Below are 55280 nucleotides of genomic sequence, written 5' to 3'. Positions count from 1 at the left end.
GGAGAGCGCGCACGCCGACGTGTACGGCGCGTCCAACGCCAACGACGGCAACCAGGCCACCTACTGGGAGAGCGCCAACAACGCCTTCCCCCAGTGGCTGCAGGTGGACCTCGGCGCCTCGACCGCGGTGGACAAGGTGGTGCTGAAGCTCCCGCCCACCTGGGAGGCCCGCACCCAGACGCTGGCCGTGCAGGGCGGCACCGACGGCACGAACTTCTCCACCCTCGCCGCCTCCGCGGCCCGCGCCTTCACCCCCGCGAGCGGCAACACGGTCACCATCACCTTCTCCACCGCCAACGTCCGGTACGTCCGGATCAACGTCACCGCCAACACCGCATGGCCCGCCGGGCAGATCTCCGAGTTCGAGGTGTACGGCCCGGCGCCCACCGGTGACACCCAGGCCCCGACCGCGCCCTCGAACCTCGCCTACACCGAGCCGGCCACCGGCCAGATCAGGCTCACCTGGTCGGCCTCCACCGACAACGTCGGCGTCAGCGGATACGACGTCTACGCCAACGGGGTGCTGCGCACCAGCCTCGCCGGCAACGTGCTGACCTACACCGACACCCAGCCCACCAGCGCCACCGTGACCTACTACGTGCGGGCCAAGGACGCCGCGGGCAACGAGTCGGCCAACAGCAACACCGTCACCCGCAACGGCGCGACCGGCGACACCCAGGCCCCGACCGCCCCCTCGAACCTCGCCTACACCGAGACCACGCCGGGACAGGTCAAGCTCACCTGGACCGCCTCCACCGACAACGTCGGCGTGACCGGTTACGACGTCTACGCGAACAACGTGCTGCGTGGCAGCGTCGCGGGAAACACCACGACCTACACCGACACCCAGCCCACCAGCGCCACCGTGACCTACTACGTGCGGGCCAAGGACGCCGCGGGCAACGAGTCGATCACCAGCAACACCGTCACACGCAACGGCTCGGGCGGCGGCTCGAACATGGCCGTCGGCAGGCCGATCACCGCCTCCTCCTCCACGTTCACCTACGTCGCCGCGAACGCGAACGACAACGACCTGACGACCTACTGGGAGGGCGCGGGCGGCTCCTACCCGCAGACGCTGACCGTCCAGCTCGGGGCCAACGCCGTCGTGAGCTCGGTCGTGCTCAAGCTCAACCCCGACGCCGCCTGGTCCACCCGTACGCAGACCGTCCAGGTGCTGGGCCGCGAGCAGAGCGCGTCGGGATTCACCGGCCTGACCGGCGCGGCGACCTACACCTTCAACCCCGCGACCGGCAACACGGTGACGATTCCGGTCTCCGGCACGGTCGCCGACGTGCAGCTCAGGTTCACCGCCAACTCCGGCGCCCCGGCCGGGCAGGTCGCCGAGTTCCAGGTGATCGGCGCCCCGGCGCCCAACCCCGACCTGACCGTCACCTCCCTGTCCGCCTCACCCGCGTCCCCGGTGGAGACCGACGCCGTCACGCTGTCGGCGACGGTGCGCAACGCGGGCAGCCTCGGCTCCGGCGCGACCAACGTCGCCTTCTACCTGGGCGGGACCAAGGCGGGCACCGCCTCGGTCGGCGCGCTCGCGGCCGGCGCCTCGGCCACCGTGACGGCGAACATCGGCCAGCGCGACGCGGGCAGCTACCCGCTGAGCGCCAAGGTCGACGAGTCGAACGCGGTGATCGAGCAGAACGAGACCAACAACGCCTTCACCGCCTCCTCCCCGCTGGTCGTGAAGCCCGTGGACAGCTCCGACCTGGTGGCCTCCCCGGTGAGCTGGTCGCCCGGCAACCCGGCGGGCGGCAGCACGGTGACGTTCACCGTCGCGATCAAGAACCAGGGCACGGTCGCCTCGGCGGGCGGCGCCCACGGCATCACGCTCACGATCACGAACGACTCGGGCACCGTGGTCAAGACGCTGACCGGCTCCTACAGCGGCGTGATCGCGGCCGGGTCCACCACGAGCCCGGTGACCCTGGGCACGTGGACGGCGGCCAGCGGCAGATACACGGTGGAGACCGTGCTCGCCGCCGACGCCAACGAGCTGCAGGTCAAGCAGGCCAACAACACCTCCACGCTGCCGTTCTTCGCCGGCCGCGGCGCGAACATGCCGTACGACATGTACGAGGCCGAGGACGGCGTGACCGGCGGCGGGGCGACGGTCGTCGGCCCGAACCGGACCATCGGCGACCTGGCCGGTGAGGCGTCCGGCCGCAAGGCCGTGCGGCTCACCACCACCGGCAGCTATGTGGAGTGGACGACGAGGGCCGACACGAACACCCTGGTCACCCGCTTCTCCATCCCCGACGCGGCGGGCGGCGGCGGCACCGACGCCACCCTGAACGTCTACGTCAACGGCGGCTTCCTCAAGGCGATCAGCCTGACCTCGAAGTACGCGTGGCTGTACGGCCCGGAGGCGGGCCCGGGCAACTCGCCGGGCGCGGGCGCCCCGCGGCACATCTACGACGAGGCCAACATCCTGCTCGGGACGACCGTGCCGAAGGGCAGCAAGATCCGGCTGCAGAAGGACGCCGCCAACACCTCCACGTACGCGATCGACTTCGTCAACCTGGAGCAGGCGTCGCCGATCGCCGACCCCGACCCGGCCAAGTACGCCGTGCCGACCGGCTTCACCCACCAGGACGTGCAGAACGCGCTCGACAAGGTGCGGATGGACGCCACGGGCACGCTCGTGGGCGTCTACCTGCCGCCGGGCGACTACCAGACGTCGGGCAAGTTCCAGGTGTACGGCAAGGCGGTCAAGGTGATCGGGGCCGGCCCCTGGTACACCCGGTTCTACGCGCCGTCCACGCAGGAGAACACCGACGTCGGGTTCGAGCCGTCGTCGTCCGCCAACGGCTCGACGTTCGCGAACTTCGCGTACTTCGGCAACTGGACCTCGCGCGTCGACGGCCCCGGCAAGGTGTTCAACTTCGCCAACGTGGCGAACATGACCATCGACAACATCTGGGTCGAGCACCAGATGTGCCTCTACTGGGGTCAGAACACGGACAACATCACGATCAAGAACTCCCGGATCCGTGACACGTTCGCCGACGGCGTCAACATGACCAACGGCAGCACGGACAACCTGGTCTCGAACAACGAGGCGAGGACGACCGGCGACGACAGCTTCGCGCTGTTCTCTGCCATCGACGCGGGAGGCGCCGACGAGAAGAACAACGTCTACGAGAACCTGACCGCGATCCTGCCGTGGCGCGCGGCCGGCATCGCGGTGTACGGCGGGTACGCGAACACCTTCAGGAACATCTACATCGCGGACACGCTGACCTACTCCGGCATCACGATCAGCTCGCTCGACTTCGGCTATCCGATGAACGGCTTCGGCGCGAGCCCGCCCACGGTGTTCGACAACATTTCGATCGTCCGCGCGGGCGGCCACTTCTGGGGCCAGCAGACCTTCCCGGCGATCTGGCTGTTCTCCGCCTCGAAGGTGTTCCAGGGCATCCGGGTCAGCAACGTGGACATCGTCGATCCGACGTACTCGGGGATCATGTTCCAGACCCAGTACCTCGGCGGCCGGCCGGTCAACCCGATCAAGGACACCGTCTTCACCAACATCTCGATCTCCGGAGCGCACAAGAGCGGCGACGCGTTCGACGCGAAGTCGGGCTTCGGTCTCTGGGCGAACGAGCTGCCCGAGCCCGACCAGGGCCCGGCGGTCGGGTCGGTGACCTTCAACAACCTCAGGCTCAGCGACAACTACCAGGACATCAAGAACACGACGTCCACCTTCACGATCGACATCAACCCCTGACGACATGAGAAGCGCCGCCGGAGAGGCTCCTCTCCGGCGGCGCTTCTCTGGGGGGTGTCAGGTGGTCAGGAGCAGCGGGTGCCGTTCAGCGTGAAGCCGGTCGGGTCGCCGTTCGAGCCGCTCCAGGTGCCCTGGAAGCCGAACTGGGTGTTCCCGCCCGCCGGGATCGACCCGTTGTACGACAGGTTCCTCGCGGTCACCGACGACCCGCTCTGGGTGACGTCGGCGTTCCAGTAGCCGGTGATCTTCTGGCCGTTCGGGAAGGAGAAGCCGAGGTTCCAGCCGTTCACCGCGCTGGAGGAGGTGTTGGTGACCGTCACGGTGCCGGTGAAGCCGCCCTGCCACTCGTTCTTGCTGTAGCTCACCCGGCAGGCGCCGCCGCCGTTGCCGTTGCCGCCGGTCGGCGAGACGGTGGGGGTCGGCGAGGGGCTCTGGACCACGCCGCCGATGCTGTAGGAGAAGTTGTTCACCGCGAGGCCGGCGCCGCCGACCCAGGGCTCGAATCCGGCCTGGACGCTGGTCAGGTACCACGACCGCTGGGCGTAGCCGCGGTTCACCGCGTCGTCGTAGAACGAGCGGACGGCGAAGCTGATGGAGTTCGTCGGCGAGGTGCGGACGTAGGAGATGACGTTCCAGCCGATGTTGCCCTCCCAGACGTCCCAGGTGCCTCCGGCGATGTTCGCCGTGCCCACCCGGGAGCCAACAGGCTGCACCGAGCCGGTGTGGTTGAGCCACACCATGATCTCGGCACCGGTGTTCTGGCCGTCCTTGCGAGGCGTCGGGTCGAACCAGATGTCGTACGCCGCGTCGTAGATCCCCGAGCCCGGGTAGGACATGCTGACGCTGGTCTGGACCGTGTTGAACTGGCTGTTGCTCGCCTGGAGGGGCAGGCCGCTGCCGCTGGAGCAGTTGGCGTAGTGGCAGCCGGCGTAGATGGCCGGGTATGCCGCCGGGGTGCCGCCCGTGTTGTTGTGCCCCGCCTGCGTCACCGTGAAGCCGGTGTTCGTGACGTTGATGCACTGCGGGGCGCTGCTCCCCCACACGTTGTTGATGACGACGTACTTGCCGCCCTGGACGGTGGTCGAGCCGTACTTCTCGCAGATCGTCGTGTCCGCATGCGCCGCCTGACCGACGACGAGCGACGCGGCGACCGAGCCGAGCATGACGAGGCCCGCCGTGATCATTCGCATCTTCATGCCCCGGACCATAGACATCGGGCCGAGGCGGGCAACATGGGCTGATTTGGTCGACAATGTGGACGAAACCCGGACCAGCGACAACGCCCTTACGGAAAGTGAAACTTTCAGTCACACGGGCTGTCCGGCTGCCGGAACACCGGCGTGCGCCGCCCCACGCCGGGGAGTATGGCCGCAGGAGGTGGGAGCGATGCCCGTCACGGTCCGTCGTGTGTACGAGGATCCCGCGCCCGGAGACGGCACACGGGTGCTGGTCGACCGGGTGTGGCCGCGCGGCCTCACGAAGGAGGCCGCTCACCTGGACGAATGGGTCAAGGACGTGGCGCCGTCCGGCGCCCTGCGCACCTGGTACGGCCACGTCCCCGAGAGGTTCGGCGAGTTCCGCAGCCGCTATCTCGCCGAGCTGGACGATCCCGAGCGGCAGACCGCCCTCGACCGGCTGCGCCGGCTCATGGAGGACGGTCCGCTGACCCTGCTCACCGCGACCAGGGACGTCGAGCACAGCCAGGCCGCCGTCCTCGCCGAGGTCCTGTCGGGCCACTCGTCGCGGTGATCCGGCTTCAGCGGACCGCTTCGGCGGACCGCTTCGGCGGGCCGCTTCAGTGGACGGGGCGGGTCCGGCGGCCGCCGGTCAGGTTGAGCCGGACCATCGCCGGGAGGCGGCGCAGGCCGAGCGTGGTGCGCAGGTCCGGGACGGCCTCGTCGTGCAGCCGGGTGACCAGCGCCCCGAGGTCGGCCGGTTCCACGGCGGAGACGCCGAGGTCGAGGTGCGGGTCGTCGGACGAGCCGCGCAGCACGGCGTGCGCCCGGCGCACGTCCGGATAAGCGCTGACCTGCTCGGCCAGGGCCTCGCTCGCGGGATGCGCGTCGACCTCGGTGACGCCGGACGTGCCCGATTCCAGGCGCAGCCGCCGCGGCCGGTCGACCCGCAGCAGCGCCACCAGCCAGGCCAGCCCGATCAGCCCTATTACGAATCCGACGGCGGCCACGACCGGCCAGAACCACGGCGTGGTCGCCGCGAAGCTCCTGGCCCCGGCGTCCACCACCGGCTCCCGCGCCGCCGCGTCGCCGAAGGCGCCCAGCGCCCGCGCGATCGCGAGGCCGCCCACCGCCAGCAGGACCAGGCCGAACACCGCCAGGCCGGTCCGGTTGCCCTTGCCCGATCTCGTCTTCACCGTCCTGCCTCCTTCGCCTACGACGGGCCGCGGACGCGCAGGTTCAGCGAGACGTGGTGGGCGGGAGCCAGCCGGGCGAGCTCGTCCTCGACGGCCGCCCGCACGCGCTCCCCCAGCGCCGTCGTGTCGCGCAGGTCGGTCCTCACCGACACGTCCGCGTGCCAGCCGCGCATCCGCGCTCCCGCGGCGCGCACGCCATCCACCTCGTTCGCTCTGGCGCTGAGCGCCCGTGCCAGCGCGCGGCGCGGCAGGCCGACCACCAGGTCGGGGTCTCCGGTGCGCAGCGCGATCATCCGCCCCCGGCCGGGGACCAGCGCGATCAGTATCAGCGCCAGGCCGATCAGGGCCAGCGCGGAGGCCACCGCGAGCGTCCGGCCGTCGTTCCAGGCCGCGGTGCTCGCCCAGCGGGCCCACTGTTCGTACGGCACGAGCCTGACGGGCAGCCCCAGCAGCGCGGAGACCACGTGGACGGCGGTGAGGCCCCCGACCGCCAGCAGCGCCAGTGCGGCGACCGCGGCCGGCAGCCCGCGGCTGGGCCGGAAGGCCCGGCCGGCTCCTCCGGCCCCGAACCCCCGCATCGGGACGAATCGCGGCACCCTCTCAGACGGCCCTCGGCCTTCGGTCATCGCCATCCCTCCGCTCGGGCCTTCACGAGAGCCTGTGCCCGGACCTTCGCTCGGGCACCAGCTCCACGACCTCGATGTCCACGTTCTCCACGGCGACGCCGGTCAGCTCGCGCAGCCGCCGCCGGACGTGCTCGCGGATCTTCGCGGCCAGCCGCGGCACCGGCGCCGGATAGCGCACGGCCAGATCGCAGTGGACCGCCGCGACCGCCCCGCACACCGACGCCGAGACGTGGGGCCGGCCGGTCACGTGCTCGTCCTCGCTCGCCAGTTTCTCGGCGATCCTCGTGAAGGCACGGTCCGAGATGGTCGTCGTCCCGTGCGCCGCGGGCACGGTCATTGCCGTCTCGGGTGCATCTGCGGCAGGTGTACGCCGCCTTCGAGCACCAGGCCGACGAAGAACCCGACGATGCCGAGGACCAGGACGATGATGAACGCGGCGAGGCCGCCGAAGGCCCCGACCACCCCAAGCACCGTGCCGAACAGCAGCCCCGCGAGGCCCCAGATCGGATAGCCTTGCATGATCATTCCTTTCTTCCGCCGTCGTCTGTGACCACGTCGGCGATCGTCACGTCCACCCTGCGGCCGCCCGCCAGGTCGCCGATGGCGTCGCGGACCAGGTCGGCGACCTCCGGCAGCGGCCTGCCGTACCGGGCGACGATGTCGACCTCGATCGCGTCGTCCCGTACGGCGACGCCCGGGACGAGACCTCCGGGCAGGTGCGTCGCGACCACGCCGAACGGTCCCCGGGACAGGTCGGCGACGTCGGGACACGACAGCACGCGGTCCGCGATCCGCCGGGCGGATGCCCCGAGTTCTTCGCCTTCTCGTCCCGCTCCGGGATCCCGCTGCCGTGGCGGGCCTTCCGCGGCGCCGGGCCCGGCTCGCTCGGGCATTGTGACCCGTCGGCCGCCGGGTTCGGCCCCCGCGCTCTCCGGGACGGCGCTCATTGGACCCGCGGCTCCCCGTCGCCGGGCGTCTGCGGCTCCTGCTGCCTCGGCAGGTTGACGTCGTCGACCGCGATGTTGACTTCGGTGACCTCCAGCCCGCACATGCGCTCCACCGCGCGGATCACATGACTCCGCACCGCCTGCGCGAGGTCGGGGATCGCGACGCCGTACTCGACGATGAGGTGGATGTCCACGGCGGCCTGCCGCTCGCCGACCTCCACCGACATGCCTCGGGTGACGCCGTCCTCGCCACCGAGCGCGCCCCTGATCGCGCCGAACGCGCGGGCTGTGCCGGTGCCGAAGTCATGGACTCCGTCGATCTCACGGGCCGCCATGCCGGCGATCTTGGCGACCACCTCGTCGGAGATCGTGGTACGTCCCCGCTCCGTCATCAGGCCGGAGCCGCCCTGCGTCCCGAGGGATCGCCCGGGCGCCGGCTCGACGGTCGCGGTCGACGTTCTGGTCTCGGTCATGTGACTCACCCGTTTCACGCGTGCGGTAGATACCGCTTACCGCCGATGTAAGACCGTGATACCCGGTTTGCACACAGTAATCGTCCGAGGTAGGGCGAGGTTGTGTCATCGGAACCCCTCCAACACACCAAGACCGGCGAGCCTGGCGAGAGTCATAACGGACAGCCCAAAGGAGGAGATCAAGTCCTACTAAAACTGCCCGATATGTACGAGATCGAGTTTTTGTGTGCCCGTCTAGGGCATTCATACCGTTCAGTCGGATCGCAGCGTCGTGCGGCGAGACGGGCGGATGGCCGGAACGGCGCATCGGGGCAGCCAGTAGGAGGCGCGACCATGAAAGACGGACTGAAGGTGGCCCTGGCTGTCATCGCGGGCTACTACCTCGGCCGGCACCACAAGCTGCGCCTGGCGCTGGTGCTCGCGCTGGCCATCCTCGCCGCCCGCCTCAAGGGAGGGGGGGCCGCGGGAGCCCTCCTCGAACAGGTCCCCAAGATCCTCGGCGGTGCCGCCCCCGACCTCGGCAAGCTCACCGAGCGCGTACGCGGCGACCTTCTGGACGTCGGCAAGGCGGCCGCCAAGCGCGCCACCAGCCACCAGATCGACAACCTGAGCGACAAGCTGCACGAACGCGCCGAGGCGCTCCGGCAGCCCAAGGGCCGGGGCCGGGCCGCGGCCGAAGAGGAAGAGGAAGAGGAGAAGGAGCGTCCGGAGGAGGGCCGCCGCCGGGCGCCCCGCCGCCGCCCGAAGCAGCGCGAGCCTGAGCCCGAAGAGTCCTACGAGGAGGAAGAGGACTACGAGGAGGAGCCGTACGAGGAGGAGGCGGAGGAGCCGGAACCCGAGGAGCGCCGCCGGCCCCGGATCCGTCCCACCCGTCCCGTGCTGCGGAGGAGGTGAGACCGATGACCGAACAGACGCGGGAACGGGCCCAGACGGAACGGACACGGGGCCCACAGGCGCCGGACGAAGGGGCGCTGCCCACGCAACGGCTCGGGCAGGAGTTCCAGAACCTCGCCACCGCCGTGGCCGAGCGCGCGCTGTCCCGGGTCACCGAGAGAATCGACGGCCTGGCCGGCCGCCTCACCGACTATGTGGAGCACGGCGGCTCCGGGCTGTTCAGCGCGCTCACGGGGAAACAGGGCGGCGGGCGGGAGGCGCTCGGCGGGCTGCTCGGCGGCCTCACCCGCGGAAGGGGTGCCCGGGACCTGCTCAAGTCGGCGGCCGACCGGCTTGGCGCGACGGGCGGAGGCGGTCTGCTCGGCGCTGTCACCAGCGCTCTGACCGAGGGCGGCGGCGGTCACCCCGTACGTGCGGCGATCATGGCGTACGGCAAGGAGAAGATCAAGGGCCTGTTCGGCGGCGGCGGAGGCAAGGGCCGCAAGGGCAAGAAGCTCAAGGTCACCAACATCGTCGAGTCGCTCGACATCGGCGCGCCGCTCCGCCTGGTCTACAACCAGTGGACGCAGTTCGAGGAGTTCCCGAGCTTCATGAAGAAGGTCGAGACCGTCGAGCAGAAGTCCGACGAGAAGCTCGGGTGGAAGGCGCAGGTCTTCTGGTCCCACCGCACGTGGGAGTCGACCATCATCGAGCAGGTCCCCGACAGCAGGATCATCTGGCGGTCGGAAGGCCCGAAGGGCTTCCCGGACGGCTCTGTGACCTTCCACGAGATCACTCCCGAGCTGACCCGGGTCCTGCTCGTCGTCGAGTATCACCCGCAGGGTCTCTTCGAGCGCGTGGGCAACCTGTGGCGGGCCCAGGGCCGCCGCGTCCGGCTCGAGTTCAAGCACTTCAGACGGCACGTCATGACCAGCGCCCTGCTGCGTCCCGACGAGATCGAGGGCTGGCGGGGCGAGATCCGCGACAGCGAGGTCGTCAAGGACCACGAGACGGCGCTGCGCGAGGAGCGCGAACGCGAGGACCGCGAGCGGGGCGAGGAGGCCCCCGAGGAGCGCGAGGAAGAGGCTCCCGAGGAGCCCGAGGCCGAGGAGCCCGAGGAGTCCGAGGAGGAGCCGTACGAGGAGCCGTACGAGGAGGAAGAAGAGGAGGAGGAGCCGGAGCGGGAGCGCAGGCCCGCCTACGCGGGCGCCCGCGCCGGATCGACGGCCACCCGCGGGCGCGCGGACGAGCCCGAGGCTCGTGGCACGCGGGCACCGGCCGGGCGGCGCGGGTCGGAAACCGAGCGCGGCGAGGACGAACGGCCCCGGAGAGGCGAACAGGCCCGTAGGGACGAGCAGACCGAGGAGACGGGCAAGGCCGAGGAGACGGGCAAGGCCGAGGAGCAGCCGGTGCGCCGCCGCCCCCTGGTCCGGCGGCGCCGTCCTCCCGAGTGAGAGCCACGGAGGCAGTGGAAGCAGCCGCCCGTACGCCGGGATGCGGAGGGCGGAGCGACTGATCGGAAACACGACAGGAAACCGAGGAGGGGAAGCGTATGACGGTAGCCGTTCCACCGGCGGGTGGCGGCGGATTGCCGGGCCGGTCGTCGGGATCCGGCCTGGCCGACGTCATTGACACGATCCTGGACAAGGGCCTCGTGATCGACGCCTATGTGCGGGTCTCACTGGTCGGCATCGAGATTCTGACCATCGACGTACGTGTCGTCATCGCGAGCGTCGACACCTATCTCCGGTTCGCCGAGGCCGTGAACCGGCTGGACCTGGCCTCCCAGCAACCGGGGCTGCCCGGCCTCCTGTCGAGCGCGCCCCAGAGCATCGCCCGAGGCAAGACCAAGGGCATGGTCCAGGGCGTGCTGGAGGCGGCCGGAGACAAGCTGCAGGACCTGAGGGAGAGCTACGCGGAAGAACCCGCCCCGCGTACCCGCCGGCGTCGACGGGAGGAGGACTGAGATGACGGGCTCCACCAGGCAGTCCGGGGCGAGCGACGGGGCCGAGGCTCCCCCGCGCAACACCGCGTGCTACGTCTACGGCATCCTCCCGGAGGACGTCGAGATCAGCGAGGACGCCATCGGAGTGGGCGATCCTCCCCGCCGGGTCACCATCATCAGGCACGGTGAGATCGCCGCCCTGGTGAGCGACGTCGACGTGGACCGCCCCCTCGGCCGCGCACAGGACCTGGTCGCCCACGAGCAGTTGCTCGACGAGGCCGCGGCCGAGGTCCCCGTGCTCCCCCTGCGGTTCGGCGCCGTGATGACCACGCCGGAAGCGGTCGTGGAGGAGCTGCTGGCCCCGCACCACGACTCGTTCGCGGCCGCCCTGAAGCAGATCGAGGGCCGGACCCAGTTCGTCCTCAAGGCGCGGTACGCCGAGCAGCCGGTGCTGGTCGAGGTGCTGACCGAGAACGCCGAGGCCAGGCAGCTGCGCGACCGGATCAGGCAGTTGCCGGAAGAGGTGACGCGCAACGAACGCATCCGCCTCGGCGAGCTCATCACGCAGATCATCGCCGCGAAACGCGAGGCCGACACCCGGGCGGTCGCCGAACGCTTCGAGCCCTTCACCGCGGGTGCGGTGGTCCGGGACCCCAGCCACGAACGGGACGCGGCGCACGTCGCGTTCCTCGTGGAGAACGACCGCCAGGCCGGCTTCGAACGCGCCGTGGGAGAGCTGCGCTCCGAGTGGGGAGATCGGGTCGAGGTCCGGCTGCTCGGGCCGATGGCGCCGTACGACTTCGTCACCACCTGACTCATGAGAGGAGACCGCCGTGGGACTGATCAGCTTGCTGTTCACCTGGCCGCTCGCCCCGGTCCATGGCGTCATCCGGCTGGGCGAGCTGATCCAGCAGCAGGTCGAGCATGAACTGCGGGATCCGGCGGCGGTCCGGCGGCGGCTGGAGGCCATCGAGGAGGCCAGACGCTCGGGCCAGATCTCCGAAGAGGAGGAGGCCCAGGCCGTGGAGGAGATCCTCAGGCTCATGAGCGGCCCGCGGAGGGGGTGATCGTCCCATGCCTCCCCGGCGGAGAGTCCGTTATGACGAGGACGCCGCACCGTACGGGCGGCGGGCGTCCTCGAGCATGCCTGCGGAGGAGGACGGGCCGTACGACGAGTCCGAGGGCGAAGACGAGGACGAGCGCGGGGACGAGCACGCCGAGCCGCGCCGGCGTCGGGCCGCGCTGAACGCGGTGTCCGCCGGACGGCTCGGCCTGCGCTACATCGCGGATCTGACCTCCAAGGAGACGGAGGGGGTCACGTCGGTGGAACCCGTGGAGAACGGCTGGCTGGTGGACGTCGAGGTCGTCGAGGACCGCAGAATCCCGTCGACCGGCGACATGCTGTCGATCTACGAGTGCCAGGTGGACGACGAGGGGAACCTCATGTCCTACCGGCGCACCCGGACCTACCGGCGTGGCACGGGCGCCTACGGCGGTGGGCTATGACCGATCCCCGCTCGCGTCCCGTCCTGCGCGAGTCGTCGTACGGGCCGCCTGCCGTCATGGGCCGGGAGTCGACCAACCTGGGCGACATCCTGGAACGCGTGCTCGACCGGGGCATCGTGATCGCCGGCGACATCAAGGTGAACCTGCTGGAGATCGAGCTGCTGACCATCAAGCTGCGGCTGGTCATCGCCTCGGTCGACACCGCGCGGGAGATCGGCATCGACTGGTGGGAGCGCGACCCGTGGCTCAGCGGCAAGGACCGCGAGCTGGTCGAGGAGAACCGCCGGCTCCGCGAGCGCCTGAGCGCGGTCGAGGAGCGCCTGGTCGCCTGGGAGGAGCGGACGGAACTCGAACCGGGCGAGCGCGCGCAGGAGCGAGGACCGGTCGAGCGTGCGGGAGAACGCGCCGGTGAGCGGCGGGGCGACCGCCAGGCCGAGGCCCGCGACCGGCGGCTCGGCCGCCCCGGCGGAACGGAGCCCGGCCGTGCGTGACCACCACCCCGCCATGAGCGAGAACCACCCCGCCTTGAGCCAGAACCACCCCGGCGTCGGTCAGGGGGTCTACCTGTACGCGGTGACACCCGCCGGAGAGAACGGGACGGCCGGAGCGAGCGTGGAGCGCGCGGAGAGGCCTCCTGACCTGCGCGGCGTCATGGGCGGCGTGGTGCGGCCCGTGCCTCGCGGCGGGCTTGTGGCCCACGTCAGCGACGTGCCCCTCGACCGGTTCGGCGAGGAACCGCTGCGCCGCTCGCTGGAGGACCTCGACTGGGTTGAGGGAGTCGCCCGCGCGCACCACCGGGTCGTCGAGGCGCTGGCGGCGGCCGGGCCGACCGCCCCCGTGCGCCTCGTGACCGTCTACACCGGCGAAGAGCAGGTCCGCGACCTTCTCGACCTGCGGCACGACGACTTCACGGAGATCCTGTCGCGTGTCGCGGGACGGCGGGAGTGGGGCGTCAAGGCCTACCTGCGCCGGGACACGCCACCCCCCTCCCCGGCGCCCGCGGCCACCGCCGCGGGCGGTGGCGACAGCCCCGGCATGGCATACCTGCGCCGGAAGAAGGAGAGCCTGCGCGGCAGGGAGGACCTGTGGCGCGCGGCGGCCGAGCGGGCCGAGCTCCTGCACGCCGAGCTGGGACAGATCGCCGTGGCGAGCCGCCGCCACCGCCCGCAGGACCCCCAGTTGTCCGGGCGGAGCGAGTCGATGGTGCTCAACGGCGCCTACCTGGTGGATCCGGCCCGCGAGGAGGAGTTCGCCGCGGTGCTCGGCGGCTACCGCGACCGGTTCCTGGACGTCGAACTCACCGGCCCGTGGGCGCCCTACTCCTTCACCTCGATCGACCTCGGGGCGGGCCGGGCCGGGGGCGTGCGATGACGCCCGGAGGGACCCCGGCGTACCTGCCGGAGCGGCCTCGGGGCGCCGCCCTCGCCGACGAGGGTCGCCTGCCGCCCGAGCGCGTGGCGCTCGTCGACCTGCTCGACCGGCTGCTCGCGGGCGGCGTGGTGATCACCGGCGACATCGTGCTGTCGATCGCCGACGTCGACCTCGTCCGCATCTCCCTGCGGGCGCTGCTCGGCTCCGTACGCGGCACCGAGCCGTTCGACCCGCTCGGCGAGCCGTACGCGGAGGGCGGCCGGGCGACGGACATCCGCGGCGGCAGAAGGGAGAGTGAGGATGACCGGTGGTGAGGCCAGGAGCGCTCCGTGGGACACCGCGGCGGGGCCGTGGCGGCTGGGCGTGGAGACCGAGACGGGCGGCCCCTACCAGGGGGAGCCGGCTCAGCGGGATCCGGCTCAGCGGGAAGCAGCTCAGTGGGAGACCGCTCATGAGGAGCGGGGCGCGGAATCCGGGAGAGGCAGCCCCTGGCGGCTGAACACCGACCCGGACGCGGTGCGGCGCGACCTGAGCCGTCTCGTGCTGACGCTCGTCGAGCTCGTGCGTCAGCTCGTGGAACGGCAGGCCATCCGGCGGATGGACCAGGGCGACCTGTCCGACGAGCAGGTCGAGACGCTCGGCCTGACGCTGATGCGCCTGGAGGAGGCCATGACCGAGCTGTGCGAGCGGTTCGACCTCTCGCCGTCCGACCTCAACCTCGACCTGGGGCCCCTCGGCACGCTGCTGCCCACCGACGCGCGGTGAGCGCGCGGGCGTGTACGACCAGGTGGCAGGGGTAGGCGGAGGAGACGATCGGCGCCGGGAGGAGACGTCATGGGTGTCGTCGGCCGGGACGAGGTGCGTGCACTGCTGGAGTCGCCGTCGCCCGACGCGACGCTGGTGCTGGTGGGCGGCCGGTGCGAGGTCGTGCCGGAGTCGCGGGCCGAGGGCTTGGTCATCGCCAGTCGGCGCGACCTGGAGAGCCGGCTGGGAGACGGCCCGGTGGACGACCGGCGGCTCGGCGAGCTCGCGGACCAGCTCGACGTGGTCGCCCGCGACCTGGGGGCGTGACGGACCGACCGCGGTGCCGGGACGCTGGGGCGCCGGGACGCTGGGGCGCTGGGGCGCTGGGGGGAGCGTATGGGGGGATTCGATGCGTCCGCGTACGGGCGGACGATCGCCGACATCTACGACGAGATGGTGGAGCACCTGCCCACCGGTCTGGCGGTCGAGCGCGTCTTCCGGCTCGCCGGGGAAGGGCCCGTCCTGGAGTTCGGGATCGGCACCGGCAGGCTGGCGCTTCCCCTCGCCGCCCGCGGCCTGGCCGTGGCGGGCGTCGACGGGTCACCCGACATGGTGGCGGCCCTTCGCGACAAGCCCGGCGGCGACCGCATCCCCGTGACCGTGGGCGACTTCTCGGAGGTGCGGGTCGAGGGGCGGTTCGCGCTCGTCCTGCTGGCCTTCAACACCGTCTTCGCGCTGCCCTCCCAGGAGGCCCAGGTGCGGTGCTTCCGCAACGCGGCCGCCCATCTGCGGCCCGGCGGGCGCTTCGTGATCGAGGCGTGGGTGCCGGACCCCGCGGCCTTCCGCGACCGGACGTCGCTGCGGCTGCTGTCGCTGGGCGACGACGAGGTCGTCGTCGAGGCCGCCCGGCTGAGCCCGGCCGAGCAGTTCATGCACACCACGAGACTGCGGATGACCGCGGACGGCCTGCGGTTGCTGCCGGTCAACCACCGCTATGCCTGGCCGTGCGAGCTGGACCTCATGGCCCGGCTCGCCGGGATGCGGCGGGAGCACCGCTGGGCCGACTGGTCCGGCGCGCCGTTCACCGACGACAGTCGCGCCCACGTGTCCGTCTACCGTCTGCTGGAGCGCTGATGCAGTTGCCCGCGCCCAGAGGGCCGCTCACCGAGCGGCTCTTCGCGGAGCTGGCCCGGCCGCCGCACGCTTTCGGCCCGCCGCCCGCCGGCCCGTACGGCGACCGGCACAGCAACCAGCACGGCGACCGGCACTGCGACCCGTGCTTCGGCGATGAGGACGCCCAGCTCGCGCTGTTCGTCTGTTACGAGCTGCACTACCAGGGCTTCGACGGTGTCGACGACCGCTGGGAGTGGAACCCGTCGCTGCTCGCCCTGCGGGAGCGCCTGGAGACGTGGTTCGAGGGGTGGCTGGCCCGGCGCGTGCCCCGCCCGCCGGCTCCGCCGTCGCGGGAGGTGCCCCGGGCCCTGGCGGCGCTGGTGGCGGCCGACGACGGCCCCTCCCTGTCGGCGTACCTGCGCAGTAGAGCCAATACAGCACAGTTCCGCGAGTTCGTGGTCCACCGGTCGATCTACCAGCTCAAGGAGGCCGACCCCCACACGTGGGGCATCCCGCGCCTGCTCGGGCGGCCGAAGGCCGCGCTGGTGGAGATCCAGTCCGACGAGTACGGCGGCGGCAGGCCGGAGCGCATGCACGCCGAGCTGTTCCGGGCGACCATGCGGGGGCTGGGCCTCGACGACTCCTACGGCGCCTACCTCGGCCTCGTCCCCGGGGTGACGCTCGCGATCACCAACGTCATGTCGCTGTTCGGGCTGCACCGCCGGCGCCGGGGCGCGCTCCTCGGGCACCTCGCGGCGTTCGAGATGACCTCGTCGCTACCCAACCGCCGCTACAGCCAGGGCCTGCGGCGGCTGGGCGGCGACGCCGGCGCGCGCCGCTACTTCGACGAGCATGTGCAGGCCGACGCCGTACACGAGCAGATCGCCGCGCACGACATGTGCGGGGCGTTCGCCGCGGAACACCCCGGCCTTACCGGCGACATCCTGTACGGCGCGGCCTGCGCGCTGACCCTCGACCGGCTCTTCGCGGAGCATCTGCTGGGCCGCTGGCGGGAGGGGCGCACCTCGCTGCGGGAGACGGACGCCGAGGTGACGGTGCGATGACCACACACGGCCGCCGCCCGCACCGATCAGGCCGCGCCACCGCGGAGATCGACTACGTGCTGCCGCTGCGCTGGCAGGACGACACCGGGCTGACGGAGCTGACCGGCTATCTGCGCGACCTGTCCCGGCACGCCCGGATCGTGGTGGTGGACGGCTCGCCGTCACCGCTGTTCGAACGGCACGCACGCCTGTGGCGCGGCATCGCCGTGCATGTGCGGCCCGACGAGGACCTGACGATCGCGAACGGCAAGGTGGCGGGCGTGCTCACCGGCATGCGCCGTGCACGCGCCGAACACGTCGTCATCGCCGACGACGACGTGCGCTATGACGCGGACGCGCTCGCCCGGGTCCACGCCCTGCTCGACCACGCCGACCTCGTCCGCCCGCAGAACCATTTCCACCCGCTCCCCTGGCACGCCCGGTGGGACACCGCCCGCACCCTGCTCAACCGCGGCCTCGGGGCGGACTATCCGGGCACCTTCGGCATACGCCGCTCGACGTTCGAGAAGATGGGCGGCTACGACGGCGACGTGCTGTTCGAGAACCTGGAACTCATCCGCACGGTCCGGGCCCACGGCGGCCGGGAGGTCCGCCCGCTCGACCTGTACGTGCGGCGCCTGCCGCCCGACACCCGCCGGTTCTGGTCGCAGCGGATCCGGCAGGCGTACGACGACCTGGCGCAGCCCGCGCGGATGGCGGTCTTCCTCGCCGTCCTCCCCTGCGTGGGCGCGGCGTTGTGGCGACGCCGGCCGGCGTCGATCGTGGCGGGCGCGGTGGCTGCGGTCGGCCTGGCGGAGATCGGACGCCGCCGCGCCGGAGGCCGCCGGGTCTTCCCCGCCACTGCCGGCCTGTTCGCGCCGGTCTGGGTGCTCGAACGCGCCACCTGCAGTTGGGCGGCCCTCGCCGCGAGGTTCGTGCTCGGCGGCGTGCCGTACGCGGGGCGTCGCCTGCGGGTCGCCGCGCATTCGACGCGCCGGCTCCGCCGCCGCGCACTCCAGGCGTCCGTCCCTTCCGGATGGGACCTCGGCGACCGGCCGCCGGTGCGTTGTCAGCCGAGCGGGTCGGGCTCGCTCGCCGCGCGGAAGCCGGCCGCCTTGTGAGAGCCGTCGCAGAAGGGCTTGGTCGAGGACCGGCCGCAGCGGCACAGCGCCACCGTGACCCTGCCCGGATCGATGCGCCGTCCGTCCTGCGTCATCAGCGTGAACGGCCCGCGCACCAGCAGCGGGCCGTCCTCGCAGGGCGTCACCGTGACCGCCGCCACCGTGGCCGGGTCCTCCGCCATGTGCTCCATGCGGTGCAGCGTGCCCGGAACGGTGACGACATAACACGTGGTCGGCGGCGTACGGTCAGTCCCATCTCGCGCAGTGGGCAGAGGGGCTGAAGGCCCAGCATCCGGCCCGGCCCGCGTCCGATTCGTCCGCCGCGAGCGCGGACCCGGCGAACGGCGCGCTGAACGTGCCGGGCACGCCCGACGGGCTGGGCACGCCCGACTTCACGCTCGGCGGGGCGAAGGCCCAACGTGGCGTCGCCGTACCGCTCGTCCCCTCACCGGCCGAGAAATCCGAGGAGTGCCCGGACGTACGGCTTCGCCAGGGCGCCAGACTCCAGCAGCCGGCCGTGCCGTCGTCCCCGCACCGATCATGCACATGGGCGACCAGCGGCGGCAGCGGCAGATATCCCGGGATCACGATCGGTGCGGTCGGCGGCTGTCCGCCGGCGGGAGGCGGCACCGCCGCGGACCCGCCGGTGAGCGACTGCGCGGGAATCTCCCACACCGGGCTGCCCGGCGACGTCGGCCCGGCTGTCGAAGCCGTGGGAGACGTGGGCGTCCCGGCCGGGGGGGCCGTCTGCGCCGGCGTCGCCGTGCCGCCCGCCTGTGGAACGGCGGGTGGAGTGGCGGCGGGAAGCGCGGTCGCGGTGACGGTCATGCTCGGCTTGGGCTGCGGAGGCTGCTGCGTCGGCTTGGCCGTCGGCTTCTCGGTCGGCGCCTGCTTGTCCGTGGGTTTCGGGTTGGCGGTGGGTTTCTGACTCGTGGTGGGTTTCTGACTCGCGGGGGGCGTGACCGTCGGTTTCTCCGACGGCTTCTCGGACGGTGTGCCCGTCGGTTCGTTCGCGGGCGTGGAGCTCGGTTGCGTGCTCGCCGTGGTGCCGGGGGTGGTGCTCGGAGTCGTGCCGGGGGTCGTGCCCGGGGCGGGCGAGACGCTCACCGGTACGGGTGCTTGCGGGCTGGCCTGCGGTGAAGCGGCCGCGGTGTGGTCGTTGCCCGCCTTGGGCGCGGTCGCACCGCTCGCGGTGGGTGCGGGAGTGGCGGGACCCGCCCCTCGAGCCGCAGAATTCTTCGCCGCAGCACTCTGTGCCACAGCGCCCTGTGCCGCAGCATTCTTTGCCGCCGCACTCGGTGTCGCCGCACTCTGTGCCACAGCATTCTTTGCCGCCGCGCTCTGTGCCGCAGCACTCGGTGTCGCCGCGCTCTGTGTCGCCGCGCTCTGTGCCGCCGCCGCGGTGGGTCCGCTGCTCGCGGTCGGCGCCGCCGCTCCCTGCCCGGTCTGGCCTGACAGGCCGGGCCGGTCGGTCTGGCCGGGCTGGCTGTTCTGGCCGGGCCGGTCGGTCTGGCCGGGCTGGCTGTTCTGGCCGGGCTGGCCCGTCTGGCCGGGAGTCGCGGTGGTGCCGCCGCCCGCCGCCGGTTTCGGAGCCGCCGCCGCGCTCGGCCCGCCGTTCGGCTCCGGCCTGCTCTGCACCCTCGGCGCGGACAGGGCCCTCCGGCTCCGGACCTGACGGTCCCGATCACGCGTCTCGTGGGCCGTCCGGTCGCGGGCGGAGGCGCCGGCCTCGGTGCCCGAGGCACCGCCGGACGAGCCGGAGGATGATCCGGCGGACTCCCGTGACTCCCGGGAGGGGCGATCGGAGCTGCCGGCGGAGTCACGCGACGCACCGGACGAGCCTCCGGAGGAACGCGAGCCGGCCCTGTCCGCCGTCTGTGTTTCAGGCGCGTCGTTCTCCGCCGCGTTCCCGGCGCCGCGTGGTGCGTTCCCGGCGCCGTCGGGCTCGTGGCGGGCACGGTTCGGCGCGATCGTCGTGTGGTCGGGTGTGTTCGAGGTGTCCCCGGAGGGGCCGTCGCCCGCGGAGCCGGACGAATCACCCGTACTGCGGGACGATTCCTGCTCCGCGCCCGAGGCGCCATCGGAGCCACGCGAGGAGCGACGGGAGGCGTCGGAGGAGTCGCGGGCCGCATCGGACGAACCGGCGGAGGAACCGGAGCCGGCCCTGACCTCCGTCCGGGTGTCGGAGGCGGCGCCGTCCGGGGCGTTCGCGGCGTCGTCGTGCGCACCGGCACGCACGCCTCCGGAACCGCCCGACGAGGAATCGGGCGCCGAACCCGACGCCGAGCCCGATGATGACGACGAATCCGACGAGGACGACATGGCGCCGCCGGGCTCGTCGGAGGTGGGCGCGGCCAGGGCGGCGGCGCCTTCTATCGGTGGGGGGGCGTCCCGGCCGGGCTCGGCCACGGCCGCCCAGGGCTGCGCGACGACGGCGCCGCCGGTCGCGGATACCGCGGCCAGGAGCAGGCCGGAGACCAGGGTGGCGCGCCGGGAGGACATTCGGGGGGTCATTGAGGGCTCTTCCTCGATCTAGGGAGTGGGCCGGGGACCGATGAGGGACTTCCAGCCCGCCGCGGCGAACTCGGGCGTCCCTGGGAGAGCTGCTGCGGGCACGGACGGGGGGGTCGGGTCGGGGATGTTCACCCAGTCGCCCTTGTCCGCGCCACGCATATCGGGTTTCCACGCCATCAGCAGGCTCATGGCGTAGGGGCTGGAGTAGACGGGGCCGGTGGCACCGGCGCCCGTGGCCGCCGTGACCTGAACCAGGACGGAGACCTGCACCTGGTCCTCGGAGCGGACCCTCCACTGGACGCCGATCGTCTGCGTCCGCAGGGCCGCCCCGGCGGGGAGTTCGCCTTCGGGGGGAAGGCCGAGGGTCTCCCGCCAGCCGCGTACGGCGTCGCGGGCACCCTCGCGTGCCGCCTCACGCTGGTCCGGCGGGGCGTACAGCGCGGCCGCCTGTTCCGCCTGGCCGACGTCGAGCGTCCAGGCGGCCTCCAGGGCGGCGGCCGCGGCGGACGCCGCCCCGATCTCGGTGTGGGGGAAGCCGACGGGGTAGCCCCCGTCGCCCTCGTGACCGGTGGGCACCGCCAGCGCGACGACCGGCGCGACGACGCGCGCCGGCGTGGGCGGCGGCGCGGCCTGCCGGGTCTGCAGCACGATCACCGCGACGGCCACGACGGTGACGACCCCCGCGACGGCGACGATCAGGTGCCGGGGATCCCACCGTCGCGGTGGTCCCAGGTCCCAGTCGAGCGCCGGATCGGGGATGACCGGTCCCACTACTTGCTCCGGTCCTGCCGCTGCGAGAATGCCTGCCCGGCGGCCGCGGCGAGGCGCAGGTACGCGCCCCGGGTGGTGGGCCGCAGCCGGGCCAGGTCGACCTCCGCGCCCTCCTTCAGATGCGGGTCGAACGGCACCCGCACCACCGTGCGGCAGCGTCCGGCGAAGTGGCGTTCGAGCAGGTCGACGTCCACGTGTGACTTCGGCTCGACCGCGTTCAGCACGACGATGGCGTTCTTCACCAGGTGGCCGTGGCCGTGGGCGGTGAGCCAGTCGAGGGTCGCGGCGGCCGAGCTCGCGCCGTCCACCGCGACCATGGTGACCAGCACGATCTGGTCGGCGAGCTCCAGTGTGGCGCCCATCGCGCCGTGCAGGAGCCCGGTGCCGCAGTCGGTGATGCAGATCGAGTAGTAGCGCTCGATCAGGTTGGCGACCGTACGGTAGTCCTCGGCGTCGAAGGCCTCGCTGACGGCCGGGTCGGTGTCGGAGGCGAGCACCTCCAGCCGGGCGGACGACTGCGAGGTGAACGCGCGGGCGTCGGCGTACCTGACGATGTGCGGCGCCTCGGCCAGCAGGGTCCTGATCGTCGCCGCGGTCTCCGACTTGACCTTGATGCCGAGCGTCCCCCTGTCGGGGTTGGCGTCGATGGCGATCACCCGGTCGCCGCGCAACGAGGCCAGCGTGTTGCCCAGCGCCGCCGTCGTCGTGGTCTTCCCCACCCCGCCCTTGAGGCTCATGACCGCGATCCTGTGGTGACCGCTGGCGACGGGTGTCTGGGCCTGGGCGATCAGCGTGCGCCGTTCCAGCTCCGCCGCCGACTCCGAGGGGATGATCCGGCCGCCGGAGAGCTGGTAGACGAGCCGCCGCCATCCACCGGTGGGCTCTATGCGGCGGTTGGTCAACAGATGTTCGGCCGTGAGAGGCACGCTCTCCGGGAACTGCTCGGCAGGAGTGGGCACCGAAGTGCGGATCTCGGTCATGGGCGGGTCCTTTCACCGAGGACAGGAGGAAACAGGGGCGGTCAGCAGGTGCTCCATCGCACGGTGGCGGTGCCTTTGCCCTTCGGGCCGTGCAGTTCGAGCGGCGCCGTCACGGGCGAGGGAACCCCGCACCAGTAGCGGACGCGCAACGCGCGCACGGTGAGCACGTCGGTGTGCCCGGGCTTGAGCGTTCCGCTGGACGGCTCGACCATCAGGCCGGGAGCCGATATCCGCCATTTCACGGGTTTTCCAGAGGTCGTCGAGAGAGTGAGGGTCCCCCTCCCGAACGCGTCGAGTGTGACGACGGACGGCGCCTGCACACCCCAGGCGCCCATCAGGAACGCGCCGGGAGATGCGGGGGTGTCGGGAGCGGCGCCCTGCCCGCCGGACCGCGTGGCACCCTCGCCAGTGACGCCCTCGGCCGCCGTGCCCTGCTGTCCACCGGGCTGCGCAGTGCCCCCGGCCGCCGTGCTCTGTCCGCCGGGCTGCGCGGCGCCCCCGGCGGTGCCGCCCCCAGCGGCGGTCGCGGTCACCGTGACCTGCGGCGTGCCGGTGGCCGTGCTCGTGGTGCCGCCGGTCGTGGTGCCGCCCGCCGCAGCGCCGTCCGTTCCCCCGGCCGCCGCGCCGTCCGTTCCACCGGCCGCCGCGGGGTTCGCGCCCGTCCCCGTTCCCGCCGGATCCGCGGACGCCTGCACGGCGCTCGCCTCCGGCGACCCTCTCTGGGACTGGGGGGCAGGAGCGAAGAGGTTGATTCCCGTCACGGTCCCCGCCGCCCCCGCGACGACGACGATGACGATCCGCAAGGCGGTCGCCCGAAGCAGCGTGCCGACCCGGGCCAGAACCTGGACGATCCTGATCTGCGCACCGGCCGGCGGTCTGCGGGCGAGCTCCACCTCGCCCGCCGTGTGGGCGGCATCGGCGACGTGGACGAGCGCGGGAGCGGGGGCAGGGACAGGGGCCGGGACCGCCTCGGCGGCGTGCGCCAGGGCCTCCCTGGCCCTGATCTGCGAGAGGAGCGCGTTGTAGAGAGGCGTGTCCTGCCCCGGCGGCAGCGCGGGACCCTCCCCCGAGGTGGGGTGCGTCCCTCTCGCCGCCCCGGGGAACGGGTTGGGCCGTTGCGCGGCGCGCGACTTCAACGTTCCCGGCGACCACGGCAGGCTCGGCTGGGTGTCCTCCTGGGAGATGGCCCGCACCGGGCGCTCGGGCGGTTCGGCCCCGGCGTCCGGCGCGGTGCCGGTAGGACGCGGCGCTTCCGGCTGCGCGGGCGGGACCAGGGGGCCGGGTCTCGTGTGCTCGCGGTCCCCCCTGCCCTCCCGATCTCCCCTGCCCTCCCGGTCCCCCCTGCTCTCCCGGGACGGCGGACGGGACTCCTCGCGGAACCCGACCGGCGACAGGCCGGAAGCGGCCGGCATCGACGGCGGAGCGGGCGGAGGCGCCGCAGGGGACGCCGGTGCGGGGACGGCTGGCGCGGAAGCGGTCGCGGGCGCCACCGCAGGAGCGGGCGCTGGCGCAGGAGCGGGAGCGGTGTCCACGGGAGCGGACAGCGGCATGCCGAACGACGAGGGGGGCCGATGGCCCGCCCGCTCTGCCGGAGCGGCCGGCGGAGGGGACGGCGGAGCGAGCCTGGCCCTGTGCCTGGCCCTGCCCAGGGCGTCCAGCAGTCGCTGCCTGGTCTCGGGCGTGAGGTCGGCGACCGGAGGGCGGGAGAGGATCTGCGGAACGGTGTATCGGATGTTGATGGGCCGCTTGCACACCACGCACGTCACGATGTGCCGGAGCAGCGCCGTACGGGCGGCACCGAAGTCGGCCGCCTCGCCGTGCTCGTCCGGGAAGACGGCGGCGGCCAGCGGAGCGATCTCCGGGCAGATCGGCCGGCCCCTGGCGAGGCCGTCCAGCCCGCTCACGAGGATCTCCACCACGTCCTGGGTGCGCGCGATGAGCCTGCCGGCCTCCTTCAGCGGCAGCGCGAGCACGTACACGAGATCTCGAAGCGGGAGTTCGTGGCGGTAGAGCAGGAGCAGCGTCTCCGCGCCCAGCGGGTCCGCCAGGCGCCACGCGCGCCGCACCGCGAGGTGGTCGGGGCCGCCGGTGCCGGGCCCGGGCAGGAATCCCCGTCCCGGGCCGGTAGCGACCTCACGGCGCAACGCGGACAGCAGCCAGGCCCGGTCTGAAACGTTCCCGGGCCGTTCGCGGGCGGCACACGACTCCAGCGCGGCGATCACCGCCGCGAGCATGGGGCCGGACTCGAGGTGGCCGGAGGCGTAGTCGACGAGGTGGGCGCCGTGCTCGTCCACCCATGCCATCCCCCGGCCGGGGTCGAGCGTCACATCCCCGGCGGGCGGATTCATGCGCACCGGATCGGGGTGAGGACGACGACGGCGTCATGTTCGGCCAGAGCATCCCTGCGACTTAGGCATGGCACTTGCCTAACAGGAAATCTTGATGCATACCGATACATAGAACGAGATCTTAGACTGACTGCGATGTGTTGGGAAGGAAAAGAACCAGAGAAATCCTGAGTTGAGGATAAGCCGCAAATAACACCTATATGGTCATCCGAAAGGGGCCCGGTCGCAGCGCCGTTACTATCTCCGAACTTGTCTGGAGAAGTTACTGATCATGTCTGCACTAACCGCGCCACAGGCCGGATGACCTGCTCTTTCATTCTGTTTTCACGCACCGGGCACAACCGGCGGCGGACGCGTTTCCATGCCCGCCTTTCACCCGTCATCCGTTCGCCACATCCGATGTGAATAGCCTTCATATCTTCGGGGAATAACCAGCCTTCCATGCTTTTTCGGCATTACAGCACGCGCACGCTCGGTCTCGGCGTGAAGCAGCTCCGCCGCGGTCCCCCGGAACATCCGCCGAAGGTCGCGGAAACGCGATCTCCGCGAATTCCCGGCACGAGGCGGTCCGGCACGTGTCAATTCGCATTGACGCTCGTGTCGGCGCCTACCCACGTTGACGTCATGGTTGATCAACTGCTGCTCGCCTGCGGGTTGGTCGTGGGCCCCCTCTTCACCGTCGCGTACCTCACCGAAGGCGCCGCACGCGCCTATACAGGCCGCGACGCCATCCGATCAGCTCCCTCGCCATCGGCGACCGCGGATGGGCCCAGACAGCCAACTTCTTCGTCGCGGGCCTGCTTTCCCTGGCCTTCGCCGTCGGCCTCTGGCGTGCCGGCCCCTCACACTGGGGCGCGCTCCTGGTCGGCGTCTGGGCGATCGGCATGGTCACTGGGGGAATCTTCCCTACGGATCCGGTGAGCGGCTTTCCTCCCGGAACTCCCGACCGGCTTGAGCACAGCACCCGGCAGGGAGTTCTCCACTCCCTCTTCTCCATGGTCGCGTTCGTTGCACTGACCGCGGCCTGCTTCGTGTTCGCCGGGTCGGGCGCGCGTGGATGGGCGATCTACCCGCCCACCCGCAACCACCGGTGCCCGGAACCGCGAAGAGACGTGCGTGGAGGCCGTCGTCGTGCTGTTCAACCGGGACCTGCGAATTCATGATCACCCGGCGTTGTCCGAGGCGTGCGCCGTGGCCCGGCGCGTCGTTCCGTTGTTCGTGTTCGACCCCGCCATCGGGGCCCGGCACCGCCGCGACTTCCTCCACGCGTCCCTCCACGACCTGCAGTCGTCCCTGCGCGCGCTCGGCGGGGACCTCGTCGTACGGCACGGCGACCCGGTGGCCCACGCCGTACGGACGGCCGGGGAGACGGGCGCGACGGCGATCTGGGCGAGCGAGGACGTCAGCCCGCTGGCGCGGCGGCGGGAGCGGCGCCTGGCGGAGGAGTGCCGAGCCCACCGGCTGGAGTTCCGCCTCTTCCCCGGCGTGACCGTGGTGCCGCCCGGCGCACTGCGGCCCGGCAGCGGGAGCCACTACCGCGTCTTCTCGCCCTACTGGCGGGCCTGGTCGGCCACCGCGAGACGGCCGGTCCTCGGCGCGCCCCACCGCCTGTGCCTGCCGCCCGGCGTCGATCCCGGCTTCCTGCCCGAGGCGTCCCCCGAGCCGTACGGGGTCGTGCGGGGCGGGGAGAACGAGGCGCGGCGGCGGCTGGAGCGGTGGGTGGGCGACGGCCTGGCCTCCTACGCCGAGACGCGCGACCGGATGGCGGGGCGCACCTCGATGCTGAGCGCCTACCTCCACTTCGGCTGCCTGTCGCCGTCCGAGGTGGTGGATCGCGCCTGCGGACGACCGGGCGGCGAGGAGTACGTGAGGCAACTGTGCTGGCGCGACTTCCACTACCAGGTCGTCGACGCGTTCCCGGACATGGGCCGGCGCGACTACCGGCCGAGGAACGTGGAGTGGCGGCGCGACGAGGAGGCGGAGGCCGCCTGGCGGGAGGGCGCGACCGGGGTCCCGATCGTCGACGCGGGCATGCGCCAGCTTCGCGCCGAGGGCTGGATGCACAACCGGGTGCGCCTGGTCACCGGCTCCTACCTGACCAAGCGCCTCGGGATCGACTGGCGGGCCGGGCTGGAGCACTTCGCCGAGTGGCTGCTCGACGGCGACATGCCGAACAACTGCGGCAACTGGCAGTGGGTCGCGGGCACGGGCAACGACACCCGGCCCTACCGCACGCTCAACCCCCTGCGCCAGGCGAAGAGATTCGACCCGGAGGGGGAGTACGTGCGGCGCTACGTCCCCGAGCTCGCGGCGCTGCCCGGCGACCTGGTCCACGAGCCGTGGAAGGTACGCGGCGGGGTGCCGGGCTACCCCTCTGCTCCCCTCGGCGGCGAGCTCAGGGCGTGACCACCCATCTCGTCCGCGGCGGGAACGCCCAAGGCCGAGCGCCCGCGCAGAAGATCAGAAGATCAGAACGAGCTTGCCGGTGGTGTGGCCGGTCTCGATCAGCCGGTGTGCCCGCGCCACCTCCTCGATCGGGATCGCCTCCTGGATCCGCACCTTCAGGTCGCCCTTCTCCCACAGGGCCGTCAGCCCGGCGAGCCGGTCCACCGAGCGCTCGGTGCCCAGCCGCTGGACGCCGATCCGGTCGGCGGCGGGCTGGTAGGCGATGGTGCCGACACGCGTCCGGTCGGCCACCAGCGCCGCCGAGACCTCGAGCGCCTCCACGGTCCCGGCCGCGTCGAGCGCGGCGTCCACGCCGTCCGGGGCGGCCGCCCGCACCCGCTCGGCCAGCCCGTCGCCGTACGCCACGGGGATCACGCCGAGGTCGCGCAGGAAGGCGTGGTTGCGTTCGCTCGCGGTGCCGATGACCGTCGCCCCGAGCGCGCGGGCGATCTGCACGGCGAACGTGCCGACCCCGCCCGCCGCCGCGTGCACGAGAAGGGTGTCGCCGGAGCCGACGCGCAGCCTCTCCAGCGCGGTGCCGGCGGTCTGCCCCGACGCCGACAGCACCCCGGCCTCCGGCCACGGCATCGACGCGGGCTTCGGCACCACCTGCCCGGCCGGGACGACGACGTGCTCGGCGTACGACGCGAGCATCGCCCAGCCGACGACCTCGTCGCCGACGGTCAGGGCGGTGACGCCCTCCCCCACGGCGTCGATCACACCGGCGAACTCGTTGCCCAGCCGCTGCGGGAACGTCGCGGGCATGTAGGCGTGCGCGCCCCCGCCGCGGAACAGCGCGTCGAACGGCTGCACGCCCGCCGCCCGCACCCGGACCCGGATCGCGCCGGGCCCCGGCTCGTCCGGCGCCGTCTCGACGACCTCGAGCACCTCCGGGCCGCCGTAGGCGGAGAACGCGACCGTCCTGCTCATGCGTCTCTCCTCGTCATCCTGGCGAGCTGGCCGACGACCCACTCGCGGTAGTCCTTGGACAGCGGATCGGCGCCGACGATCCCCTCGACCATGCGGGGCAACGCGATGGGCGCGAAGGCCAGCGCGTAGGCGACCAGCAGGACGAACTCGGCGTCCAGCTCTCCGGTGATCTCGCCTTCCTCCTGGCGCCTGCGGGTCCGCTCCACGGCCTGGCGCAGCCGGTCTCGCTGTGCCGCCGCCCATTCGTCGTCGCTCGCGGCGGCCAAGCCGTCCCCCAGCGCCTGCCACACCACGAGCCGGGACCAATCCGGGTCGTCCAGCGTCGCGTCGAGGTGGGCGGCCACGCTCTCGGCGTACGTCGCGCCGGGCGGCGTCACGCTCTCCTGTGCCCGCGCCCACCTGCGGCGCAGTTCCTCGACGAGCCCCTGCTTGCCGCCGAAGTAGTACGAGATGAGCTGCTGGTTGACCCCCGCTCGCGCCGCGATGGCGGCCGTGCGGGCTCCGGCGTACCCCTTCGCGCCGAACTCTTCGACCGCCGCCTCCAGGATCCGCTCGCGGGTCCGTTCCGCGGCCTTCCCGCGCTCCTGTGGCGAGCGCCGTGCTGAGGAAGCCATGCGCCGCACCTTAGCCATTCATGTGGTTGAGTGACAAATATCAATCACTTACTTGAACAGGATGAGGGCATGATCTTCACAGAGCGCGAGATCGAGTACCTCGGCGGTCAGCGGATCGGGCGCCTGGCCACGCTCCATCCGAACGGGACGCTCCAGGTGAGCCCGGTCGGATTCCGCTACAACCAGGAGCTCCGGACGATCGACATCGGAGGGCGCGACATGGCGGCCAGCCGCAAGTTCCGCAACGTGCTGGCCAACGGCAAGGTGGCGTTCGTCGTCGACGACGTCCCGTCCGTCGATCCTTGGCAGGTGCGCTGCCTGGAGATACGCGGGTGGGGCGAGGCGCTCACCGAAGCCGCCGGCTCGAACGCCCCGCTGCCCGGCCCGATCATCCGCGTCCATCCGCGGCGGATCATCAGCTTCGGCGTCGACCCCGGCAACCCCTCGGCCGGCAAGCGTGACGTCCCGGAGGCGTGAGCGCCGTCGGAGCCGGGTCAGCCGGCAGGCCGGCAGCGGCGGTGGACCTCGTCCACCCGCTCGGTGAGGCCCCTGCGGTCGAGGTGTTCCAGCAGCGGCACCGCGACCCTGCGGCTGGTGCCGAGCGCGCTCCTGGCCTGGCTGACCGTGAACGGCTTCGGCAGCCGGGCCAGCAGCGCCGCCGCACGTGCGTCGGCGCCCGGCGCGAGCACGACGCCCTCGGCCACCCGCAGCAGCGCCCCGGCGCGTACGGCGGCGGCGAGCTCGCGTGGCCCGAGCCCCAGCGCGGCCAGCCGCCCGGCGTCCGGCGCCTGGAACGGGGCCGTGGCCAGGTCGTCCAGCAGGGCCCGCACCGCCCGGGCGACGGGGGCGGGCAGCCCGGCCGTCCCGGCCACGACGCGGCCCGTCGTGGTGATCCGCCCGTCGGCCACCGTCAACGGCGGCCGTACGAGTGCCGTGACGAGCCGGCGGTCGGGCAGGCCCAGCTCGTGGCGGGCGGCCTCCACCGGCATCCCCGGCTCCAAGGGGTGATCGGCGGCGTATCGCCGCACGACCTCGGGCAGCCGGGTGGACAGTTCCGACCAGTGATCGGGGTCGGCGTGCCAGCCGGCGGCCACCGGCCGCCCCTCCGGCGGGCAGCCCATCGCGGCCAACTCGCCGTCGCGCAGCAGCAGGTGCGTACGCAGGAGGGACGCCGCGTCCGCCGACGCGTCCGCCAGCGCCTTCGCCCGCTCCCTGGCCGCCCCCCTGCGGCGCAGCTCCGGGGGACGCACGTCGAGCACGGTCGCCCGCGCGAGCACCCGCAGCTCGTCCTGCCCCCGGCCCGGGTCGCGCAGCAGCAGCGTGTCGCCCAGGTGCAGGGGAAGCGGCCGGGACAGGCGCAGCCGGGCCGCCGCCCCCTCGGCCTCGGCGCCGAGCGGCCGCACCTCGCACGGCACCGACGCCGAGCCGATGTGTGCGGTGAGCCGCGCCGGCAGCGGCCCGCGCGCGCCTTCCGCCATCGTCACGCGCACGTCGGCCAGGCTCGTCGCCGTCCAGGCGCCGGGCGTAACGAGGGCGTGCCCGCGTTGCGGCGCGATCCGACCGCGCAGGTTGAGCGCCACCCGGGCGACCCCGGTGACCGACTCGACGTGCTCCTTCAACGACTCCAGGGCGCGCACCCGCACGGGCTCGCCGTCCAGCTCCAGCTCGTCGCCCACCTCGACGCGGCCGGCGGGCAGCGTGCCGGTCACGACGGTCCCGCTGCCGCGCACGCTGAACGCCCGGTCGATCCACAGCCGCACCGGAGCTCGCGGATCGGGCGCGGGCAGCGCCGCCACCAGCCGGTCGAGGGCGGCCCGCAGCCCGTCGAGGCCCTGGCCGGTACGCCCGCTCACCGCCAGGGCCTCCACCTCGCCCAGCCCGGCCTTCACCAGCCGGTCGCGCGCGTCCTCCAGGACGGAGGCGGGGTCGGCGAGGTCCGCCCGGGTGACGGCGAGCAGGCCGTGCCGTACGCCGAGGGTGCGCAGCGCGACCAGATGCTCCTCCGACTGGGGCATCCACCCCTCGTCGGCGGCGACGACGAACATCACGGCGGGCACCGGGCCGACACCGGCGAGCATCGTGCCGAGGAACCGCTCGTGCCCGGGCACGTCGACGAACGCCACCCGCTCCCCGGAGGGCAGCGTCGTCCAGGCGTAGCCCAGCTCGATGGTGAGCCCACGGCGGCGCTCCTCCGTCAGCCGGTCGGGCTCCATCCCGGTCAACGCCCGCACCAGCGTCGACTTGCCGTGGTCGACGTGTCCGGCCGTGGCCACGACGTGCATGCGCGGAGCCATCAGGAGGTCGCCTTGAGGACGGCCGCGAGGACCTCGCCGTCCCGGTCCGGCGGCACGGCGCGCAGGTCGAGCAGCAGGCGGCCCCCCTCGACCCGGCCGACGACCGGCGGCTCGCCGCGCCGCAACGGTGCGGCCAGCCGTTCCGGCAGGCTCACGGCCATGCTCGGCAGGCGCACGCCGGGGGCTCCGCCTCCGCCTACGGTGGCCTCCGCGCGCACGGCCGCCGCGTCCACACCCGCCTGGCACAGCGCCTTGGCCAGCGCCTCGGCCCGCTCCCCGAGGGTGATCGGATCGGCGTGGAGAGCCTGCCGTACGGGGGGCTCCGGGCCGCGCAGCGTCGCCTCGAGCGCGGCCAGCGTCAGCTTGTCCACGCGCAGCGCGCGGGCGAGCGGGTGCCGCCTGAGCCGTTCGACCAGGTCGCGGCGGCCGAGCAGCAGGCCCGCCTGCGGGCCGCCGAGCAGCTTGTCGCCGCTCGCGGTGACCAGGTCGGCGCCGGCCCGCAGCACGCTCGCGGCGTCGGGCTCCGCCGGCAGGAGGGGATCGCGTTCGAGCAACCCCGAACCGATGTCGACCACAACGGGCACGCCCAGCCCGGTCAGCTCGGCCACCTCGACAGAGCCGGTGAAGCCCTCGACCCGGAAGTTCGACGGGTGGACCTTGAGCACGAACCCCGTCTGCGGCCCGAGCACGTCGCGGTAGTCGGCCAGGGCGGTGCGGTTGGTCGTGCCCACCTCGCGCAGGCACGCGCCGGTGGACACGAGCAGGTCGGGGATGCGGAATCCGTCGCCGATCTCGACCAGCTCGCCCCTGCTGATCACGATCTCCCGCCCGGCGGCGAGCGCGGTGGCGGCCAGCACGAGGGCGGCGGCGTTGTTGTTGACCACGTGGACGTCTCCGGCGTCGGGCACGGCCCGCGCGAGCGCCTCGATCGCGCCGCGTCCCCGCCTCGCCCGCGCTCCCGACGCCAGGTCGAACTCCACGTCGGTCGCCCCCGCCGCCACCGCCACCGCATCCACGGCGGCCGGGGACAACGGCGCGCGACCCAGGTTCGTGTGGAGCAGCACGCCGGTCATGTTGATGACAGGCCGGAGGCTCGTGGCGTGGCGCGGCAGCGCCGCCAGCGCGACGTCCGCGACGTCCTCCGGCTCGATCTCGCCCTGCCGCGCCCGCTGCTGCGCGTTCACGACCGCGTCCTTGACCGCCGGACGGCCGAGCCGCTCGACGGCGGCGATCAGCCGCGGATCGGCCAGCACGGCGTCGGTGCGCGGCACCCGCCTCCGTGGATCCACACTTCAAATTACAGCGGCGGTGCCCCGCCCACCCCGGCCTGCTCCCCCGCCGCTCCGGCGGGTGACACCCTTCTCCCGATTTCGACGGTAACGGCGGAGTCCTCGTCCGCGAGTCCCTGGTGACCGCCTCGGGAGGAGAGCCCCATGGATGCGCAGGACCACACCGCCGCCGGTCCTCGCCGGGAACCGGCGGTCCGGGCCGGGACAGCGAACGGACGCGGCGTGCTCGAAGGGGCGTTCCACCTGCTCGACGTCCTCTCGGCGGCCGAGGAGGGAGCCGGTCTGTCCGAGCTCGCCCGCGACGCCGGCATTCCGAAGGCGACCACCTATCGCCTGCTGCGGCAGCTCGCGAACCTCGGCGCGGTGCAACAGCACGGGCAGCGCTACTTCGTCGGGCAGCGGCTCGCCCGCCTGGGCGGCTCCTGGCACCCCGACCCGCGGCTGCGGGCCGCCGCCCGCGAACCCGTGCGCCTGCTGTCCGCGCTGACCACGACCGTCGTGTTCCTCACCGTGCTGGAAGGGGAGCGGGTCAGGGTCATCACGGCGGCGCGGGGAGAGATCAAGGAGGTGCCGCCGGTCCTGCCGGGCTCCGAGCTGGCCGAGGCGACCGCCGCGGGCCGGGTGCTGCTGACGCAGAGACCGGACGGCGACGCGGTGCCGCCGGGGTTCACGCTCGCCGAATGGCGGCGGGCCCAGGCGTCCGTCCGCCGGTCGGGTTCGGTCGCCGTCGATCACCAGGAGGTCCTTCCCGGCGTCTGCTGCGTGGCCGTACCGGTCCGGCGCCCGGACGGCGAGATCGTCGCGTCGATCAGCGCGCTCGCGGTGCGACCGGCGGTGCCGGCCGGGCTCACCGAACTCGTGCTGCGCGCGTCGCGGGAGATCACACGCAACCTCGGCCGCACCTGACGCCCGGTCCGCTGAGTGGACCGCGCCGCGGATGTTCTGCAGGGCGTCGCCGGCCGCGGCCTCGCGAACCGCGTCAATCCGACGTTCCTGACCGGCACCCTCGCGAAGGAGCCCCGGCTACTCCTCGGCGAACAGGTCGGCGGCCGAGGTCGCGGTAGCGGCGCGCCGTACCCAGCCGTCCAGCAGGCCCAAATCAGTGCAGGCCCTGATGAAAGCGCGGTCGGAATCGGAGATAGGAATGCCGCGCGCCTCCAGGATGGTCAGCACCGCCCTCGCCTCGCCCTGTGCGCGACCGGCTTCGAGGCCCTTGCCGAAGTGCATCTTCGCGAACGGGCTGTAGACCGGCCAAACAGTGGACTCCATGAGTGCCTCCATCAGGTGTCGGGCGGCCTGCGACGCCATCCGATATCCATACTCATAGTTATCAGTTGTTTGCAAGAAGTAGTCGCCGTCTTGACGAGGTCCGCCGTCAACAATCCGGTCAGATGCCGCAGGGATTCCGGCCTGCCCGACGTCGTGATCGTGATGGTGTACGAATGCGGAGCGCCTGAGGATGTGGGGCCGACCGATCCACTCGTCCGCTCCGCCCCGGTCGACGGGGCCCCACCCGGCAGATCCACCGCGTATCTTCCGGCAGATCCACCGCGTATCTTCCGGCAGATTCACCACAGATCACTCGGCAGATCCACCACAACTACTGCGGCAGATCTACCACGGAGGTACCGGCAGATCTACCACCGATCTGGCCACTCACCCTATCCTGAGCTGGTGGACGTCGATGAGCTCACGCTCTATCCCAGGCGTGTGGAAGTCATGGCACTAGAGGCACTGACGGACACTCGCGTAGTCGTGATCAACGGTGCCCGCCAGGTCGGCAAGAGCACTCTGGCGAAAGCGATCGTGCGACGCTCGCCCGGGGCTCGCGAGATCTATCTCGACGAAGCCGCCGTACGTTCGGCCGCGCGGAACGATCCGGACGGCATCGTGCGCCACGACGGGCTTCTGCTCATCGACGAGATCCAACGCGTTCCCGAGCTGCTTCTGTCGATCAAACGCGTGGTCGACGCGGATCCGCGGCCTGGACGCTTCCTACTAACGGGATCCGCCCGGCTTCTGGGCCTGCGAGACCTGCCGGACGCACTACCCGGCCGGTCGGAGACGATTGAGCTGTGGCCGCTCTCACAGGGCGAGATCGAGCGAAGCCCGGATGGTTTCGTCGACGCCGCCTTCCAGGAAGGGCCTGACCTCAAGGTCCCGAGGACGCGCCTTCGTCGGGCCGACTACGTGGACCGTGCACTGAGAGGAGGCTATCCGGAAGCAGTCCACCGGCCGACTCACCGGAGGAGGGCCCGCTTCTTCGAGTCGTACATCTCGGATCTGATCAATCGTGATGTCAGACAGGTCTCCGACATCGAACGCCCCGCCGACATGCGTCGCCTGCTCAACGTCCTGTGCGGCCGGATGGGCGGCCTGGCCGTGATCGACAACATCGGCCGTGATCTGGGGCTGCCGCACACCACCACCAAGCGGTATGTCGATCTGCTCGAACTCGTATACGTGATCCGACGAATACCGGCGTGGTCCTCCAACGCCACCACTCGCGCGATCGCGACGCCGAAGCTGCTGGTAGTGGACTCCGGTCTCGGGGCTCATCTCGCAGGGCTCACTCCCGCCCGCGCCACGGACTTCACCGCCCCGGTCGGGCCTCTCCTGGAGAACTTCGCTCTCGGCGAGCTGGCCCGCCAACTCACCTGGACCGAGGAACCTGTCAGGCTCTACCACTACCGAGACCGCGATGGAGTGGAAGTCGACGGAGTGCTGGAGAGGGCATCCGGGGAGATCATCGGCATCGAGGTCAAGGCGGCGGAGACCGTTCGCGGCGAGGACTTTCAAGGGCTTCGGAAACTCGCTCGCAAGCTCGGCGACCGGCTGATCGCCGGATACGTCCTCTATGCGGGTCCGGAGGCGCTCCCCTTCGGGGATCGGATGCGGGCGCTTCCGATGTCCGCGTTGTGGGAGGTGGGGCCGGAGGCCTGACGGGGGAAGGCGAAGGGTGAGCGGAGGTGGACGGGAATCGAACCCGCCAGGCCGAGGACCTCGGCCTCGTCGGTTTTGAAGACCGCGGGGGCCACCAGGCGCCCACACACCTCCAGGGAGAAACCTAACCGGAACGGGGTAGGGACCGGGCCGGCGCCCGTGTGGCGGCGTGGCGGACGGACGACGCGAGAACGGGTGCGGCATGACCGATACGGCGGAACGGGCCGGGATCCGGCTGACCCAGCAGGCGCACGGAGGCGGCTGCGCCTGCAAGATTCCCCCGGGCGAGCTGGAGAGCATCGTGGCCGGGCTCGTGGCCCCCGACCCGTCAGCGTACGCGAACGAACTGGTCATCGGGCTGGACGACGGCGACGACGCGGCCGTGGTCAGGATCGAGGGCGGCCGGGCGGTCGTCGCCACCGCGGACTTCTTCACCCCCGTCGTGGACGACCCGTACGACTGGGGGCGGATCGCGGCCACCAACGCGCTATCCGACGTGTACGCGGTGGGCGGCGAACCGGTCGTGGCGGTGAACCTGCTGGGCTGGCCCAGGGAGACGCTGTCCATGGACCTCGCCAGGGAGGTGCTGCGCGGGGGCCTGGACGTGGCGCGGGCGGCGGGCTGCCACGTCGCGGGTGGGCACAGCGTGGACGATCCCGAGCCGAAGTACGGCATGGCGGTCACCGGCCTGGCCGACCCGGACCGGCTGCTGCGCATCGACGCGGGCCGGGCAGGGACCCCGATCTCCCTCACCAAACCGCTCGGCGTGGGCGTGCTCAACACGAGGCACAAGGCGACGGGCGAGGCGTTCCCGCAGGCGGTCGAGGTCATGACGACGCTCAACCGGGACGCCTCGCGGGCGGCGCTGGCGGCCGGGGCCGGGTGCGCGACCGACGTGACCGGATTCGGCCTGCTCGGCCACCTCTACAAGCTCGCCAGGGCGAGCGGCGTCACGGCGGTGGTCGACGTGGCGGCCGTGCCCTACCTGGAGGGCGCGCGGCAGGCGGTGCGCGACGGCCACGTCAGCGGCGGCACCCGCCGCAACCTGGACTGGGTGCGCCCCCACCTCGACCCGGGCCGGTGCGGGGAGGAGGATCTGCTCCTGCTGGCCGACGCCCAGACCTCGGGCGGCCTGCTGGTCGCCGGCGAGATCCCCGGCGCGCCGATCGTCGGCGAACTCGTCCTGGCAGAGCCCGCCGCGATCCGGCTCGCCTGACGCCGCCCGCGCTCACCGGTGATCCCCCGGGCGGTCACGTGGTAGACCCGGGACATGCGACCTGAGCCCGGCGAGGTGCTGCATTTCTCCGAGGACCCCGAGATCACCCGATTCGTTCCGCACGTCGCCGCCACCGCACGGCAGCCGGAGGCGTACGTCTGGGCGGTGACGGCTGAGCGCTGTCCCGACTACTGGTTCCCCCGCCAGTGTCCCCGGGCCATGGCCTGGACGACCCCGGCGACCACGGACGACGACCACCACCGGATCATCGGGCCGGGCTGCGGCCGGCGCGTCCACGCCATCGAATACGGCTGGCTGGAGGCGTTCCTCACCGTCCGCCTGTACGCCTACCGCTTCCCGGCGGAGAAGTTCGTCCCGTTCGGGGAGCCGGTGCCGAACGCGGTGGTCGCCACCGAGCCCGTCGAACCCCTCGGGCCGCCCGAACCCGTCGGCGACCTGCTGCGGCTGCACGAGGAGGCCGGCATCCAGCTCAGGCTGCTGGACAACCTCTGGCCGTTCTGGGACGCGGTGACCATCAGTTCCCTGGGCTGGAGCGGCATCCGCCTCCGCAACGCACGCCCCCGGCGCCCACAGGAGTCAGCGGGGTTTGCCGAGTGACCACAGGGATGCCGCCATGAGAAGAGCGGTCAGCCCGCCGCAGATCATCACGGTGGAGACCGAGAAGGCGTCGACGACGCGTCCGCCGAGGAACGCGCCGAGGGCGAAGGTCGCCTGGAAGGCAGAGGTGAAAACGACCGTCGCGGCTTCGGGCGTGCGAGGGGCGGCGGCGATGAACGATGCCTGCGAACAGACGGGTACGCCTCCGTAAGCCAAGCCCCAGACCACGAGTGACACCACGGCGCCGATGGTTGTGCCGCCGGCCGAGGGCAGCAGCAGGGTCGTGACCGCGATCAGGCAGCCGCAGGTCACGAAGGTCGATCGCAGCCGCGTGACTGTGCCTTTGCCGGCCAGGAAGTTGCCGGCGATTCCGGCGATGCCGTACGCCAGCAGGATGGCGCTGACGGCGGCGGGAGGCAGGCCGGTGACGTTCTGGAGGAAGGGGGTGACGTAGGTGTAGGTGCCGAAATGGGCCAAGACGATGAGGAACGTGGCCAGCAAGGCGATGGCGGCACCTCGGGTGCGCAGCAGGTCGAGCAGGACGCGAGGGCTGGTGACCTGATGGGCGGGCAGCGGCGGCAGCAGCAGTATCAGGGTCACAAGGACCAGGAGTGCCGGCACGGCCAAGACCAGGAAGGCGGTCCGCCAGCCGGCGACGTTGCCGATGAAGGTCCCGGCCGGTACGCCGAGCACGGAGCCCAACGGCACGGCCGAGAAGATCACAGCGGTGGCGGCGCCGACGGCGTGCGGCGGCATCAGACGGCCGGCCAGCCCGGCCCCGATGGACCAGAAGCCGCCGATCGTGAGGCCGACGAGCACCCTGGAGATCAGCACGATCCAGTAGGAGGTCGCCACTGCGGCCAGCACATCGGCTGCCGCGAGCACCCCCATGAGGACGCACAGCATCACACGGCGATCCAGGCGCGCGGTGGTCAGTGTGACGGTAGGCGCGGCGACCGCGGCGACGAGACCGGGCAGGGCCATGGTCAGCCCTGTGGTGCCGTCGGAGATGCCGAAGTCGGCGCCTATGGCGGGCAGCAGGCCGATGGGCAGGATTTCGCTGGTGACGATGGCGAAGATGCCCAGCATGAGCGAGGTGACGGCGAGCCAGCCGATGAGAGGCGAGCGGGGCCGGGTGAGCGTGGTGGTCGACATGGGTCCGTTCGGCCAGGGTGCGGGTGGAGGGCGTGCACCCAGCCAAGCAGTGGGGAGGCAGCGGGCACCGGCACGTTTCGGACGTGACCAGACACCTTGCCGGCGGTGGTCGGCAAGCCGGGGCGTGCAGCGGGCATCGTCGTCACGCCTCCGCAATGCCGCCTCCGCAACGCCCGCCCCCGGCCGGTGTAGCGGAGCACGTCAGGCGTTGTTGAGGTAGGTGAGGACGGCGAGGACGCGGCGGTTGTTGTTGCCGTCGTCGGTGATGCCGAGCTTGCCGAAGATCGAGGTCGTGTGCTTGCTGATGGCGCTCTCGCTGAGGAAGAGCCGCTGGCCGATGGCCTGATTGGACAGCCCCTCGGCCATGAGGCCCAGCACGTCGTGTTCGCGTTCCGTGAGCCGTTCGAGCCGCCGGTTCGACGACCCGCTGGACAGCAGTTTGGCGATGACGGCCGGGTCCATTGCGGTCCCGCCGCCGGCCACCCGCTCCAGGGCGTCGACGAACTGATCCGCGTCGAACACGCTCTCCTTGAGGAAATAGCCGATGCCGCCGGTGCCGTCGGCCAGGAGTTCGCGGGCGTAGAGCTGTTCGACGTGCTGGGAGAGGATCAGGATCGGCAGTCCGGGCACGCGGCGGCGGACCTCGAGAGCCGCCCGCAGGCCCTCGTCCGACTGGGTCGGCGGCATGCGGACGTCGACGACCGCGACGTCCGGCCGCTGGGTCAGCAGCACGTCGAGCGTCTCCGGCCCGGTGGTCGCCGTCGCCACCACCTGGTGCCCGTACGCCTCCAGGAGGCGGACCATCCCGTCGCGCAGGAGGTAGAGGTCTTCGGCTACAACGATTCGCATGGCACGACCATTCTCACGTGGGTCGGACCGCCCGCCGGGCTCGTGATCTCCAGGGTGCCGTCGAAGACCGCGAGGCGGCGGCGCAGCCCGTCGAGTCCGCCACCCGGCCGCACCCCGGCACCGCCCGTGCCGTCGTCCGCGACGTCGACGACGATGCCTGCGCCGGTGCCGGTACTGGTGCGGGCGATGGAGATCCCGGCGTGGGTCGCGCGGGCGTGCTTGGCCGCGTTGGTGAGCAGTTCGGCCACGCCGAAATACAGGGCGGACTCGATCGGCGGATCCGGACGCGGCCCGAGGTCGGCGCTGACGGCGGTTTCGAGGGGGCTGTCCAAGGCGAGAGCGCGAACGGCGTCGACGAGCCCGCGCTCGGTCAGCACCGGCGGGCTGATGCCCCTGACCAGGTCGCGGAGCTCGGCCAGGGACGCGGTGGCCCCTGCTCGCGCCTCCCGCAACAGCGCCTTGGCCCGGTCGGGGTCGGTCTCCATCAGCTTCTCCACGGTCGCCAAGGAGATCCCGAGCGCGACCATGCGCGCCTGCGCTCCGTCGTGCAGGTCCCGTTCGATGCGCCGGATCTCGGCGGCCTGCGCGACCGTCGTGTCCGCGCGCTGGGCCGTCAGCTCATCCACCCGGTCCGCGAGCGCCATCGCCGGCGACGGCCGCAGCAACCGGACGGCCACCGGCCGGACCGGCCGCCAGGCGTACGGGGCGGCGCCGATCGCCACGACCACGCCGAGCACCCCGATGAGACGCATGGCAGGCGCCGGGTGAGCGAACCCGACGACCGCCGCCACGACTCCAGCCGGCGGGACGGCCGCCATCACTCCCAAAGTGAACGGAGCGATCACCGCGAACCGCAGGTCACGCCAGGTGGCGGGATCACTCCACCAGAGCCGCATCCTCTGGTCCCGGCGAGCGTCGCGGCTGGTGCGCTCGTAGGAGAACCCGTTCCACCAGTACCCGGTCGACATGCGCACCACCGGCGCCGCCTGCCGATATCCGGGGGGAATGACGGTGCCCGTCCACTTCGCCACGACGGAACGGGTCATCCGGCAGATCGGGCGGGACAGGGCGAGGGTGCCGACGCACGCCCACAGGAGCGGCGCCAGCCCGGGCCACGGGTTGCCGCCCCACCACCACATCCACAGCCCCGCGGCGGCGGCCCACACGGCCGGGACCAGCATGCTGACGACCAGCACGACGCACGTTCGCACGAACCCTGCGGCGGCACTCACCGGCCACGACACCAGCTGTCGCATGAGCCTTCCTTCGTACTCCACGACCCCGGTTTCCGAGGCGGTTCGGCAATGCGCCCGGTCCGGGCCGGTACGGCGTGATGTTTCCACTGTGTACCGCACAGAGCCCTGCGCCCAGCCGATCGCCCCCGGAGTGGGTCTGGCCCCACCCCTCCGTACGTCCAGACGCATACCGCCCCGCCCGTGCCCTCCCTAGCGTCGAGACCACGACGAGAAGGAGGAGAAAGACATGAGCACCATCGACGACTCCCGCACCCACGAGGCCTTCGACCTGGCGAAGAAGTGCGTCACGCTCTCCGGCATGATCTGCGGCATCACCCTCGCGACGGTCGCCGTGCTGTCGATCGTCGATCAGCCGGGAACCACGTTCATGTGGGCCCGGGCGGTCATACTGCTCGCCATCGCCCCGATGCTCCACCGGATGATCGTGCGTGCTTCGCAGGGGTCGCGGCGCAGCTTCGAGCGCATGCGCGTCATTACGGTCACCATGCCGATCGCGATCATCGGCGTCGACCTGATCCCCGGCATCTGCCCGGCGTGGTACGCCGTGATGCAGGCCATGAGCGTCCTGCCCCTGATCGCGGTCGCCTTCATCCTCAGCGGACCCGGACCCCGCGCCGCCTTCCCCAAGACGCGGTGAGCACCCGGGGACCGCGGCGCCCGGCCGGCGAGCCGGACGCCGCGACCGTAACGTCAGGCCGGCGGGGTGACCGCTCGGCCGAGGTGCCGGGCGAAGAACCGGACCGCGCTGTCGGCCTCGAACCTGGGCAGTTCCTTGTGCCTGCCCGCGTTGGCGTGCAACGTCTTCTCCTTCGAGGCGAAGGCATCGAACAGCGCGAGAGCGGCCTCGCGCGAAATGTGCTCGTCGTCCCACTGCATGTCGAACTCGATCGGGACGGTGATCTGCTTCGCCTTCTCGACCAGGACATCGGGCCAGTGCTGGCCGAAGACCGCGGCCGTGATCCTGGGTTCGACCGCCACGAGCGGTATGCCGATCGCGGTGCCCATGTTGATGCCGAAGTAGCCGACCGGCTTGTCGGCGCCGATCTCGGGAAGTTCCTGGAGCGCGTCCAGAGTCGCCCGCCATTCGGGCACGGCGAGCTCCGCCAGGTGGGCGTTGTAGCGGACGACGATCGGTCCTTCGGGCTCGCCCGCCGCCCTCGCCCGGAACAGCTCGGCGATCTCCTGCTCGTCGTGCGCAGTGCGCGGCCGGTCGCCGTGACCGGGCGCGTCGATGACGGCGACGTGGAAGCCGCAGCCGGCCACGAGGAGGCGGGCGCGGCCGGCCATCGCCGGATGCTTCTTGTGGTTGCCGCCGCCGTGGCCCATCAGGACCAGGGGCGCCCGCTCGGCGCCGGGAGCCGGCGACCAGAGAACTCCGGGGACGTCGCCCACGGTGAAGTCGCGTTCGACCATGCCGTTCGAGGACGACGCGGCGGTGAACTGCAGAGAGTGCACAGGTGTTGCCTTTCGGGAGAGCCTTGTTGTCGAGGCGCTCCCGGCGACACCTATGTCAGTCGCCCGGCCGTGGTGGGAAGGGGGAGCACCCACGTCGATCCTGCGTTCATGGGTCTCACCTCCTTGGGCGGGTCACGGTCACCGGCACGCTACCAGGCTCGTCGATCGTCTCTCGAACCCTTTTCAGCGGCCGGGGACGGAGGCGGGTTGGCCGGCGTCGAGGCGGTCGCGCTGCGGCACGACGGTGTACCTGGGGTCCTTGGCCGAGGCCCGGCCCGCCTCCAGCACGCCGAACCGGGTGCACAGGGCCCCGGCCGTGATCGCGAGCCCGGACAGCGCGGTGAGGGTCCGGCTACGCCCGGCGACCGTGGCGAGCAGGCCGCCGCCGAGGGTGAGCGCGCGGGAGGCCCGCATGAGTCTGCCCGCCCTGCCCTCGCGGTACGGCTCGCCGACGAGACCGAGGCGGCGCTCCATCAGCCCGCCGGCGACGACCTCGGCCATGGCGCCCGCCGCCGCGGCGGCGCGGGCGGGCCCGGCCAGCGCCCGGGGCGTGGTCAGCATCAGGGCCGCACCCGCGGAGGCGAGCGCGCTCCCCGAGAACAGGAACGGCAGCTCCCGCATCCCCTCGTGCCAGGCGGGGACCGCCGTGTCGGCCAGCAGGACGGCCGTGTACGTGGCCATCGCCACCCCGGTCAGGCCGCTCGCGAGCGTCGCGGCGTCGCCCGCGAGGGGCAGCAGGCCGGTCACCGCGGAGCCCGCCGCGACGCCGGTCAGCCCGCTGTGGGCGGCCAGCGTCCAGGAGCCGACGCTCATCGGCGAGGTGAGCTTGAACACCCGCAGCATGTTGAGGAAGCGCATCGGCCTGCCCAGCTCGGCCACCAGGAAGACGGTTCCGGCGCTCGCCCCGGCGAAGGCGGCCATCCGAGCGGCCAGTTCCAGCCGATCCCGCCCGGTGAGGCGGGCGGCCGCCGCCATCGCGCCCGCCGCGCCGGACAGCCCGCCCAGGTAGAGGTACGCCGGCATGTGGGGCTCGTGCCAGATGGGCGGCTTGAGGACCGGCTGGCCGTAGTACGACCGGAACTCGGCGTCCGGCACCATCTCGTCCCGGCGCCTCGGCATCAGGTCCTCCCCACAGAAACGATCACGGCTTCCTCCCGGCGAAGCACACGGCCACGCCTGCGGCGAGGGCGAGCGCCGCCCCGCCCGCCCAGCGCCACATCGCGGGCAGGTCGCGGGTGGTCACCACGGGATCCGGCGGCAGGCCGTACGTCTCCGGCTCGTCCAGCAGGAGGAAGAACGCGCCCGTGCCGCCCACCCCGTTGTCGGGATCCGCGCCGTACAGCCGGGCCTCCGTCGTGCCCTCGGCGTGCAGCCGTTCGACCCGTTCCTCGGCCCGCTGCCGCAGCTCGTCGAGCGGCCCGAACTGGATGGACTTCGTCGGGCACGCCTTGGCGCAGGCGGGCTCCATGCCGCCGCGCAGGCGGTCGTAGCAGAGCGTGCACTTCCACGCCCGGCCGTCGTCCTCCCTGCGGTCGATCACCCCGTACGGGCAGGCGGGCACGCAGTAACCACAGCCGTTGCAGACGTCGGCCTGCACGACGACGGTGTCGAACTCGGTGCGGAACAACGCGCCGGTGGGGCAGACGTCGAGGCAGGCGGCGTGGGTGCAGTGCTTGCACACGTCCGACGACATCAGCCACCGGCCGTCCTGCTCGACGAACGCCACGTGCCGCCAGGTGCTCGCGCCGAGCGCGCCGGTGTTGTCGTAGGAGGTGGCCCGGAACACGAACCCGTCGTCCGGCACGTCGTTCCACTCCTTGCAGGCCACCTCGCAGGCCTTGCACCCGATGCAGACGGTCGTGTCGGTGAAGAACCCCATCCGCTCAGCCATCGCGATACCTCTCGATCAGGTCGAGCAGCGCGGAGCCGCGCGGACGCCGCCCCGGCAGGACGTCGCAGGTGCCGGCCTTGCTCTCCTGGATGTAGACGTTCGGGTCGAGCACGATCGGCAGAAGATCGTTGACGATGTCCCCGGTGATCACCCCACCGCTGCTGTATCCCCAGTGGTACGGCATGACCACCTGGTGGACGGTCCGGCCGTTCAGCCGCAGGGGCCGTACGCGGCCGGTCACGAGCACGCGCAGCTCGATCGCGGTCCGCGCGGTGACGATCGTCGCCCAGGCGCCGTTCTCCAGGCCGAGCTCCTCGGCCATCTCCCGCGACACCTCGCAGAACGCCTCCGGCTGGAGCTCCGCGAGGTAGGGCAGGGGCCTGCTCATGGCGCCCGTCGTGTGGTGCTCGGTGAGCCGGCTGGTGGTGTAGACGTACGGGAACCTGGGCGACAGCGCCGGGTTGTACGGGTTCTCCGGGCGGTCGACGGTCCGGCGGGCCGGGTTGGCCTGCTGCCCGTACAACGCGTTGCGCACCGGCGACTCGTGCGGCTCGTAGTGGGTGGGCAGCGGCCCGTCGGACAGGCCGGACGGGACGTACAGCCAGCCCCTGCCGTCCGACTGCATGATGAACGGGTCGGTCCCGGCCAGCGCGTGCTCGGCCTTGGCTCCCTCGGGCGGCCGGTAGTCCGGCGCCTTGTCCTCCTCGAAGTCCGGCACGTCGGGCCCGGTCCACTTGGCGCCGTCCCAGTAGACGTACTTCTTCCGTTCGCTCCACGGGCGGCCCTGCGGGTCGGCCGAGGCGCGGTTGTAGAGGATGCGCCGGTTCGCCGGCCAGGCCCAGCCCCATTCGAGGGCGACCGGTCCCTGCTCGGTGTGCGGCGTGCGCCGGGCCGCCATGTTGACCCCGTCGGCGTACACCCCGCAGTAGATCCAGCAGCCGCAGCTCGTCGAGCCGTCGGGCTTCAGCTCGCGCAGCGACGCCAGCAGGCGGCCGTCGGCGGCCGTGCCGTTGATCTCGCGCAGGACGGCCGCGGCGTCGGGATCGCGCTGCGCGCCGATCTCCGGGTAGTCCCAGGTCAGCTCCCTCGCCGGCCGGTCGATGTCGTCGTCGCCGAGCCGCTGCCTGATCCGCTTGCCCAGGTGGTAGTAGAACCACAGGTCGCTGCGGCAGTCGCCCGGCGGGTCGAGGGCCTTCTCCCGCCACTGCAGCAGCCGCTGGGTGTTGGTGAACGTGCCCTCCTTCTCCACGTGGCTCGCGGCCGGCAGGAAGAAGACCTCGGTGCCGATCTCCTCGGTCCGCAGCTCGCCCGTCTCGATCTCGGGCGCGTCCTTCCAGAACGTCGCGGTCTCCACCAGCATGAGGTCGCGGACCACCAGCCAGTCGAGGTTCGCCAGGCCCAGCCGCTGCGCCTTGCCGTTGGCCGAGCCGACGGCCGGGTTCTCGCCCACGACGAAGTAGCCCTTGACCGTGCCGTCGATCTGGCCCATCACGGTCGCGTAGTGGCCGTGGTCGCCGGTCAGCCGCGGCAGGTAGTCGAAGCAGTAGTCGTTGGCCTCGGTCGCCGCGTCGCCCCACCACGCCTTGAGCAGGCTGACGACGTACGCCCGCCTGTTGCCCCACCAGCCGGTGTCGGCGCCCTCCTGTTCCAGGTAGTGGTCGAGGCTGTCGTGCCGGTGGGCGTGCGGCATCGCGATGTATCCCGGCAGCAGGTTGAACAGGGTCGGGATGTCGGTGGAGCCCTGGATGCTCGCGTGCCCGCGCAGCGCCATGATGCCGCCGCCCGGGCGGCCCATGTTGCCGAGCAGGAGCTGCAGGATCGCGGCGGCCCTGATGTACTGCACGCCGACCGAGTGCTGCGTCCAGCCCACGGAGTAGACCCACGCCGTGGTCCGCTCCCGGCCCGAGTTGGCCGTGACCGCCTCGGCCAGCTCCAGGAACAGCTCCGGCGGGATGCCGCACAGCTCCTCGACCATTTCCGGCGTGTAGCGCGAGTAGTGCCGCTTGAGTATCTGGTAGACGCACCGCGGGTCGGTCAGCGTCGGGTCGCTCGGCGGCGTCGCGCTCGCGCCGGCGCCGCGCGCGCCGTACGAGTCGGACCCCGCCGCCTCCGCGTGGCGCTCGCCGCCCTCGACCGGCTCCTCCTCCCCGGGCACATCGCCCTCGTACGCCCAGGTCGACGGGTCGTACCTGCCGGTCTCCTCGTCGAAGCCGGAGAACAGGCCGTCGAGGTCCTCGGTGTCGCGGAAGTCCCTGTTCACCAGGGTCGCGGCGTTCGTGTACGCGAGGACGTACTCGCGGAAGTCGAGCCCGTTCGACAGCACGTAGTTGATCAGCGCTCCGAGCAGCACGATGTCGGTGCCGGCGCGGATCGCGAGATACCTGTCCACGGTCGCGCTGGTCCGGCTGAAGCGCGGGTCGATGTGGAAGACCTTCGCGCCGCGCGCACGCGCCTCCATCACCCACTGGTACCCCACCGGATGGCACTCGGCCATGTTGGAGCCCTGGATGACGATGCAGTCAGCGTTGGCCAGGTCCTGCTGATACTGGGTCGCGCCGCCACGCCCGAAGCTGGTCCCCAGACCGGGGACGGTGGAGGAGTGTCATATGCGCGCCTGGTTCTCGACCTGGATCGCGCCGAGGGCGGTGTAGAGCTTCTTCATCAGGTAGTTCTCTTCGTTGTCGAGCGTCGCCCCGCCCAGGCCGGCGATGCCCAGAGTCCTCCTGACCTCCTGCCCCTCGTGCGTCTGCTGCCAGGTCTCGCGCCGGGTCCGCACGACCCGGTCGGCGATCATGTCCATCGCGGTCTCGAGGTCGAGCGGCTCCCACTCGGTGCCGTGCGGCCTGCGGTAGAGGACCGTCGTCTGACGGCCGGGATGGGTGACGAGCTGCTTGCTGGCCGATCCCTTCGGGCAGAGCCGCCCGCGCGAGATCGGCGAGCCGGGGTCGCCCTCGATCTGGGTGACCCTGCCGTCCTTGACGTAGACGAGCTGGCCGCAGCCCACGGCGCAGTAGGGACAGACGGAACGCGCGACCGTATCGGCCCCCTCGACCCGGGGCCGTAGAGCGTCCGTACGCGCCGAGCGCGCCGCCTGCCCTCTGCCGTCCTCTCCCTTGAGCTGCCGGATCACCGGCCAGCGGGAGAGCCATCCAGCACCCACGACGCCTCTGATGCCCCGGTGATGACGGTCTAATCATGAGAAATCGCCGTGTCTTCCGCCGCCTGCCGTGCCGTGACCGCGTGGAGGTAGCCGCGGGCGAGCGCGCGCCGCCCGGACGAACGGTGCAGCTCGCCGAGCAGCCGCCGCGTGGCCGCCTCCCCGCTCCGGTCGCCGAGCTGCCGGAAGATCGCCAGCGAGCTCTCCAGCCGGGCCGAGCCGTGCCGCCAGTCACCCCTGGCCGCCTGGAGCCCGCCCAGGCCCTGCATCGCGTACGCCGCGCAGTGCCGGTCGCCGAAGCCCTCGAATATCGTCAGCGCGCGGCCCTGGGCACGCATCGCCCGCCCGGTCTCCCCCGCGAGGTCGTGCAGGCGGCCGATCTGGAGCGACACGCAGCCCTCCCGGTGGGCGTCGCCGAGCTCCCGCGCCATGCGCAGCGCGCCGCCGAGCCAGTCGGCGGCGCCGTCCAGGTCGCCCGCGCTCAGGCAGGTGCGCCCGAGCGCCTGCCGGGCGTACGCCTCGCCCGACCGGTCGTCCAGCGACACGAACATCCCGAGTGCCCTGCGGAAGTGCCGGGACGCGGCGGCCCTGTCGCCCCGGAACTGGCCGACCGCGCCCAGCCCGCAGACCGAGACGGCCTCGCCTCTGACGTCCCCGAGCGTGCGGAAGAGCACCCGGGAGCGGCGGAACATGCCGGCCGCCTGGGCGTACCTGTCGTGATACAGGGCCACCTGGCCGAGTCCCCGGAGCATGGCGGCCTCGCCCGCCCGGTCCCCGGCGGCGCGGGCGGCCTCCAGGGCGACGCGGTGGGTCTCCGCCCAGGCGCCGAAATGACAGCGCAGGTCGAAGTAGGGCACGAGCGCCGCCGCCAGGCCCCAGGCGGCGCCGGCCAGCCCCGCCTCCGCGGCCAGCCGTACGGCCTCGACCAGGGTCTCGTGCTCGGCGCCGAACCAGGAGACCGGATCGGCGGCGACCCGGCGCAGGGCGTCGTCGGGCAGCCGCCAGCGCCGGGCGGCGGGCGAGGCCAGCCGGAAGACCGTGGTGGGCAGCCGGGCCGTTGCGTGTTCCGCGGCGGCCGTCCAGCCCGCGACCACGCGCGCCAGCGCCGGCATGTCCACCTCCCCCGCCTTGTCCCTGGCGTCGACGCGCAGCAGCTCGGGCAGCCTGTATCGGGGCTGGCCGAGGAGGTCGGTCCCCACCGGGCGCAGCAGGTTCGCGTCGACCAGCACGTCGGTCACGTCGTCGCTGCGGTGCCGGTCGAGCACGGCGTCGACCACCCAGCCGGGCAGCGGCCGGGTGCCGAGCAGGCCGAGCGCGCGGAACGTGCGCGCGGCGTCGTCGGGCAGGAGGCGATAGCTGCGGTCGAAGGACTCCCGCACCTCCAGGTCGCCGGCGCGCAGCTCCGCGAGCCTGAGCGTCTCGTCGTCGAGCCGCCGCCGCAGCACGGCCGGGGACCAGCCGGGACGGGCCGCCAGCCGGGCCCCGGCCACCCGGATCGCGAGCGGCAGCCGGCCGCAGGCCCGCACGATGGCGACGGCCTCCTCCGGCTCCCGCTCCAGCCGCTCCGCGCCGACGATCGCCGTCAGCAGCTCCAGCGCCTCCGACTGTGGCAGGACGTCCAGGTCGATCCTGGCGGCGCCGGGCAGCTCGGTGATGCGGCGCCTGCCGGTGACGACGACGGCGCTGCCGCCGCCCGGCAGCAGCGGCCGCACCTGCGCGGCGCCCGCCGCGTCGTCGAGCACGACCAGCATCGGCCGTTCGGCGAGCAGCGTGCGGTAGAGCGCGGCGCGCTCGTGCACCGTGGGCGGCAACGGCTCCGCCGCGCCCAGCGCGCGCAGCGCCTCGGCCAGCAGCTCTCCCGGCTCGACCGGCGACCAGACGCCGCCGCTGGGCGAGACGGCCCCGCCAGGCTGCGCGGTGTTGCCGGGCTGCGCGATGTTGCCAGGCTGCGCGGTGTTGCCGGGCTGCGCGGTGCCGCCCAGCGACAGGAAGAGCTGGCCGTGGGGGTACGCCTCGCGGACGGCGTGCGCACAGCGCACCGCGAGCGCGGTCTTGCCGACGCCCGGCGGCCCGGTGACGACGGCGACGCCGCCGGGGGCGAGCGCCCGGGTCAGCTCCGCCGCCTCGCCGGTCCGCCCGGTGAAGTCCACCAGGTCCGGCGGCAGCTGACGCGGCACGACGGGGAGAGCGGGGTCGGCCGGGGAACCGGAAGCGCCTTGCGGCGACGCGCCGCCGGAAGGGCCGGAAACGATGGCGAGTGCGGGTTCGGTGGGGAGACCGTGCGGGGCGGGCGGTCGTGGGGGCGGCTCTCCGGCGAGCACGGCCTCGTGCGCCCGGCGCAGCTCGGGGCCGGGTTCGACGCCGAGTTCGGTCACGAGGTGCTCCCGGATCGTGCCGAAGGCGCGCAGCGCCTCGCCCTGCCGCCCCGACCAGTGCAGGGCCAGCATGAGCCTGCGCCACAGGTCCTCGCGGAAGGGGTGGTCGGCGACCAGGGCGCGCAGCTCCCCGACCGCCTCGCCGTACTCTCCGGCCGCCATGAGCAGCTCGACCAGGTCTTCCGCGGCGCGCAGCCGCGCCTGGGCGAGCCGTTCGAGCCTGCGGTCCCACAGCGACCTGCCGGGCAGGTCGGACAGCGGGACGCCCTGCCAGAGCGCCAGCGCCCGTGCCAGCAGGTCGGCCGCCTCGTCCGGCCGGCCCCGCGCCCGGCACTCCCGGGAGGCGGCCACCCGCTCCTCGAAAAGCAGCAGGTCGAGCTCGTGCGGCGGCAGCTCGATCGCGTACCCCGACCCGAGGGCCCGGATGCGGGCCGGGGCCCGCCCGAGCTCCGCGCGCAGGGCGCTCGCGTACGTGCGGAGGTTGGCCGCGGTCGAGCGCGGCCGGTGGTCCGGCCACAGCACCTCGGCGAGCTCGTCGCCGCCGACGGTGCGGTTGGCGTGGAGGAGGAGGGTGGCCAGGAGCATGCGGGGTTTCGGCCCGCCGAGCCGTGGCGCCGTGCCCGGCAGGCGGACCTCCAGCGGACCGAGCACGCTGAACGTGGGCTTCTCGACTGTCATGACCGCGTTGCTCCCCCTGTCGAAGGACCGGTTCGCCATGACTCGCCCACCCTTTGTACCGAATTCTTGATGTTTTTTGTGCGGCAGATTCCGACTCTTTTTGGTCATGAGACTCAAATCGCTTGTCACGGCGGGCCTCGCGGTGGTCCTCGGCCTCGCGGTCGGCGCCGCCACCGCCCCGGCGGCCTCGGCGGCGGGTGCGCGCCCGGACTTCCAGATGCCGTTCCCCTGCGGTCAGGTGTGGACGGGCAACTCCAGCGCCAGCAGCGCGCACCAGTCGTACGAGATCGACTTCAACCGGGGCAGCACGGCCGACGCCGACTACGGCGACACGGTCGTGGCCGCGGCGGCCGGCACCGTGGTCATCTCGGCCCACCAGGGCTCGACGAACGGCTTCGGCAACCTCATCAAGATCGACCATGGTGGCGGCTGGTTCACCTACTACGCCCACCTGAGCGTGCGCTCGGTCAGCGAGGGAGCCCACGTCAACCAGGGCCAGAAGATCGGCGAGGTCGGCAACACCAGCAAGCCGGGCAACAACATCGCCCCGCACCTGCACTACGAGGTGCGCACGAGCGACACGTCCTACCCCGCCAACATCCAGAAGGCGGTGTTCAACGGGGTCACCTTCGGCTACCCCGCGCAGACCGTGACCTCGCACAACTGCGGCGGCACGTCGGCCAACCCGTACACCCCGCAGGAGGTCTGCGGCAGCGGCTACTCGGTGATCGACTCGGCCGCCCTCGGCACGGCCGGCACCGTCTACCTGCTCTACAACTCCGGCAACGGCTACAACTGCGTCGTCACGATGAAGAAAACGTCGCTCGGCACGGCCACCGCGACCACCGCCTACCTGGAGGTCCAGGGCAAGAGCCGGGTGACCGACTCCGGCAGCTACGGCTACTACGCCGGACCGGTGCGCGCCTCGGCCGCCGGCACCTGCGTCAAGTGGGGCGGCAAGGCCGGCTCGTCCACCTACGACAGCGCCTTCGAGCACTGTGGCTGACCCTCACCGGCTGACTCCCATGACCGGATCCCTGATCGTCCGCGCGCCCCGGCGCACTGCCCTGATCGCCGTGGGCGCGGTGACGCTCCTGCTGTGCCTGGCCGGGCTCGTCCCGGCCGGGCCGGCCTCGGCCGCCGAGGGCCCGCTCGCCACCGCCTTCACGCGGGCGGCTGCGGCCCACGGCGTGCCCCGCGACCTGCTCGTCGCGCTCGCCTACGCCGAGACCCACCTCGACGGCCATGACGGCAGGCCGAGCGCGAGCGGCGGCTATGGCGTGGCGCACCTGGTCAGCAATCCCACGCTGCACACCCTGGAGGAGGCGGCACGGCTCACCGGAGCGCCGGTCGCCTCGCTCAAGGCCGACGACGCGGCCAACGTCGCGGGCGCGGCGGCCGTGCTGCGGGCCGGGGCAGACGCCCTGGGCCTGGACGCCGCCGCCCGCGCCGACGCCGATCGCTGGTACACCGCCGTCGCGCGCTACGGCGGGGCGAGCACGCCCGAGGTCGCCCGGCTGTACGCCGACGCCGTCTACGACCTGCTGTCGGCCGGGTTCAGCGCGCGGACGCCGGCGGGCGAGACGATCACGGTGGCCGCCCGCCCGGCGCATCCGGACCGGGGAGCCCTCGCGAACGCCCGCGACCTCGATCAGCCGGAGAACCGCACGCTCGCCGCGGCGGCCGTCGACTACCCCGGCGCGACGTGGGTGGCGGCCAGCAGCGCCAACTATGCGGTGTCCGACCGGCCGGCGAGCGACTCGATCGACCGCATCGTCATCCACGTCACTCAGGGCTCGTACGCCGGGACGATCTCCTGGTTCCAGAACCCCGCCGCCCAGGTCTCGGCGCACTACGTCGTGAGGTCCTCCGACGGCGCGATCACCCAGATGGTGCGGGAGAAGGACCGGGCCTGGCACGCGGGCAACTCCGACTACAACCACCACTCCATCGGCATCGAGCACGAGGGATACGTGGACGACGCGTCCTGGTTCACCGACGCGATGTACCGCTCCTCGGCCGCCCTCGTCCGCTCCATCGCCGCCCGGTACGGCATCCCCACCGACCGGTCCCACATCGTGGGGCACTCCCAGGTCCCCGGGTCCGACCACACCGATCCCGGGCCCTACTGGGACTGGACCACCTACATGCGGTACGTCACGGGCGGCGGCGGAACCGGGAACCCGTACACGCCGGAGCAGGTGTGCGGCACCGGCTACTCGGTGATCGACTCGGCCGCCCTCGGCACGGCCGGCACCGTCTATCTGCTCTACAACTCCGGCAACGGCTACAACTGCGTCGTGACCCTGAAGAAGACCTCGCTCGGCACGGCCACCGCGACCACCGCCTACCTGGAGGTCCAGGGCAAGAGCCGGGTCACCGACTCCGGCAGCTACGGCTACTACGCCGGACCGGTACGGGCGGCGGCGGCCGACAAATGCGTCAAGTGGGGCGGCAAGGCCGGCTCATCCACCTACGACAGCCCCTTCGAGCACTGCGGCTGACCTCTTCCGGCATCCGTCCAAAGCACGACCCGGGCACGATCCGGGGCAACGACCAAGGGCCCCCGCGCGCCGCACCGCGCGGGGGCTCTCCGATGGAGTTCGAGAGATCTGTGAGAGCGTGGGCCTCGCGGGGTGTAGAGCCCGCAGGGAGGGCAATAAGGGCCTGATCCGGCACGCTTCGTGGGCGATCCATCGCGCCCGCGGAAACCACCCTCACGCAGAGGACATCGATGAGCGATCAGCCGCCCGAGTGGGCGAAAAATCTTGAGAAGGCGGCGATCGAGGCGGCCAGGACCGTCGAACGCGCCGGCCGGGCACTCGGCAAGGCGGTGGAGCAGGCAGGGCGCACCGCCAAGGCCCAGGCCGCGATGGCGGCCGCCTACCAGGCCGACCTGGAAGCGCTGGAGAGGGTGCTGCGGGCCCTCCCCGCGGAGCAGGTCAGGGACATCTCGGCGGCCGCGGCGGTCGTCACGGCGACCGCCGACCAGGTGCTGGCCCAGACGCCGAAGGACGACCTTTGAGCCGGTGCGGCTCCGGCCCCGAATCGGCGGGGCAGGAGTGGCGCGCCGATATCCACAGCCTGTGGACGGCCACCCGAGGCTGTGGTTTTCCGCACCCCTGATGTGAGGCGAACCGGAGGAGGCCCGGCGGCGCCCCTCATGGTGACCGCGTCGCCCGGCTTCTAGCGTCATCGGCATGGAAACCGCGGAAATCGGAGGGATCGCCGGGTGGGCGATGGAGCTCACCGAACGCCTGGGCGCGCCGGGCGCGGGCGTCGCGATCGCCCTGGAGAACCTGTTCCCCCCACTGCCCAGCGAGGTCATCCTGCCGCTCGCCGGGTTCACCGCCGCGCGCGGGGACATGAGCCTGCTCGCGGCGCTCCTGTGGACGACCGCGGGCTCCGTCGTGGGGGCGCTCGCGCTGTACTGCGTGGGCGCGCTGCTCGGCCGGGAGCGTACGGTGGCCATCGCGGCACGTCTGCCGCTGGTCAAGATCTCCGATATCGAGAAGGCGGAGGCGTGGTTCGCCCGGCATGGTGTGAAGACGGTGTTCTTCGGGCGCATGATCCCGATCTTTCGCAGTCTGATATCGGTCCCCGCCGGTGTGGAACGCATGCCGCTCGGCACCTTCCTCCTGTTCACCACGCTCGGGAGCCTGATCTGGAACACCGTCTTCGTGCTGGCGGGTTATCTGCTCGGCGAGCACTGGCACCTCGTCGAGAACTACATGGGGATCGTGTCCAAGGTGGTGGTGGCGGCCGTCGTGCTCGTCGTCGCCCGGTTCGTGGCCGTACGGCTGCGGGAACGGCGCGGCCACGGACGCCATGCCCGTTGACCAGCCGCTCCCCGGGCAGGCTCGCCTGCCGCCCAGAGCGGCGCCAACCGCCGCGAAGGAGCCGATGAACGTCGCACGCGCCCTCAGGATCCTCGCAGCGCTGATCATCGGCACGCTGACGGCGGTCGTCGAGCTGGCCGGCCTGCTGGTGGCCGCGCCGCTGGCCCTGCTCTGCCTGCCGCATCCCGCCGCGCGGCGCGCCGGGGAGCGCCTGCTGCGGGCCGTGGCCGTGCCGCTGGCCCGGGCCGAGATCCGCAGGCTCGGCCTGCTCGGCGGCCTCGACGTCACCGTCGGGACCGGCCGGGTCGCCGGGTATCTCGCGGCCCGATGGCCGGTCGGCCTGCTCGGCGGACTCGTGCTCTTCCTGCTGGTGGTGGGCGTGAGCACATCGGTGCTCTTCGTGTGGGGCTGGGCGCACGGGGAGAGCCCCGACGGCATCCCGCCGACTCCCGGCATCCTCGCCTATCTCGGGGTGGCCGGGATCGTCCTGCTGTTCCTCGACATCATGGGCATCCAGGGCGTCGCCGCCCTCGAACTGCGGGTCGCCCGGCGCTTCCTCGGCCCCAGCCCCACCGAGCTGCTGGAGCGCCGCATCGACGAGCTGGCCAGGACCCGCGCCGGCGTCGTGAGCGCGGTGGACCAGGAGCGGCGCAGGATCGAGCGCGACCTGCACGACGGGGTGCAGCAGCGGCTGGTGGCCCTCGCCGTGCTGATCGGGCGGGCCCGGCGGGGGCGCACCCCGCAGCTGCGCGACGACCTGCTCCAGCAGGCCCACGAGGAGGCCCAGGAGGCTCTGCGCGAGCTGCGCGAGGTCGCCTGGCGGGTCTACCCGGCCGAGCTCGACACGCTCGGGCTGCGCGAGGCCCTGTCCGCCGTCGCCGAGCGGGCCGGGGTGCCCGTCACGGTCGCGTACGGCCTGACCGCGCACCCGCCCACCGAGGTGGAGACGGCGGTCTACTTCGTCGTACGGGAGGCCGTGACGAACGCCGCCAAGCACGCGGCGGCGGGGCAGGTGCGGGTGGAGATCCTGGAGGACGGGGACACGATCGTCGTACGCGTGCGCGACGACGGGCGGGGCGGCGCCGACCCCGGTGGAGGCGGCCTGTCCGGGCTGGCCCGCAGGGTCGCCGCCCTGGACGGCCGGTTCCGGGTGGACAGCCCGCCCGGCGGCCCGACCGCCGTGAGCGCGGAGCTGCCCCGCGCGTGACCCCGGGCCGAAGGCCGGACCCTCCCGCGGAGAGGACTCGTCCGGCCACCCGCCGAGCACGGGCGCCGATCGGCTGTCGGCGTACGCGCGTCGCATGGCCGCCTCCAGACCGGTGACTGATCGCCGTACGGCGTTATCGTCAGCGGCATGACCGCTCGCTCGCTCGGGAGAACGTGGCCGTTCTAAGGAACCTTTAAAGGTGGCTGAAACCACGCCAGAGGCCGCGATGTTTGCGTTGTCCCCACGACGCCGGCACTCGCCCGGCGCGCTCCGTGGACGAAAGGCATCACGATGATCAAACGCACGCGGCTGGTCGTGGCCACGATCACGCTCGCCACGCTGGCCGCGACCGGTACCGCCGCGGCGGCCGGTCCGGCCCCGACACCCGGCGCTGCGAAATCCGGCTCCGCGACGGTCAAGGTAGACGGGAGATCCAGGGCGGGCGCGGATGCCGATTTCGCCGCGATCGCGGCCAAGCTCGGCGTGACGACCGAGCGGCTCGACGCCGCACTGGTCGCGGCAAAGACGTCGCTGGCCAACTCGGCCGGCGTCACGCCGGACGCCTTCATCGCAGCGGTCGC

55 protein-coding genes, 1 tRNA gene and 2 pseudogenes (1 of these 58 running past the window's edge) are annotated in these 55280 nt (G+C 72.4%); 33 read left to right on the top strand and 25 right to left on the bottom strand.

Annotated features, from left to right (window positions below; all coding sequences use genetic code 11):
* A protein-coding gene (locus BXA11_RS31015) for a discoidin domain-containing protein (RefSeq protein ID WP_275409730.1) crosses the window boundary here: on the top strand, window positions 1-3742 show its 3' portion. It extends 515 nt beyond the left edge of the window; 3742 of the gene's 4257 nt are visible here — the last part of the coding sequence; its start codon lies off the left edge, out of view; its stop codon occupies window positions 3740-3742.
* 65 nt (window positions 3743-3807) lie between these two features.
* Here BXA11_RS31015 and BXA11_RS31010 read toward each other — a convergent pair whose 3' ends face one another.
* Window positions 3808-4938 carry a glycoside hydrolase family 12 protein gene (locus BXA11_RS31010; protein WP_204053845.1) on the bottom strand — a complete coding sequence of 377 codons (1131 nt, stop codon included), beginning with the start codon at window positions 4936-4938 and terminating at the stop codon, window positions 3808-3810.
* 190 nt (window positions 4939-5128) lie between these two features.
* Here BXA11_RS31010 and BXA11_RS31005 point away from each other — a divergent pair, with 190 nt between their 5' ends.
* A complete protein-coding gene (locus tag BXA11_RS31005) occupies window positions 5129-5491 on the top strand; it encodes a DUF488 domain-containing protein (protein WP_030509766.1) in 363 nt (120 codons plus the stop codon).
* Window positions 5492-5537: 46 nt separating this feature from the next.
* On the opposite strand, the gene BXA11_RS31000 is transcribed toward BXA11_RS31005, so the two are convergent.
* Genes BXA11_RS31000 through BXA11_RS30975 form a run of 6 tightly spaced genes read right to left on the bottom strand, consistent with a single transcriptional unit; the run spans window position 5538 to window position 8159 of the window.
* Window positions 5538-6113, bottom strand: a complete 576-nt coding sequence (locus BXA11_RS31000; protein WP_076440206.1) for an Asp23/Gls24 family envelope stress response protein — start codon at window positions 6111-6113, stop codon at window positions 5538-5540.
* Window positions 6114-6130: 17 nt separating this feature from the next.
* Entirely contained in the window at window positions 6131-6709 is a 579-nt protein-coding gene (locus tag BXA11_RS30995; RefSeq protein WP_143734607.1) for a DUF6286 domain-containing protein, read from the bottom strand.
* Window positions 6710-6761: 52 nt separating this feature from the next.
* Window positions 6762-7076, bottom strand: a complete 315-nt coding sequence (locus tag BXA11_RS30990) for an Asp23/Gls24 family envelope stress response protein (protein WP_076440204.1) — start codon at window positions 7074-7076, stop codon at window positions 6762-6764.
* On the bottom strand, window positions 7073-7258 hold the full coding sequence (locus BXA11_RS30985) for a hypothetical protein (protein ID WP_076440203.1): 186 nt from the start codon (window positions 7256-7258) through the stop codon (window positions 7073-7075). Before BXA11_RS30985 ends, BXA11_RS30990 begins: the two co-directional genes overlap by 4 nt.
* 2 nt (window positions 7259-7260) lie before the next feature.
* Entirely contained in the window at window positions 7261-7686 is a 426-nt protein-coding gene (locus tag BXA11_RS45675; RefSeq protein ID WP_308441073.1) for an Asp23/Gls24 family envelope stress response protein, read from the bottom strand.
* A complete protein-coding gene (locus BXA11_RS30975; RefSeq protein WP_076440201.1) occupies window positions 7683-8159 on the bottom strand; it encodes an Asp23/Gls24 family envelope stress response protein in 477 nt (158 codons plus the stop codon). Before BXA11_RS30975 ends, BXA11_RS45675 begins: the two co-directional genes overlap by 4 nt.
* A 333-nt stretch (window positions 8160-8492) precedes the next feature.
* On the opposite strand from BXA11_RS30975, the gene BXA11_RS30970 reads away from it, so the two are divergent.
* From BXA11_RS30970 to BXA11_RS30905, 14 genes are all read left to right on the top strand, one after another.
* Window positions 8493-9053, top strand: coding sequence for a hypothetical protein (locus BXA11_RS30970; protein ID WP_076440199.1), 561 nt, complete (start codon window positions 8493-8495; stop codon window positions 9051-9053).
* Between the two features lie 5 nt (window positions 9054-9058).
* Window positions 9059-10486, top strand: a complete 1428-nt coding sequence (locus tag BXA11_RS30965) for an SRPBCC family protein (protein WP_076440197.1) — start codon at window positions 9059-9061, stop codon at window positions 10484-10486.
* A 98-nt stretch (window positions 10487-10584) separates the two neighbouring features.
* On the top strand, window positions 10585-10998 hold the full coding sequence (gene gvpJ, locus BXA11_RS30960; RefSeq protein ID WP_076440196.1) for a gas vesicle protein GvpJ: 414 nt from the start codon (window positions 10585-10587) through the stop codon (window positions 10996-10998).
* A gap of 1 nt (window position 10999) precedes the next feature.
* On the top strand, window positions 11000-11791 hold the full coding sequence (locus BXA11_RS30955) for a GvpL/GvpF family gas vesicle protein (protein ID WP_076440194.1): 792 nt from the start codon (window positions 11000-11002) through the stop codon (window positions 11789-11791).
* 19 nt (window positions 11792-11810) lie between these two features.
* The gene (locus BXA11_RS30950) at window positions 11811-12044 is read left to right on the top strand and encodes a gas vesicle protein GvpG (protein ID WP_030509755.1); all 234 of its coding nucleotides are present in this window, start codon (window positions 11811-11813) and stop codon (window positions 12042-12044) included.
* Window positions 12045-12120: 76 nt separating this feature from the next.
* Window positions 12121-12483 carry a gas vesicle protein GvpO gene (gene gvpO / locus BXA11_RS30945; protein WP_076440192.1) on the top strand — a complete coding sequence of 121 codons (363 nt, stop codon included), beginning with the start codon at window positions 12121-12123 and terminating at the stop codon, window positions 12481-12483.
* A complete protein-coding gene (locus BXA11_RS41625) occupies window positions 12480-12974 on the top strand; it encodes a gas vesicle protein (RefSeq protein ID WP_083744695.1) in 495 nt (164 codons plus the stop codon). Before gvpO ends, BXA11_RS41625 begins: the two co-directional genes overlap by 4 nt.
* Window positions 12967-13854 (top strand): GvpL/GvpF family gas vesicle protein, encoded by an 888-nt coding sequence (locus BXA11_RS30935; RefSeq protein WP_239105133.1) that lies wholly within the window; start codon window positions 12967-12969, stop codon window positions 13852-13854. Before BXA11_RS41625 ends, BXA11_RS30935 begins: the two co-directional genes overlap by 8 nt.
* Window positions 13851-14168 (top strand): gas vesicle protein, encoded by a 318-nt coding sequence (locus tag BXA11_RS30930; protein WP_076440191.1) that lies wholly within the window; start codon window positions 13851-13853, stop codon window positions 14166-14168. The genes BXA11_RS30935 and BXA11_RS30930 overlap by 4 nt, the downstream gene beginning before the upstream one ends.
* On the top strand, window positions 14155-14619 hold the full coding sequence (locus tag BXA11_RS41620; RefSeq protein ID WP_083744694.1) for a gas vesicle protein K: 465 nt from the start codon (window positions 14155-14157) through the stop codon (window positions 14617-14619). The genes BXA11_RS30930 and BXA11_RS41620 overlap by 14 nt, the downstream gene beginning before the upstream one ends.
* Window positions 14620-14688: 69 nt before the next feature.
* On the top strand, window positions 14689-14925 hold the full coding sequence (locus BXA11_RS30920; RefSeq protein WP_076440189.1) for a hypothetical protein: 237 nt from the start codon (window positions 14689-14691) through the stop codon (window positions 14923-14925).
* Between the two features lie 69 nt (window positions 14926-14994).
* Window positions 14995-15732 (top strand): class I SAM-dependent DNA methyltransferase, encoded by a 738-nt coding sequence (locus tag BXA11_RS30915; protein ID WP_076440187.1) that lies wholly within the window; start codon window positions 14995-14997, stop codon window positions 15730-15732.
* Window positions 15732-16775 (top strand): iron-containing redox enzyme family protein, encoded by a 1044-nt coding sequence (locus BXA11_RS30910; RefSeq protein ID WP_076440186.1) that lies wholly within the window; start codon window positions 15732-15734, stop codon window positions 16773-16775. Before BXA11_RS30915 ends, BXA11_RS30910 begins: the two co-directional genes overlap by 1 nt.
* A complete protein-coding gene (locus BXA11_RS30905) occupies window positions 16772-17875 on the top strand; it encodes a glycosyltransferase family 2 protein (protein WP_076440184.1) in 1104 nt (367 codons plus the stop codon). Before BXA11_RS30910 ends, BXA11_RS30905 begins: the two co-directional genes overlap by 4 nt.
* Here BXA11_RS30905 and BXA11_RS44930 read toward each other — a convergent pair.
* Window positions 17824-18066 (bottom strand): CDGSH iron-sulfur domain-containing protein, encoded by a 243-nt coding sequence (locus tag BXA11_RS44930; RefSeq protein WP_239105134.1) that lies wholly within the window; start codon window positions 18064-18066, stop codon window positions 17824-17826. The two genes, BXA11_RS30905 and BXA11_RS44930, sit on opposite strands and share 52 nt — an antisense overlap.
* Window positions 18067-18230: 164 nt before the next feature.
* Here BXA11_RS44930 and BXA11_RS43380 point away from each other — a divergent pair, with 164 nt between their 5' ends.
* From BXA11_RS43380 to BXA11_RS30885, 3 genes are read left to right on the top strand one after another with little or no spacing between them, the layout of a single operon-like run.
* On the top strand, window positions 18231-18803 hold the full coding sequence (locus BXA11_RS43380) for a hypothetical protein (RefSeq protein WP_076440181.1): 573 nt from the start codon (window positions 18231-18233) through the stop codon (window positions 18801-18803).
* Between the two features lie 30 nt (window positions 18804-18833).
* Entirely contained in the window at window positions 18834-19550 is a 717-nt protein-coding gene (locus BXA11_RS43375) for a hypothetical protein (RefSeq protein WP_159454862.1), read from the top strand.
* Between the two features lie 57 nt (window positions 19551-19607).
* Complete coding sequence (locus tag BXA11_RS30885) at window positions 19608-20411, top strand: hypothetical protein (RefSeq protein ID WP_076440177.1); 804 nt, start codon at window positions 19608-19610, stop codon at window positions 20409-20411.
* On the opposite strand, the gene BXA11_RS30880 is transcribed toward BXA11_RS30885, so the two are convergent.
* The 3 genes from BXA11_RS30880 to BXA11_RS30870 are packed head-to-tail and all read right to left on the bottom strand — an operon-like array spanning window position 20408 to window position 24488.
* The gene (locus BXA11_RS30880) at window positions 20408-21160 is read right to left on the bottom strand and encodes a hypothetical protein (RefSeq protein WP_076440176.1); all 753 of its coding nucleotides are present in this window, start codon (window positions 21158-21160) and stop codon (window positions 20408-20410) included. The two genes, BXA11_RS30885 and BXA11_RS30880, sit on opposite strands and share 4 nt — an antisense overlap.
* Complete coding sequence (locus tag BXA11_RS30875) at window positions 21160-22140, bottom strand: MinD/ParA family ATP-binding protein (RefSeq protein ID WP_076440174.1); 981 nt, start codon at window positions 22138-22140, stop codon at window positions 21160-21162. The genes BXA11_RS30880 and BXA11_RS30875 overlap by 1 nt, the downstream gene beginning before the upstream one ends.
* Window positions 22141-22181: 41 nt before the next feature.
* A complete protein-coding gene (locus BXA11_RS30870; protein ID WP_143734605.1) occupies window positions 22182-24488 on the bottom strand; it encodes a hypothetical protein in 2307 nt (768 codons plus the stop codon).
* Window positions 24489-25135: 647 nt separating this feature from the next.
* On the opposite strand from BXA11_RS30870, the gene BXA11_RS45840 reads away from it, so the two are divergent.
* Both BXA11_RS45840 and BXA11_RS30860 read left to right on the top strand, forming a co-directional pair.
* The gene (locus BXA11_RS45840) at window positions 25136-25651 is read left to right on the top strand and encodes a DUF998 domain-containing protein (RefSeq protein ID WP_083744693.1); all 516 of its coding nucleotides are present in this window, start codon (window positions 25136-25138) and stop codon (window positions 25649-25651) included.
* Window positions 25605-26894, top strand: a complete 1290-nt coding sequence (locus tag BXA11_RS30860) for a cryptochrome/photolyase family protein (RefSeq protein ID WP_076440170.1) — start codon at window positions 25605-25607, stop codon at window positions 26892-26894. The genes BXA11_RS45840 and BXA11_RS30860 overlap by 47 nt, the downstream gene beginning before the upstream one ends.
* 54 nt (window positions 26895-26948) lie before the next feature.
* Here the strand turns inward: BXA11_RS30860 and BXA11_RS30855 are convergent, their stop codons facing one another.
* Window positions 26949-27863 (bottom strand): NADP-dependent oxidoreductase, encoded by a 915-nt coding sequence (locus BXA11_RS30855; RefSeq protein ID WP_076440168.1) that lies wholly within the window; start codon window positions 27861-27863, stop codon window positions 26949-26951.
* Window positions 27860-28477 carry a TetR/AcrR family transcriptional regulator gene (locus tag BXA11_RS30850; RefSeq protein ID WP_076440166.1) on the bottom strand — a complete coding sequence of 206 codons (618 nt, stop codon included), beginning with the start codon at window positions 28475-28477 and terminating at the stop codon, window positions 27860-27862. The genes BXA11_RS30855 and BXA11_RS30850 overlap by 4 nt, the downstream gene beginning before the upstream one ends.
* 69 nt (window positions 28478-28546) lie before the next feature.
* Between BXA11_RS30850 and BXA11_RS30845 the strand changes: the two genes are divergently transcribed.
* Window positions 28547-28954 carry a PPOX class F420-dependent oxidoreductase gene (locus tag BXA11_RS30845; RefSeq protein ID WP_076440164.1) on the top strand — a complete coding sequence of 136 codons (408 nt, stop codon included), beginning with the start codon at window positions 28547-28549 and terminating at the stop codon, window positions 28952-28954.
* A 17-nt stretch (window positions 28955-28971) separates the two neighbouring features.
* On the opposite strand, the gene selB is transcribed toward BXA11_RS30845, so the two are convergent.
* Complete coding sequence (selB, locus tag BXA11_RS30840; protein WP_239105135.1) at window positions 28972-30771, bottom strand: selenocysteine-specific translation elongation factor; 1800 nt, start codon at window positions 30769-30771, stop codon at window positions 28972-28974.
* Window positions 30771-32060 carry an L-seryl-tRNA(Sec) selenium transferase gene (gene selA, locus BXA11_RS30835; protein WP_076440161.1) on the bottom strand — a complete coding sequence of 430 codons (1290 nt, stop codon included), beginning with the start codon at window positions 32058-32060 and terminating at the stop codon, window positions 30771-30773. The genes selB and selA overlap by 1 nt, the downstream gene beginning before the upstream one ends.
* Before the next feature lie 144 nt (window positions 32061-32204).
* Between selA and BXA11_RS30830 the strand changes: the two genes are divergently transcribed.
* Complete coding sequence (locus BXA11_RS30830; protein WP_083744692.1) at window positions 32205-32966, top strand: IclR family transcriptional regulator; 762 nt, start codon at window positions 32205-32207, stop codon at window positions 32964-32966.
* A 117-nt stretch (window positions 32967-33083) separates the two neighbouring features.
* Here BXA11_RS30830 and BXA11_RS30825 read toward each other — a convergent pair whose 3' ends face one another.
* Window positions 33084-33329: a hypothetical protein gene (locus tag BXA11_RS30825; RefSeq protein WP_143734604.1), complete on the bottom strand. Its 246-nt coding sequence runs from the start codon at window positions 33327-33329 to the stop codon at window positions 33084-33086.
* Window positions 33330-33491: 162 nt separating this feature from the next.
* Here BXA11_RS30825 and BXA11_RS30820 point away from each other — a divergent pair.
* A pseudogene (locus BXA11_RS30820) lies at window positions 33492-34817 on the top strand (ATP-binding protein); the annotation flags it as partial.
* 206 nt (window positions 34818-35023) lie between these two features.
* Here BXA11_RS30820 and BXA11_RS30815 read toward each other — a convergent pair.
* A tRNA-Sec gene (locus BXA11_RS30815) sits at window positions 35024-35117 on the bottom strand.
* Between the two features lie 88 nt (window positions 35118-35205).
* On the opposite strand from BXA11_RS30815, the gene selD reads away from it, so the two are divergent.
* Window positions 35206-36219, top strand: a complete 1014-nt coding sequence (gene selD / locus BXA11_RS30810) for a selenide, water dikinase SelD (RefSeq protein WP_076440159.1) — start codon at window positions 35206-35208, stop codon at window positions 36217-36219.
* A gap of 54 nt (window positions 36220-36273) precedes the next feature.
* Complete coding sequence (locus BXA11_RS30805) at window positions 36274-36837, top strand: DUF6886 family protein (RefSeq protein ID WP_076440157.1); 564 nt, start codon at window positions 36274-36276, stop codon at window positions 36835-36837.
* On the opposite strand, the gene BXA11_RS30800 is transcribed toward BXA11_RS30805, so the two are convergent.
* From BXA11_RS30800 to BXA11_RS30790, 3 genes are all read right to left on the bottom strand, one after another.
* Window positions 36817-37992: an MFS transporter gene (locus tag BXA11_RS30800; protein WP_076440155.1), complete on the bottom strand. Its 1176-nt coding sequence runs from the start codon at window positions 37990-37992 to the stop codon at window positions 36817-36819. The two genes, BXA11_RS30805 and BXA11_RS30800, sit on opposite strands and share 21 nt — an antisense overlap.
* 201 nt (window positions 37993-38193) lie before the next feature.
* Window positions 38194-38841, bottom strand: coding sequence for a response regulator transcription factor (locus BXA11_RS30795; protein WP_076440153.1), 648 nt, complete (start codon window positions 38839-38841; stop codon window positions 38194-38196).
* The gene (locus tag BXA11_RS30790; protein WP_076440151.1) at window positions 38826-40097 is read right to left on the bottom strand and encodes a sensor histidine kinase; all 1272 of its coding nucleotides are present in this window, start codon (window positions 40095-40097) and stop codon (window positions 38826-38828) included. The genes BXA11_RS30795 and BXA11_RS30790 overlap by 16 nt, the downstream gene beginning before the upstream one ends.
* Window positions 40098-40323: 226 nt before the next feature.
* Here BXA11_RS30790 and BXA11_RS30785 point away from each other — a divergent pair, with 226 nt between their 5' ends.
* Window positions 40324-40734 carry a hypothetical protein gene (locus tag BXA11_RS30785; RefSeq protein ID WP_030509724.1) on the top strand — a complete coding sequence of 137 codons (411 nt, stop codon included), beginning with the start codon at window positions 40324-40326 and terminating at the stop codon, window positions 40732-40734.
* Window positions 40735-40787: 53 nt separating this feature from the next.
* Here the strand turns inward: BXA11_RS30785 and BXA11_RS30780 are convergent, their stop codons facing one another.
* The 5 genes from BXA11_RS30780 to BXA11_RS30755 form a co-directional block, all read right to left on the bottom strand.
* Complete coding sequence (locus BXA11_RS30780; RefSeq protein WP_076440149.1) at window positions 40788-41552, bottom strand: alpha/beta hydrolase family protein; 765 nt, start codon at window positions 41550-41552, stop codon at window positions 40788-40790.
* A 183-nt stretch (window positions 41553-41735) separates the two neighbouring features.
* Window positions 41736-42671, bottom strand: coding sequence for an NrfD/PsrC family molybdoenzyme membrane anchor subunit (gene nrfD, locus BXA11_RS30775; protein WP_239105136.1), 936 nt, complete (start codon window positions 42669-42671; stop codon window positions 41736-41738).
* A gap of 22 nt (window positions 42672-42693) precedes the next feature.
* Complete coding sequence (locus BXA11_RS30770; protein ID WP_076440147.1) at window positions 42694-43443, bottom strand: 4Fe-4S dicluster domain-containing protein; 750 nt, start codon at window positions 43441-43443, stop codon at window positions 42694-42696.
* The gene (gene fdh / locus BXA11_RS30765) at window positions 43436-46603 is read right to left on the bottom strand and encodes a formate dehydrogenase (protein WP_239105137.1); all 3168 of its coding nucleotides are present in this window, start codon (window positions 46601-46603) and stop codon (window positions 43436-43438) included. The genes BXA11_RS30770 and fdh overlap by 8 nt, the downstream gene beginning before the upstream one ends.
* 29 nt (window positions 46604-46632) lie before the next feature.
* Complete coding sequence (locus tag BXA11_RS30755) at window positions 46633-49653, bottom strand: AfsR/SARP family transcriptional regulator (protein ID WP_083744707.1); 3021 nt, start codon at window positions 49651-49653, stop codon at window positions 46633-46635.
* Between the two features lie 106 nt (window positions 49654-49759).
* On the opposite strand from BXA11_RS30755, the gene BXA11_RS30750 reads away from it, so the two are divergent.
* From BXA11_RS30750 to BXA11_RS30725, 6 genes and pseudogenes are all read left to right on the top strand, one after another.
* Window positions 49760-50659 (top strand): M23 family metallopeptidase, encoded by a 900-nt coding sequence (locus BXA11_RS30750; protein WP_076440312.1) that lies wholly within the window; start codon window positions 49760-49762, stop codon window positions 50657-50659.
* Window positions 50660-50678: 19 nt separating this feature from the next.
* Window positions 50679-52157 (top strand): N-acetylmuramoyl-L-alanine amidase, encoded by a 1479-nt coding sequence (locus BXA11_RS30745; protein WP_076440143.1) that lies wholly within the window; start codon window positions 50679-50681, stop codon window positions 52155-52157.
* Window positions 52158-52387: 230 nt separating this feature from the next.
* The gene (locus BXA11_RS30740; RefSeq protein ID WP_030509715.1) at window positions 52388-52678 is read left to right on the top strand and encodes a hypothetical protein; all 291 of its coding nucleotides are present in this window, start codon (window positions 52388-52390) and stop codon (window positions 52676-52678) included.
* Between the two features lie 175 nt (window positions 52679-52853).
* Window positions 52854-53492 (top strand): DedA family protein, encoded by a 639-nt coding sequence (locus BXA11_RS30735; protein ID WP_076440141.1) that lies wholly within the window; start codon window positions 52854-52856, stop codon window positions 53490-53492.
* 64 nt (window positions 53493-53556) lie between these two features.
* Window positions 53557-54699 carry a sensor histidine kinase gene (locus BXA11_RS30730; protein ID WP_076440139.1) on the top strand — a complete coding sequence of 381 codons (1143 nt, stop codon included), beginning with the start codon at window positions 53557-53559 and terminating at the stop codon, window positions 54697-54699.
* 291 nt (window positions 54700-54990) lie between these two features.
* Window positions 54991-55280 (top strand): annotated as a pseudogene (locus BXA11_RS30725) (hypothetical protein); the annotation flags it as partial.

It is taken from the genome of Microbispora rosea (assembly GCF_900156315.1).
In the GTDB taxonomy this organism is placed as follows: Bacteria; Actinomycetota; Actinomycetes; order Streptosporangiales; family Streptosporangiaceae; genus Microbispora; species Microbispora rosea.
The sequence above is the reverse complement of the archived record's forward strand: the minus strand, read 5'-3'. Positions and strand labels throughout refer to the sequence as shown.

Bases quoted from the DNA above. Each gene is read 5' to 3' on its own strand.
- BXA11_RS30805 (WP_076440157.1), top strand. From the start codon at position 36,274: ATGCGACCTGAGCCCGGCGAGGTGCTGCATTTCTCCGAGGACCCCGAG.
- BXA11_RS30830 (WP_083744692.1), top strand. From the start codon at position 32,205: ATGGATGCGCAGGACCACACCGCCGCCGGTCCTCGCCGGGAACCGGCG.
- nrfD (WP_239105136.1), bottom strand. From the start codon at position 42,671: ATGCCGAGGCGCCGGGACGAGATGGTGCCGGACGCCGAGTTCCGGTCG.
- BXA11_RS30965 (WP_076440197.1), top strand. From the start codon at position 9,059: ATGACCGAACAGACGCGGGAACGGGCCCAGACGGAACGGACACGGGGC.
- BXA11_RS30740 (WP_030509715.1), top strand. From the start codon at position 52,388: ATGAGCGATCAGCCGCCCGAGTGGGCGAAAAATCTTGAGAAGGCGGCG.
- BXA11_RS30975 (WP_076440201.1), bottom strand. From the start codon at position 8,159: ATGACCGAGACCAGAACGTCGACCGCGACCGTCGAGCCGGCGCCCGGG.
- BXA11_RS41620 (WP_083744694.1), top strand. From the start codon at position 14,155: ATGACCGGTGGTGAGGCCAGGAGCGCTCCGTGGGACACCGCGGCGGGG.
- gvpO (WP_076440192.1), top strand. From the start codon at position 12,121: ATGCCTGCGGAGGAGGACGGGCCGTACGACGAGTCCGAGGGCGAAGAC.
- gvpJ (WP_076440196.1), top strand. From the start codon at position 10,585: ATGACGGTAGCCGTTCCACCGGCGGGTGGCGGCGGATTGCCGGGCCGG.
- BXA11_RS30750 (WP_076440312.1), top strand. From the start codon at position 49,760: ATGAGACTCAAATCGCTTGTCACGGCGGGCCTCGCGGTGGTCCTCGGC.
- selB (WP_239105135.1), bottom strand. From the start codon at position 30,771: ATGGCTCCGCGCATGCACGTCGTGGCCACGGCCGGACACGTCGACCAC.
- BXA11_RS30905 (WP_076440184.1), top strand. From the start codon at position 16,772: ATGACCACACACGGCCGCCGCCCGCACCGATCAGGCCGCGCCACCGCG.
- BXA11_RS41625 (WP_083744695.1), top strand. From the start codon at position 12,480: ATGACCGATCCCCGCTCGCGTCCCGTCCTGCGCGAGTCGTCGTACGGG.
- BXA11_RS30990 (WP_076440204.1), bottom strand. From the start codon at position 7,076: ATGACCGTGCCCGCGGCGCACGGGACGACGACCATCTCGGACCGTGCC.
- BXA11_RS30735 (WP_076440141.1), top strand. From the start codon at position 52,854: ATGGAAACCGCGGAAATCGGAGGGATCGCCGGGTGGGCGATGGAGCTC.
- BXA11_RS30930 (WP_076440191.1), top strand. From the start codon at position 13,851: ATGACGCCCGGAGGGACCCCGGCGTACCTGCCGGAGCGGCCTCGGGGC.
- BXA11_RS30790 (WP_076440151.1), bottom strand. From the start codon at position 40,097: ATGCGACAGCTGGTGTCGTGGCCGGTGAGTGCCGCCGCAGGGTTCGTG.
- BXA11_RS44930 (WP_239105134.1), bottom strand. From the start codon at position 18,066: ATGGAGCACATGGCGGAGGACCCGGCCACGGTGGCGGCGGTCACGGTG.
- BXA11_RS30855 (WP_076440168.1), bottom strand. From the start codon at position 27,863: ATGAGCAGGACGGTCGCGTTCTCCGCCTACGGCGGCCCGGAGGTGCTC.
- BXA11_RS30770 (WP_076440147.1), bottom strand. From the start codon at position 43,443: ATGGCTGAGCGGATGGGGTTCTTCACCGACACGACCGTCTGCATCGGG.
- BXA11_RS30875 (WP_076440174.1), bottom strand. From the start codon at position 22,140: ATGACCGAGATCCGCACTTCGGTGCCCACTCCTGCCGAGCAGTTCCCG.
- selD (WP_076440159.1), top strand. From the start codon at position 35,206: ATGACCGATACGGCGGAACGGGCCGGGATCCGGCTGACCCAGCAGGCG.
- BXA11_RS30795 (WP_076440153.1), bottom strand. From the start codon at position 38,841: ATGCGAATCGTTGTAGCCGAAGACCTCTACCTCCTGCGCGACGGGATG.
- BXA11_RS30910 (WP_076440186.1), top strand. From the start codon at position 15,732: ATGCAGTTGCCCGCGCCCAGAGGGCCGCTCACCGAGCGGCTCTTCGCG.
- BXA11_RS30870 (WP_143734605.1), bottom strand. From the start codon at position 24,488: ATGAATCCGCCCGCCGGGGATGTGACGCTCGACCCCGGCCGGGGGATG.
- BXA11_RS30730 (WP_076440139.1), top strand. From the start codon at position 53,557: ATGAACGTCGCACGCGCCCTCAGGATCCTCGCAGCGCTGATCATCGGC.
- BXA11_RS30825 (WP_143734604.1), bottom strand. From the start codon at position 33,329: ATGGAGTCCACTGTTTGGCCGGTCTACAGCCCGTTCGCGAAGATGCAC.
- BXA11_RS30955 (WP_076440194.1), top strand. From the start codon at position 11,000: ATGACGGGCTCCACCAGGCAGTCCGGGGCGAGCGACGGGGCCGAGGCT.
- BXA11_RS31010 (WP_204053845.1), bottom strand. From the start codon at position 4,938: ATGAAGATGCGAATGATCACGGCGGGCCTCGTCATGCTCGGCTCGGTC.
- BXA11_RS30800 (WP_076440155.1), bottom strand. From the start codon at position 37,992: ATGTCGACCACCACGCTCACCCGGCCCCGCTCGCCTCTCATCGGCTGG.
- BXA11_RS30745 (WP_076440143.1), top strand. From the start codon at position 50,679: ATGACCGGATCCCTGATCGTCCGCGCGCCCCGGCGCACTGCCCTGATC.
- BXA11_RS30850 (WP_076440166.1), bottom strand. From the start codon at position 28,477: ATGGCTTCCTCAGCACGGCGCTCGCCACAGGAGCGCGGGAAGGCCGCG.
- BXA11_RS30915 (WP_076440187.1), top strand. From the start codon at position 14,995: ATGGGGGGATTCGATGCGTCCGCGTACGGGCGGACGATCGCCGACATC.
- BXA11_RS45675 (WP_308441073.1), bottom strand. From the start codon at position 7,686: ATGAGCGCCGTCCCGGAGAGCGCGGGGGCCGAACCCGGCGGCCGACGG.
- BXA11_RS30970 (WP_076440199.1), top strand. From the start codon at position 8,493: ATGAAAGACGGACTGAAGGTGGCCCTGGCTGTCATCGCGGGCTACTAC.
- BXA11_RS30985 (WP_076440203.1), bottom strand. From the start codon at position 7,258: ATGCAAGGCTATCCGATCTGGGGCCTCGCGGGGCTGCTGTTCGGCACG.
- BXA11_RS30845 (WP_076440164.1), top strand. From the start codon at position 28,547: ATGATCTTCACAGAGCGCGAGATCGAGTACCTCGGCGGTCAGCGGATC.
- BXA11_RS30755 (WP_083744707.1), bottom strand. From the start codon at position 49,653: ATGACAGTCGAGAAGCCCACGTTCAGCGTGCTCGGTCCGCTGGAGGTC.
- BXA11_RS30920 (WP_076440189.1), top strand. From the start codon at position 14,689: ATGGGTGTCGTCGGCCGGGACGAGGTGCGTGCACTGCTGGAGTCGCCG.
- BXA11_RS31005 (WP_030509766.1), top strand. From the start codon at position 5,129: ATGCCCGTCACGGTCCGTCGTGTGTACGAGGATCCCGCGCCCGGAGAC.
- BXA11_RS30785 (WP_030509724.1), top strand. From the start codon at position 40,324: ATGAGCACCATCGACGACTCCCGCACCCACGAGGCCTTCGACCTGGCG.